Origin of the sequence: Streptomyces sp. NPDC018833 (assembly GCF_044390825.1) — a bacterium.
Lineage (GTDB): Bacteria > Actinomycetota > Actinomycetes > Streptomycetales > Streptomycetaceae > Streptomyces.
Genome location: NZ_JBIRZM010000003.1, coordinates 221,556 through 276,139 on the forward strand (window position 1 = coordinate 221,556; position 54,584 = coordinate 276,139).

Below are 54,584 nucleotides of genomic sequence, written 5' to 3' on the forward strand. Positions count from 1 at the left end.
CGTGCGCCCCGAGCCGCCGCGCCATCGCGGTGTGGTCGAAGCCCCGCCACTCGCCGGGCACGCCGAAGAACGCGGCCTTCGACTCGCGCAGCGCGAATCCGGTCTCGCGGTCCCGGCAGAAGGGGATCACGGGGGACTGCACGGCGCCGAGACGGGCCAGCGCGACGGTGAGCAGGACGGTCTCGATGCGGGTGGGCAGCTGCCAGGCGACGACCGTGCCGGGTCGCACGCCCATGGCGTACAGCCCGGCCGCGACGCGTTCGGCCCGGTCCCTCAGCCCGCCGAAGGTGAGGACGCGGTCCTCCTGGAGGAGGACGGGGCGGCCCGGGGTGAGCGCGGCGCGCCGGTCGACGAGCTCCCACAGGGTGCGCGACGCGCCGAGTGCGTATGCGGTCTCGTCCATCGCCGGACCTCCATGGCTGACGGTCAGTCAGATCATGCGGAGAGCGTAGGGCCATGCGCCTTGTCGGTCCAGGGGGGCGGGTCTAGCCTGCTGGCTGACGACCCGTCAGAAAACGAAGTCCGTCCGCAGCGGAGGCCTCGATGGAACAGGAACTGCCCCGGATCGTGAGCGTCGACGACCATGTGATCGAGCCCGCGCACCTCTTCGAGACCTGGCTGCCGGCCACGTACCGCGACCGCGGTCCCAAGCCGCTGACCGCGGGCATCGGCGACATCTCCTACGTCGGCGGCAAGTACCGCATCACGATGGACCCCGACGGGCCGCCGGCCGACTGGTGGATCTACGAGGACCTGAAGTTCCCGTACAAGCGCAACATCGCCGCCGTCGGCTTCGACCGCGACGACATGACGCTGGAGGGGATCACACGCGAGGAGATGCGCCCCGGCTGCTGGGACCCCAAGGAACGGCTCAAGGACATGGACCTCAACCATGTCGAGGCGTCCCTGTGCTTCCCCACCTTCCCCCGCTTCTGCGGGCAGACCTTCGCCGAGGCCCACGACAAGGAGGTCGCCCTCGCCTGCGTGCGCGCCTACAACGACTGGATGGTCGAGGAGTGGTGCGGCGACAGCGGCGGCCGGCTCGTCCCGCTGTGCATCGTCCCGCTGTGGGACGTCGGCCTCGCGGTGGCGGAGATCGAGCGGAACGCCGCCCGGGGTGTGAAGGCCGTGACCTTCTCCGAGATCCCGACCCACCTCGGTCTCCCGTCCATCCACTCCGGGTACTGGGACCCCTTCTTCGCGGTCTGCCAGGAGACCGGCACGGTCGTCAACATGCACATCGGGTCCAGCTCCCAGATGCCGGCCGCGTCCCCGGACGCCCCGCCCGCCGTCCAGGCGGCCCTGAGCTTCAACAACGCCATGGCCTCGATGACGGACTTCCTCTTCAGCGGGGTGCTGGTGAAGTTCCCGGCACTGAAGCTCGCCTACAGCGAGGGCCAGATGGGCTGGATCCCGTACGCCCTCGAACGCGCCGACGACGTGTGGGAGGAGCACCGGGCCTGGGGCGGCGTACGCGACCTGATCCCCGAGCCGCCGTCCACCTACTACTACCGGCAGATCTTCTGCTGCTTCTTCCGCGACAAGCACGGCATCGCCTCACTCGATGTCGTCGGCCGCGACAACGCCACCTTCGAGACCGACTACCCGCACGTCGACTCGACCTTTCCGCACACCAAGGAGGTCGCGCTCGACCATGTGAAGGACCTCGACGACGAGACCGTGTACAAACTCATGCGCGGCAACGCGATCCGCATGCTCGGCCTGGACCTCGTCTGATGGACCTGACCCCCACGCCCGAGGAGGAGGACTTCCGGGCCCGGCTGCGCGCCTGGCTCGCCGTCGCCCTCCCCGAGCTGCCGCCGAAGCCGCCGCCGGACGACTGGCCCGCCCGGCGCGCGTACGACACCGCCTGGCAGCGGGCGCTGTACGACGCGGGATACGGAGGCGTGCACATGGACGCCCCACCGGCCCTGCGCCTGGCCTTCCTCGAAGAGACGGAGATCGCCGGCGCCCCCTACGTCGGCGCGAACTTCGTCGGACTGCTGCACGCCGGGCCCACGATCGCCGCGGAGGGCACCTCCGAGCAGCGGGAGCGCTGGCTGACGCCCATCCTGCGCGGCGACGAGATCTGGTGCCAGGGCTTCAGCGAACCGGACGCCGGCTCCGACCTCGCCGGCCTGCGCACCCGCGCCGTCCGCGACGGCGACGACTACGTCGTGACCGGCTCCAAGCTCTGGACCTCCCACGCCGAGGTCGCCGACTGGTGCGAACTCCTCGTCCGCACCAGCCCCGACGCCCCGGGGCACCGGGGGATCACCTGGCTCGCGATGCCCATGGACGCCCCCGGCGTCACCGTGCGGCCGCTGCGCACCCTGGCGGGATCGGCCGAGTTCGCCGAGGTCTTCCTCGACGAGGTACGGGTGCCGGCCGCCAACCGGGTGGGCGAGGAGAACGACGGCTGGCGCGTCACCATGGTCACGCTCTCCTTCGAGCGCGGCACCGCCTTCGCCGGGGAGGTCGTCGCCTGCCGCCGTACTCTGGCCGAACTGGCCCGCGCCGCCCGGGACAACGGCCGCTGGGACGACGCCGTGCTGCGGCGCAGGCTCGGCAGGCTGCACGCCGAGTTCGCCGCGTTGTGGCGGCTCGTCCAGTGGAACGTGAGCGAGGCGGCCGCCGCCGGCGGCGTCCCCGGCACCGGCGGCTCGGTCTTCAAACTCCGCTACTCGCACGCGCGCCAGGAGCTGTACGACACCGCCGCCGACGTCCTCGGCCCCGACGCGCTCGACCTCGACAGCGACTGGACGCCGGACCGGCTCTCCTCCCTCGCGTACACGATCGCCGCCGGCACCTCCCAGATCCAGCGGAACATCGTCGCCGAGCGGATACTCGGCCTGCCGAAGGGGCGTTGATGGACTTCCGGCTCACCGACGACCAGCGCGCCCTGCGGGCGGGCGTGCGCGCCCTGCTCGCCGCCCGGTTCGGACGCGAGGCGCTGCGCGCCGCCGTGGCCGAGCCCCGGCTCGACCGGGCGCTGTGGCGGGAGCTGGGAGCGGCCGGGTTCTTCTCCCTCCGGCTGCCGGAGGAGGAGGGCGGGGCCGGACTCGGCCTGCCCGAGGCGGTCCTCGTCTTCGAGGAGGCCGGACGTGTGCTGCTGCCGGGGCCGCTGGTCGCCACCCATCTCGCGGCGGGCACGGTTCCGGGCGCCGTCACCGGCGAGAGCGTCGTCACCGCGTCCGACGGCGCGCTCGTGCCCTGGCTGGACGCCGCCGACGCCGTACTCGGCGGGCTCACCGACCCGAGGCCCGTACGGTCCCTCGACCCGCTGACCCCGCTGCACCGGGACACCGGCGGGAGCGGAGGGCCGCCCGACCCCGTCGCCGTGCTGCTCACCGCGGCCGAACAACTCGGCACGGCGGCCCGGACGACGGACATGGCCGTGCGGTACGCCCGCGAGCGCGTCCAGTTCGGGCGGCCCATCGGCTCCTTCCAGGCCGTGGCGCACAGTTGCGCCGACATGCTCCTGCGCACAGAAACGGCGCGCGCGGCCGTCTACGCCGCCGCCGTCACCGCCGACCCCGTGGAGATCGCCGGAGCCAAACTCCTCGCCGACGAGGCGGCCGTGGGAGGGGCCCGAGAGTGCCTCCAGGTATTCGGCGGGACCGGGTTCACCTGGGAGGCGGACGTCCATCTCCACCTCAAACGAGCCTGGTTGCGGGCCGCGATGTGGCTGACGGCGGCGGATGCGGAGGAGCTCCAGGCCCAAGCGTTGGCCTCAGCACGATGAAGCGTCACCGAGCGTTGATACCGGGTTGTGTCCTTGAGTCGACTCGTCACGGCCCGGAGTCGTCATGTCGCTCCGGTACGCTCCGTGAGATGCAAGTCGCTGCGAGGAGGAGGCGTCACGGCGCGGTCGGTACGGCTGGGCCGGGGCTGTCGATGCGCGCTGATCGGCCGGTGCGGGCGTGCTCTACGAGCCTGTGTTCGACTCCCCGCGAGGTGCGTCGCACAGTATGCACCATGGGTACTCCGTCGCGCTGGAATATGCCTGAAGCGCTTGTTGTGGTGACTGTACGTCAACCATGCTGTGCTGCAAGGAAATCACGTTCCGTGATGACTGTGAGGCGCAAGGCGATGTGTCCGCCGGTTCGGATGGTGTGAGCGGTGCAGGTGCTTCAGGTGCAGTTGGAGGTCGGACCCGACCCCGCGGAGGTGGGTCGGGCGCGCAGATGGGCGCGCTCGCGCCTCACGGGATCAGGGCTGGGTGACGACGAGCCGCTGGCCGAGACGCTGATCCTGCTGATCTCGGAGCTCGTCACCAACGCCGTGGTGCACACCGGTTGTCCGGCGGTGCTGCGGATGCTCTTCGGTGCGGGTCCGGCGGAGGCCGGGACCGTGCGGGTCGAGGTCGCGGACGCCAGCGCGTGCCCGCCCCGCCCCCGGCGCGCGGAGGGCGACGACACAGGCGGCCGCGGGCTCGAACTGGTCGACGGGCTCGCGGATCGCTGGGGCTGGACGCGGGAAGGGGCCGGCAAGTCCATCTGGTGCGAGGTGGACCGCTGCTCCGGCCCTGTACCGGCGGCCCCGCACGCGGGCCCGCCGGTCTGTGAGGCGGGGGCGTACGTGATCGATGCGTGCGGCACGCTGCGCGCGACGGCGCGCGGGGCCTGACCCCCATGTCTTGGAAACGCCCCACGCCTTAGGGACGCCCGACGCCTAGGCCGTGTTTTAGGTAGCGCGGGCGGCCAGCCATTTGGTGAGGTCGCCCGCGATGCGGTCGGTGCTGGTCTCGATGGCGACGTCGTGCTCGCGGCGGGTGGTGTCACGCCGGACGATCTCGTAGCCGCCCTCGTCCAACACGGCGACGGAGGCGAACCAGGCGGGATCATCCTCGTCGGGCTGAACGACGACGAAGGTGTTGTCCGTGCCGTTCAAGTCGCCGATCAGCATGAGCAAGGCGTCTTCGGACGGGTCGTCGACGTGGTCGCCGTTCTCGCTGTCCGCGCAGTAGTACTCGGCGGCCACAGGCCCTCCCCATACGTGTGCTGCTCGAAGTCCGGCCGCCAGCATGGCACGGCCGTGACCTTGGGCTTGATCACAGCCACTGATGGATCGCCGCGACGTGGACGGTCGCCTCGAACCGGACGGCGAGCTTGTCATAGCGGGTGGCGACCGCCCGGTGCTGCTTGAGGCGGCCGATCCCGCACTCGACCGCGTGCCGGGCCTTGTAGTCCTGAGAGTCGAAGGCGGGCGGGCGACCACCGGCCCGGCCGCGGCGCTTTCGGTTGCGGACCTGGTCGGCCGGTTCCGGGATCGTGCACCTGATCCCGCGTCTGCGCAGGTAGGCACGGTTCGCGCGGGAGGAGTACGCCTTGTCGCCCCGCACCCGCAGCGGTCGGCGCCGTGGCCGGCCCGGCCCGGTCCTGGGCACTCGGATCGCGTTCAGGACCGGCTCGAACTGCGGGCTGTCACCCCGCTGCCCGGCGGTGACCAGCAGCGACAGTGGCTTCTGGCCCTGCTCGCACGCCAGATGGATCTTCGTGGTGAACCCGCCCCGCGACCTGCCCAGCCCGTGGTCGTCCGGCTCGGTCGCGACACCACCGGGCGGTTCCTTCTGCCCGGCGCCATCCCGGCGGGCACCTGCCGCGTGCTGGTGAGCCCGGCAGACCGTGGAGTCGACGTTGACCTCCCAGGTGATCAGCCCGACCGCGTCGGCCCTCGCCTGCAGCAACGTCAGCAGCCGGTCCCACACGCCCTGCCGCTGCCACCGCCGGAACAGTCCGTACACGGTCTGCCAGGGACCGTACTCATCCGGCAGATCACGCCACGGAACCCCCGTCCGCACCCGCCACCGCACACCGTCCACCAACCGCCGCCGACCCGGCCACCTGCGACTCACCCCCGCCGCAGGCAGCAAAGACTCCAGCACCGACCACTGTTCGTCAGAAAGATCCCCACGCCCCACACCATGATCATCACAGCACGAAACGTGAACCGGAACCCGACCTAAAACACGGCCTAGAGGACCGCCACCGGAGCGACGGGTGTGCCCGTGCCGCCGACGAACGGCTCCGGCGTGGCGCACAGCAGGAAGGCGTACCGTCCCTCCTCGCCGCAGGCCGTGGACAGCTCCTCCAGGTTCCAGTTCTGGCCCTGGAGCATGCCCATCTCCACGAGGTCCAGCGCGTGCACCGGCAGCCAGAGGTTCTCGATCTCCGGCGGGAAGATCTCGAAGGTGAGGGTGTCGTTCGCGACGGCCGCGACGTCGCGGGCGTGGAACCACTCGGGCGTGCGGACGGACAGGCCGGGTGACGGATAGCCGTAGCCGTGCCTGTCCCCGCCCAGGAGGAGCCGCATCTGCCCCGTCCGTACGAGGACGATGTCACCGGCCCGGACGGTGACCGCGCCGAACTCGGCCGCCTCGTCCAGGTCCTCGGGGCTGACGGTGTGGTCCCCGGGTAGCCGGTCCAGGCCCTTCGCGCGGGCCACGTCCAGCAGGACGCCGCGCGAGACGACGGGCGGGAGCGTGTCGATGCCGCTGAAGCGGGCGCGGCCGTGCGGGGTGATCGAGTCGGCGGGGCGGCCGTTGTAGAGCAGGCCCGAGTGCGAGACGTGGCTGAGCGCGTCCCAGTGCGTCGCGGCCTGGAGCCCCATCGTCACGATGTCGTCGCTGGTGGCTACGGTGCCGGGGCCGAAGAGCTCCTGGTTGATCTGCACCATGGTGTGCAGGGGGTTGACGCGGCCCGGGATGACGCCGGTCTGGACGCCGTCCTGGTGGAGCGGGAGCGCGAGGGGGATGCGCAGGCCGCGCGTAACCGTGGCGACGGCGTCCTGCACGGCCTCGTGCGTGACGAGGTTCAGGGTCCCGATCTCGTCGTCCGTGCCCCAGCGCCCCCAGTTGTTGACGCGTGCGGCGATGGCATGGAACTCGGCCGGCAGGGACATGGCGCCTCCTGGGGCTTGTGCTCGACGGTCCGGCGGGCCATAGAATCTAACGGTCCGTCAGAAACCGTGGGAAGGGGCCGTCGTGGGGAACTTCTTGGCAGGCAAGGTGGTCGCGGTCACCGGCGCGGGACGCGGCATAGGCCGGGCCGTCGCGCTCGCCGCCGCGGCCGAGGGCGCGAGCGTCGTCGTCAACGACTACGGGGTCTCCGTCGCGGGCGGCGAGCCGACGAGCGAGGTCGCGGCGGGCGTCGTCAAGGAGATCGAGGCGGCGGGCGGCGACGCGGTCGCCGTCGCCGACGACATCTCCACGATGGCGGGCGGGCAGCGCGTCGTCGATGTCGCGCTCGGCCGGTACGGGCGGCTCGACGGGGCCGTGTGCGTGGCCGGGATCCTGCGGGAGCGGATGCTGTTCAACATGACCGAGGAGGAGTGGGACCCGGTCGTCGCCACGCACCTCAAGGGCACCTTCACCGTCTTCCGGGCGGCGTCCGCCGTGATGCGGGGGCAGGGCACGGGCACCCTGATCGGCTTCACCAGCGGCAACCACCAGGGCTCGGTGTCGCAGGCCAATTACGCTGCGGCCAAGGGCGGCGTCATCTCCCTGGTCCGCAGCGCGGCGCTCGGCCTCCACAAGTACGGCGTCACGGCGAACGCGGTCGCCCCCGTCGCCCGTACCCGCATGTCGGTGAACGTCCCCATGGAACTCACCGAGATCGGCGATCCCGAGGACGTGGCCGCCCTGGTGGTCTACCTGCTCTCGGACGCGGCGCGCGCGGAGGGCATCACGGGCCAGGTGTACACGGTGGCCGGCCCCAAGATCGCGGTCTGGGCCCAGCCGAGGGAGCTCCGCGCGGCCTACGCCGAGGGCGGCGCCTGGACCCCCTCCCGTATCGCGGCCGCCCTCCCGGGAACGGTGGGCACGGACCCGATGCCGTTGCTGTCGCGCGTTGACGACATGTCCGCAGCGGCGGCGCGCGGCGCCCGCCCGAACGCGTGAGACGCGGAGGAGCCGGCATGGACGACGTCTCGGCCGAGTCCTTCGAGGAATCCTTCGGTGAGTGCTTCGGTGATCGCTTCGGGGAGCGTGACGCCGCGTTCCGGGACGAGGCACGGGCCTGGCTGCGGGCCCATCCGCCCGGCGGGCACACGCCACGGTCATGGGAGCGCGAACTCGGACGCGGCGGATGGATCGGGATCGGGTGGGGGACCACCGAGTACGGGAGCCGTACCGCCGCCACCCTCGGCCGGCAGGTCGTCTGGGCCGAGGAGTACGCCCGTGCCCACGCACCGGACCGGCTCGGCCACATCGGCGAGCACCTGCTCGCCCCCACCCTCCTCGCCCACGGCAGCCGGGCCCAGCAGGACCGCTACCTGCCGGGGATCGCCCGCGGCGAGGAGGTGTGGTGCCAGGGCTACAGTGAGCCCGGCGCCGGCTCGGACCTCGCCGGGGTCAAGGCCGCCGCCGTACGCGCGAGCGACGGCACCTACCGCGTCACCGGGCAGAAGATCTGGACCTCGCACGCCCGCGACGCCGACCACTGCTTCGTCCTCGCCCGCACCGACCCCGGCTCGCGCCGCCACCACGGACTGTCCTTCCTGCTCGTCCCCATGGACCAGCCGGGGCGCATCGAGGTCAGGCCCATCCGGCAGATGACCGGGACCGCGGAGTTCAACGAGGTCTTCTTCGACGGTGCGCACGCCCGGGAGACCGTTGGCGGTGAGGGCGCCGGCTGGCGCGTCGCCATGGGCCTGCTCGCCCTGGAGCGCGGCGTGTCCACCCTCGCCCAGCAGATCGGCTTCGCCCAGGAGCTGCGTGACGTCGTGCGCGACGCCGTGGACAGCGGGGCCGTCGACCGCGACCCGGTCCTGCGGCACCGTCTCGTACGGCAGTGGGCCGAGCTGCGCACTCTGCGCTGGAACGCCCTGCGCACCCTCGGGCCGTCGCACGACGCCGCCCGTCTTGCCGCCGGTGACGCCGCCGGTGACGCGAGCGTCGCCAAGCTCCTGTGGGCCCGCTGGCACCAGCGGCTCGGTGAACTCGCCCTCGTCGTACGCGGGGCCGCCACCGCCGCCGGGCCGGGGCCGTGGACCCCGGAGGCGTACGGCATCGACGACACCCAGCGCCTGTTCCTCTTCACCCGCGCCGACACGATCTACGGCGGCTCGGACGAGATCCAGCGCACCGTCATCGCCGAGCGCGTGCTCGGCCTGCCCAAGGAGCCGAGGCCATGAGAGGCGTGGTGTTCGACGGCGCCCGGGTACAGGTCGTCGACGACCTGGAGATCCGCGCGCCCGGCCCCGGCGAGGTGCTGGTCGCGATCGCCGCCGCCGGGCTGTGCCACAGCGACCTGTCCGTGATCGACGGCACGATCCCCTTCCCGCCCCCGGTCGTCCTCGGCCACGAAGGCGCGGGCGTCGTCGAGGCGGTCGGCCCCGGCGTCGGCCATGTCACGCCCGGCGACCACGTCTGCCTGTCCACCCTCGCGAACTGCGGGGCCTGCGCCGACTGCGACCGGGGACGCCCGACCATGTGCCGCCGCGCGATCGGCCGCCCAGGCCGGCCCTTCTCGCGCGGCGGCGCACCCGTGTTCCAGTTCGCCGCCAACTCGGCCTTCGCCGAGCGCACGATCGTCAAGGCCGTCCAGGCCGTGCCGATTCCCGCCGACATCCCCCTCACCTCCGCCGCGCTCATCGGCTGTGCGGTGCTCACGGGCGTCGGAGCCGTACTGAACCGGGCGCGGACCGGGCGAGGGGACACCGTCGTCGTGATCGGCACCGGCGGCATCGGGCTCAACGTCGTCCAGGGCGCCCGGATCGCGGGCGCGTCCGCGATCGTCGCCGTCGACGCGAACCCGGCGAAGGAGGCCATGGCACGGCGGTTCGGCGCGACGGACTTCCTCACCTCGGCGGCCGACGTACGGGACATCCTGCCGACCGGGGCCGACCACGTCTTCGAGTGCGTCGGGCGCCCGGCGCTGATCCGGCAGGCGATCGAGCTCCTCGACCGGCGCGGTCAGGCGGTCCTGCTGGGCATGACCTCACCCGCGGCGGAGGCCACGTTCCTGCCAGCGTCGCTGTTCCTGGACAAATCCGTACTCGGCTGCCGGTACGGATCGTCCCGGCCGCAGCACGACATCGCGCTCTACGCAGAGCTGTACCGCCGGGGCGAGCTGCTCCTCGACGAACTCGTCACCGCGACCTACCCGATCGAGGACTTCGCGAAGGCGGCGGACGACACGCACCACGGGCGGGTGGCCCGGGGGGTGCTCACCTACTGAGCCGGGGCCATGTCCGGCGGCGCCGGTCAGCGGTACGGGGGCGCACCTTTGGCGGCGCCGGTCAGCGGCCGCGGTCCCCCGTCCTCGCGCGGAACGTGCGGCGGTAGACCGTCGGGGGCACCCCCAGTGCCGACTGCAGATGCTGGCGCATCGACTGGGCCGTGCCGAAGCCCGCGTCCCTCGCCACCTGATCGACCGTCAGCTCGGTGGACTCCAGCAGGTGGCGGGCCCGTTCCACGCGCTGTTGGGTGAGCCACTGGCCGGGGCTGACGCCGACCTCCTCCCTAAAGCGCCGGGTGAAGGTCCGTACGGACATCGACTCCTGCTCCGCCATGTCGCGCAGCTGGATCGGCTCGTGCAGGCGGCCGAGCGCCCAGGCGCGGGCCGAGGTCGTGGTCGCGAGCTGCGGTTCGGGGATGGGGCGGTGGATGTACTGGGCCTGGCCGCCGTCCCGGTGCGGCGGGACCACCGTGCGGCGCGCGACCTCGTTGGCGACGGCCGCCCCGTGGTCGCGGCGCACGATGTGCAGACACAGGTCGATCCCGGCCGCGACACCCGCCGACGTGAGCACATCCCCGTCGTCGATGAACAGGACGTCCGCGTCGACCCGTACGGACGGGAACAGGCGCTGGAAGTGCTCGGCCGACGACCAGTGCGTGGTGGCGGTCCGGCCGTCGAGGTAGCCGGCGGCGGCCAGCACGTAGCCGCCGGTGCAGATGGAGACCATGCGGGTGCCGGGCCGGATGTGCGCGAGGGCGGCGGCCAGGTCGTCGGTGAGGCGGCCCTCCTCGTAGACGGGGCCGAGCTCGTACGACGCCGGGACGACGACCGTGTCGGCGGTGGCCAGCGCCTCGGGGCCGTGCTCGACGTCGACCGCGAAGTCGGCGTCCGTCCTGACCGGGCCCGGCGCCAGAGCACAGGTGACGATCTCGTACAGGTGGCGGCCCTCGGCGTCCTTGGCGCGGCCGAAGATGCGGTGCGGGATGCCCAGCTCGAAGGGGAGCAGCCCGGTGAGCGCCAGGACCACCACCCGATGCCTTCTCGGCTCACTCGTCTCGGCCATGGCCCGATCCTAGCGAGTGCTGTCTCTCGGGCCACTCGTTGGGGCCGGAACGAACGGCCAGGCTGGGTGACGTGACCCAGACAACCGTGCCGCACACCGGCTCCCGGCAGCCCCTTCGCCGTCCTTCCCGTCTCCACCGTGCGTGGTTCGTCGCCGCCGTCACCTTTGTGACGATCATCGGCGCCGCCGCCTTCGCCTCCCTGCCGGGCCTGCTGATCGAGCCGCTGCACAGGGAATTCGACTGGTCGCGCGGCACGATCGGGTTCGCCGTCTCGGTGAACCTCGCGCTGTACGGGCTCACCGCGCCGTTCGCCGCGGCGCTGATGGACCGGTTCGGCATCCGCCGGGTCGTCGCGGTCGCCCTCTGCGTGATCGCGGTCGGCTCCGTCCTCACGGTGTGGATGACTCAGCCGTGGCAACTGGTCCTGTACTGGGGCGTCCTCGTCGGCCTCGGCTCCGGCTCGATGGCGCTCGCCTTCGCCGCGACGGTCACCAACCGCTGGTTCGTCCGCCGCCGAGGGCTGGTCACCGGCATCCTCACGGCGGCCGGCGCGTCGGGACAGCTGGTCTTCCTGCCCCTGCTGTCCTGGCTGGTGGAGCACCACGGCTGGCGCCCCGCCGCGGTCACCGTCGCCCTCGCGGCGCTCGCCGTCGTCCCCTTCGTATGGCTGCTGCTGCGCGACCACCCGGCGGACGTGGGCCTCACGGCGTACGGCGCGGAGGGCTTCACGCCCAAGCCCGAACCGGTGCCGGGCGCGGCCCGCCGCGCGCTCACCGTCCTGTTCAAGGCGGCCAGGACCGGCCCGTTCTGGCTGCTCGCCGGAACCTTCGCGATCTGCGGCGCCTCGACGAACGGCCTGGTCAAGACTCACTTCGTACCCGCGGCGCACGACCACGGCATGCCGATCACGGCGGCCGCGTCGCTTCTCGCCGTCATCGGTGTCTTCGACGTCGTCGGCACGATCGCCTCCGGCTGGTTCACGGACCGCTTCGAGGCGCGCCGGCTGCTCGCGGTCTACTACACGCTGCGCGGGGTCTCGCTGCTGTTCCTGCCGATGCTGCTGGCGCCTTCCGTCCACCCGCCGATGATCTTCTTCATCGTCTTCTACGGCCTGGACTGGGTGGCCACGGTCCCGCCGACGATCGCGCTGTGCCGCGAGCACTACGGCGAGGACAGCGCGATCGTCTTCGGCTGGGTCCTCGCCTCCCACCAGGTGGGCGCCGCGGTGGTGGCGTTCGCCGGGGGTGTGGCACGCGACGTCTTCGGCTCGTACGACGTGGTCTGGTACGCCTCCGGGGCGCTGTGCGCGGCGGCGGCGCTTATGGCCCTCGTCATCCGCCGCAGGCCGCTGCCGAAGGTGATGCCGGCGGCCGCGTAGGAAACCTGTCGCCGTGGGCCCGGAGCCCGCGGCGATACTCCGCCCCATGAGCAGATTCGCGGAAGTCCTGGTGCTGGCACCGTACATGGACGAGGTCATGGAGCCGCTGACCCGCAAGAACGACGGCTCGGACCCGGGCCGCACCTGGTCCGGGGCCTTCACCCCGGTCCGCCTCGACTGGGGCGGACCGCTCCTCGGACATGTCTGGGCCGCGGAGTTCGAGCGCGTACGGAACCGGACCGGGCTGCTGAAGCACCTGGAGTCGCTGCCCTGGCCGTATCCGGAGTTCCTCCAGGTGATGATCCGCGACCAGGACGACGAGTGCTTCGGTCTGTGGATGCTGCGGGACGGCCGGCTGGTGGAGATCTCCCTGCCGCGCACGCGCCGCTTCCACCAACCGGCACCGCCTACGGACGAGTACCCGCCGGACCCCGGATTGCTGCTGCGCACGGACACGGGCCGGCCCCTGCCGGAGCAGACCCCGCCCGAGCGGCGCGATCCGCGCCCGGCCTGGTGACGGCGTCCGCTCAGCGGCGCCGGCCCTCGACCATGAAGCAGCCGAACTCGACGGCGCGCACATGGACCAGCGCCACGGCGGGGTCGGCGAAGACTCCTGGAGTACTCAGCATCGGGCCCGCCCGGCTGCCGGCGGGATTCAGACGTCGAGCCGCCCGAACCGCCCCCGGTGGAACAGCAGCGGCGTGGCGTCGTCCCGGGCGTCCAGCGCTTCGACCCGGCCCACCACGATGAGGTGGTCGCCGCCGGTGTGGACGGCCCGGACCGTGCAGTCGATCCACGCCGCCACGCCGTCCAGCAGCGGCGCCCCGGTGGCCGGCGCCGTACTGTGGCCGACGCCCGCGAACTTGTCGGCGCCGCTCACCGCGAAGCCCCGGCACAGCGCGCCCTGGTCCTCGGCGAGGACGTTGACGCAGAAGGCCCCCGCACGGGCGATGCGCGGCCAGGTCGTGGAGGTGCGCCCGACCATGAAGACGACGAGCGGCGGGTCGAGCGAGAGCGAGGAGAAGGACTGGCAGGCGAACCCGACGGGCCCGTCAGCGTCGTGCGCGGTGACGACGGTCACCCCGGTCGCGAAGTGCCCGAGCACTCGCCGGATTTCCCCGCCGCCGACGCCCGCCCGCTCGCCCGCCCGCTCGTCGGCTCCGACGGCCCGGAGACGGGGCCGTGGGGCGTCGCGGGGTCGCGGGGGCGCGGTGGGCGCCCCGGCCGACCGGAGGTGGCGAACGGCAGTGGCGGCCATGGCGGCATGTCCCATCATGCCGTCCATTGAACCTGACGGGCCGTCAGAAGAGAATGGCCGGTACGCGGTCGAGGACGGTACCTACCGTCCCTCTCACCCCTACCGCCCCTCGAACCCCGCCGCTCGGCGTTCGACGAAGCTGGTCACGCCCTCCGTCGCGTCCCGGGTCGTCATGGTGATCTCCTGGGCCCACGCCTCCGCCGCGAACGACGTCGAACGGTCCGTGTCCAGGGAGGCGTTCACCAGCTGCTTCGTCAGCGCCAAGGCCCGCGTCGGGCCCGATGCCAGGCGTCCGGCCCATGTGCGGGCCGTATTCTCCAGGGCGTCCGGCGCGACCACCCGGTTCACCAGGCCGAGGCGTTCCGCTTCGGGGGCCGGGAGTGCGTCGCCGAAGAACATCAGCTCCTTGGTGCGCTGCGGGCCGATCAGGCGCGGCAGAAGATACGCCCCGCCTCCGTCCGGGACCAGGCCCCGCCGTACGAACACCTCGACGAAGCGTGCCTCCTGCGATGCCAGCACCAGGTCGCAGGCGAAGGCGAGATGTGCGCCGATGCCCGCCGCCGTGCCGTTCACCGCCGCCAGCACCGGCTTCTCGCAGTCCAGTACCGCCCCGATCAGGCGCTGCGCCCCGAGCCGGATCATCCGGGCGACGTCACCGGGCAGCCGCTCGTCCGCGGATGGGGAGCCGCGCAGGTCCGCCCCCGCGCAGAAGCCCTTCCCCGTGGCCGTCAGGACCACCGCGCGCACCGCCGGGTCCTCCGACGCCGCGCCCAGCAGGCCGATGATCCGCTCCCGCTGCTCCCACGTCACCGCGTTCATCGCTTCCGGGCGGTTCAGCGTGATCCAGCAGACGCCCCCGGCGGCCGCGTGCAGGACGTCGGACGTCGTCATCGGCACACCGCCAGCGCGTCCAGCGCCACCGCGCCCTGCCCCCGCGGCAGCACCATCAGCGGATTGATGTCCAGCTCGCCGAGCACATCGCCCAGTTCCATGGCCATCCGCTGCACCCGCAGCACCACCTCCACCAGCGCGTCCACATCGACGGGCGGCCCGCCCCGCACCCCTTCCAGCAGCGCACGGCCGCGCAGTTCGGCGAGCATCGCGCGGGCCTGGTCCTCGCCGAACGGGGGCACACGCACCGCCACGTCGTTCAGCACCTCGACCAGCACACCCCCCAGCCCCGCCGTCACCGTAGGCCCGAACAGCGGGTCCTGGGCGACGCCCACGACCATCTCCACGCCCCGTTCGACCATCTGGCACACCAGGACGCCGTCGAGTTCGATGCCCTCGTAGCGTGCGATGTCGGTCAGTTCCCGATAGGCGTCACGTACCTGACTCGCCGAGGTCAGGCCGATCCTGACCAGGCCCAGCTCGGTCTTGTGCGCCAGGCGCGGCGCCGACGCCTTCATCACCACCGGGTAGCCGACCAGGCCCGCCGCCCGCACCGCCGCGGCCGCGCTCGTCACCAGCTGCTCGCGCGGCACCCGGATCCCGTACGCCCGCAGCAGCTGCTTCGCCGCGTGCTCGCTCAGCTGCTCGCCCGGCCGTATCAGCGCCTGCGCCCTGCGGAAGGACGGGGACGGGGTGCGCGGCGCCGTGTCGAAGGGTGATACGTAGCCGGCGGTGAAGCGGTGGTGCGTCAGGTGGGCCCGTACGGCGGTGATGCAGTTGGCGAACGTACGGAACGTCGCCACCCGCGAGGACCCGAGCAGCGTCTCGCGGTACGCGGGTTCCGTGCCCACCGGCGACCCCCAGACCACGCACACGAGTTTGTCGGTGTGCTCGGCCGCGTCCACCAGGTCCTGCGCGAGCCGGTCGCTCATCGGCGGGAACGGGCCTGTGATCGGGCAGATCAGCACTCCGATCGAGGGGTCCGCGAGGATCGCGTCGATGATCTCGCGGCCGCGCGCGTCCCCGACCGGGTGGCCGCCGTTGTCGATCGGGTTCGCCACGTTCAGATACGGCGGTATCCACTGGTGCAGCTCCGCCTGCCGGGCCTCGGACAGCCGCGGGACGTCCAGACCCGCGGCGGTCGCCAGATCCGCGAAGTGCGCGCCCGTGCCGCCGGAGATCGCGTACACGGCGACCCCGTCGGCGACCGGGGGCCGGGCGCGCGCCAGCAGGGCGGCGGTGTCCTGGAGTTCGTCGAGGCCGTCGACGCGGATCACGCCGTACTGGCGCATCGCCGCGTCCACCACCGTGTCCGTCCCGGTGAGTTTGCCGGTGTGGGAGGCGGCCGTACGCGCCCCGGTCTCGGTCCGGCCGACCTTGACCACGACGACGGGGACCTTGCGGCGCGCCGCGCGGTCGGCGGCGAGCAGGAAGGAGCGCCCGTCCTTCAGCCCTTCCAGGTAGCACGCGACGGCCCCGGTCTCGGGCCGCTCGGCGAAGTACGAGATGAAGTCCGCGCTCTCCAGATCCGCCTCGTTCCCCGTCGGCGCCCAGTGCGAGAGGCGCACGCCCAGCTCCTGCAGGGCGAACACCGGCCGGCCCTGGTGCCCGGACTGGGTGACCAGCGCGATCGCCGGCCCCTGGAGGTCGTCGCGGAAGTGCTCGAAGGCGTTGAGGTTGGTGTTGGGACCGAGCAGCCGGATGCCGGCGCGCTCGACGGCCGCCGCGAGCCGCGCCTGTGCGGCCGCGCCCTCAGGGCCGGTCTCCGCGTAGCCGGACGCGAAGGCCACCGCGAACCGCACCTTGGCCTCGGCCAGCTCCCCGATCACGGGGAGCGGGTCGGAGACCAGCAGGACGGCCAGGTCGACCGGTCCGGACAGGTCGCGCACGGAGCGCACACAGTCCCGCCCGAAGACGCGGGCGCGGGACGGGTGCACGGGGTGCAGCCGCGCCCCGACGCGCTCGGACCAGGCGACGAGCTGCCGGGTGATGCCGGTGCCCGGGCGGCCCTCGGTGTCGGACGCACCGACCACGGCGACGGAGGAGGGCCGGAAGAACCGGTCGAGATTCGGCACGGGCGCATACAACGGCCGCCCGCTGACGTCCAGTTCCCCGGCCGACGCGGTGACGGAAGCCGTCTCGTGGACCGCGTCCGACGTCTGCTCGCCGCAGGCGACGACGCGTGCCCGGAGGTCGGAGGTGAGGGTGCCGTGAGTTGATCCGAGCATCGCTGGTCCCCGCTCCCGCTCGACGGACCGGGCCGGGTCGGCCCGTTAACTGACGCAGAGTCAGATTAGCGAACTGACATAACGTCAGGAACCCGTACTGCGGGCAAAGTGTGCGGCGGGCGCACGTGGGGCGCCCAGCACTGGCAGAAACCCCTGACCAGCACCACCCGCAACACCACACGCCGCGACGCTGCCGCCGTGGCGATCGGAAGGCGTGCCCAAGGGCATCCGATCCGGCGACGGACGGCACCGCCCCACGACGACCGGAGTGATCGTCGTGGGCATCGGACCGTCCAGGCCCGACCGGGAGCCCTCGGGCGTGAGGAACCCCGCCCCGTATTCCGGACCACGCACACGATGCGCGCCGCCCGGACAGGGGTGAACGCGGGCGACCAGAACGCCCAACACCGTTCGGGACGTTCGGCCGAGACGGGTCCTGGCAACAGGACTCGCTCCCGCTCAGTCCATAGGAACGGTCAGCCGGCCCGTGGTGCCCGAGACCGGGCTCGGGGAACCGATCGCGCGATCCGGACCGCGTCCTTCGACAGCTCTCGCAGCATCCCGCCGATCGGGTTGGTGAAGCCCGTGAAGTACAGGCCCGGCGCCCCCGCCGGGCACCGTCCGCCCCGCACCAGGGGGCGGCCGGTGACGTCCAATACGCCGAGGTGGCCGACCAGGTCCTCCAGGCCGCGGCGGTAGCCCGTCGCGGCGATCACCGCTTCCGGTGCCAACCGGGTGCCGTCCGCGAGGACCACCTTCGGGCCGTCGAACGACTCCACCGCCGCGACCACCTCTATCCGGCCGGAGCGGACCGCGTCGATCAGGCCCACGTCCTGGACCGGGACCGCGCCGTCCCGCGCCCGTGAGTACAGGCCCGTGTCCGGGCGCGGCAGCCCCTTTCCGGCGAGGTCGGGCACGATCAGCCGGCACAGCAGCCCAGCCCCCAGGTCCACCAGCCGTACGGGCAGGTGGCGCACGAGGATGCCCGTGCGCTGCGCCGGCCAGCCCGCCGTGGAGCGGCGCACGATGTGCGGGACCGTGCGGATCGCGAGGAGGACCCGTGCCGCGCCGCCCTCCGCCAGGTCGACCGCGATCTCCGCCCCGGTGTTGCCCGCGCCCACGACCAGGACGTCCTTGCCCGTGTAGGGCACGGCGTTGCGGTACCGCGAGGCGTGGACCAGCCCGTCGCCGTATCCGTCCGCGCCGGGCCACTCGGGTATGTGCGGCGTGTGGTTGTACCCGGTGGCGACCACGACCGCGCGGCCCGTGAGCTCTCGGCCCCCGCTCGCCCGCAGCAGCCAGTGCGCGCCCGCCCGCTCGATCCGGGACACCTCGACGCCCGTGACGATCTCGAGCTCGTGGTGCTCGGCGTACGTGTCCAGATAGCGGATCAGGTCGTCGCGCGCGACCCAGCGCCCGAACGAGCGCGGCATCGCGAGGCCCGGCAGCCCGGACAGGGTGCGTGTGGTGTTCAGGTGCAGGCGGTCGTAGTGCCCGCGCCAGGACGCGCCGACGGAACCGGACTTCTCCAGTACCACGGCCCGTACGCCCCGTCCGCGCAGCGCCGCCGCCACGGCGAGACCGCCCGGGCCGCCGCCGACGATGTAGACGGGCCGGTCGTCCGTGCGGTCGATGCCCTTGATCCTGCCTGTTTCGTCGGCCATGAACGGTGAGCGTAGATCCTCCGCTTTCTTGATGGGTCTCAGTCAAGAGCTCGTTCGGTTGCGACTCGGTCACGCCTGTGAACCTCTTGCGCAGGCCGGTTGCATCCGCTGAACTGACGTGGCGTCAGATTCCATGGGAGAGGGGAACGGCCATGCGGACCGTCTGGCTCACGGGTGCCGAATGGGTCGCCGTCCTGCGCATCGGCCTCGGTCTGTGGTGGCTGGAGAGCTGGCGCCACAAGGACAGGAAGGGCTGGTTCGAGCGCGGCACCGGCATCGCATGGGCTGCCGGGGTCGCGCGGGAGCACCGCTGGCAGGGGGTGCGCACCGGCTTCGAGAGGGTCGTCGCCCCACGCCCCAGACTGATGGCGTACCTCGTCGTGTACGCAGAACTCGCCCTCGGCCTCGGCCTGATCGCCGGCTTCCTCACGCCTGTCGCCCTCGCCGGCGGGCTCCTGCTCAATCTGCTGTATCTCGCGCTGATGATCCACGACTGGGCGGAACAGGGGCAGAACGCCATGATGGCGCTCATCTCCGTCGTCGCCCTCTTCACCATGTCCTGGCAGACCTGGTCCCTCGACCACGCGATCGGACTCCTCCCGTGACCGCCACTCCCGCCGTCGACGACTTCACCCGTCCCTTCTGGGAGGCGGCCGCGGACGGCGGCCTGCTGATCCGCCGCTGCCACGACTGCGGCATGGCGCACCACTACCCGCGCGAGTTCTGCCCGCACTGCTGGAGCGAGGACGTCGGCTGGGAGCGGGCCGACGGGCGGGCCACGCTCTACACCTGGTCCGTCGTCCATCGCAACGACCTGCCGCCGTTCGACGACCGCGTCCCGTACACGGCCGCCCTCGTGGAACTGGCCGAAGGGCCGCGGATGATGACCCAGGTCGTCGACTGCGCGGCGGCGGACCTCGCCGTCGGAATGTGTCTGGTCGTCGCGTTCCGCACGGGGGAGGACGGTGTCACGGTCCCGGTCTTCCGCCCGGCCTGACGCTCACGGCAACACTCCCGGCCTCACGCTCACGACCTTCCACCCGGCCTGACGCTCAGGGCCAGAGCATCTCTCGCCCCCAGCCGCTCGCCGTGTGCCGGTACCGCAGCCGTACGTGCCTGCGCCGGGCGTCGCCCTGGAAGAACTCGACCTCGAAGGGCCGGAGTACGTACAGCGTCCACGTCGGCACGGGTGCTTCCGGCTCCGTCCGCGCCCGCTCCCAGGCCGCCTGCGACGCCTCGGCCAATGCGGCCTGCGAGGACAGCGGTTCGCTCTGGCGCCCGGTCAGCGCCGCCGCGAGCGCCCCCGTCGAACGGGCATGGAGGTCCGCCAGCCCTTCCGTGGCGGAACCGGTGACGACCGGGCCGCGCACCCTGATCTGGCGCGCCTGCGCCGGCCAGTAGAAACCGAGCGCGGCCTCCGGGCGGGCGGCCAGCTGACGGCCCTTCGCGCTGGTGGAGTGCGAGGCGAAGTGCCAGCCGCGCTCGTCGGCGTCGTGCAGCATCAGCGTCCGCAGATCCGGGCGCCCCGCCTCGTCCACGGTCGCCAGCGTCATGGTGTGCGGCTCGCTCTGCCCGGCCTCGACGGCCTCCGCGAACCACCGGTGGAACAGCTCCAGCGGCGTCGCCGGCGCCGCGTCCGGGTCGAACGAGGGCAGGGACGGCACGTCCCACACCCGCTGCGCACGCAGAAGGGCCCGGAACGCCTCCTGCTCGCCGGCCCGGTCGGTCGCCTGGTCCGTGGCCCGGTCGGTCGCCCGGTCCGTGGCTCGGTCGGTGGTGCCCGGGGTGGCCTGGTCGTCGCTCATGGGCTCATTCAACAGGCAGGGGCAAGTGTCACTACGCTTGGAGTGGTTCCGTGTCGGTGACCGAGGAGTACGGATGAGGCAGAACCTGGCCCGGCGCGCGGCGCTCGTCGACGCCGCGATCGAGGTCCTGGCCCGCGAGGGGGCGCGCGGTTTGACGTTCCGCGCCGTCGACGCGGAGGCGGAGGTCCCCAAGGGGACGGCCTCCAACTACTTCGCCAACCGCGACGACCTGCTCAACCAGGCCGGAGCCCGTATCTACGAACGGTTGCGCCCGGACGAGGACACCATGCGGGCCATGGCCACGGGCCCGGCGACCCGCGCCCGCACGGCGCAACTGGTGCGCGAGGTGGTCGAACGCGTCACCGCCTTCCGCACGGGCTACCTGGCCCTGCTCGAACTGCGCTTGGAGGCGACCCGCCGGCCCGAACTGCGCGCGGTGCTCACAGCGCGGGTGGGCGAGGACGTCGCGCACAACGTCGAGGCCCACCTGGCGGCGGGCCTGCCGGGCGATGCGGCCGCCGTGAAGATGATCTACCTCGCGGCGAACTGGCTGGTGGTGGAGCGCCTCACCCTGCCGGACGTCTTCCCGGAGCAGGAGGCGGGGGATCTGGTGGAGGAGCTGGTGCGACGGGTGCTGCCGGAGGACGGGGCGTAGCCCCCTGCGGCCGGGCATTCCGCTACGGCCGGGCGGCCCGGCGCGCGGGACCTGCGGCCCGGGAGTCCGAGATGGCCGCTCCGCGGACCGTCACCGCCGCCCCGCGGCCCGCCGCCGGGGGGCGTCACTCGCGCCCCAGCACCACCGTCCCCGACGAGCAGAACCACCCGCCCGTCCCCGACGCCACCGCCAGGCTCGGCAGGCCGCCGTCCGCGCGGCGCACCTGGTGCGCACCCGCCTCGCCACGCAGTTGGCGGGCCGCCTCCACCAGCAGGAACAGGCCGCGCATCCCCGGGTGGCACGCCGAGAGCCCACCGCCGTCCGTGTTCACCGGCAGCTCCCCGTCCCGCAGCAGCCGGCCCTTCCCGACGAACGCGCCGCCCTCGCCCTTCGCGCAGAAGCCCAGGTCCTCCAGGGTCACCAGCGTCATGTACGTGAAGGCGTCGTAGATCTCGGCGATGTCGATCTCGTCGGGCCGCACCCCGGCCCGCTCGAAGGCGAGCCGGCCGCTGACGGCCGCGGGCGAGACGGTGAAGTCGTCCCACTCCGACATCGTGGTGTGCGAGACGTGCTCGCCGGTGCCGAGGATCCACACCGGCTCCTTCGTGGTGTCCGGTACGTACTCCGCCGCGGCCAGCAGGACCGCGCAGCCGCCGTCGCTGCGGATGCAGCAGTGCAGCTTGGTGAACGGGTCCGCGATCAGCGGCCCGTCCAGTACGTCGTCCACGGTGATCGGCTCGCGGAACATGGCGTCGGGGTTCGCGGCGGCGTTCGCCCGGGCCTGGACGGCGACCTCGGCGAGCTGTTCCAGGGTCGTGCCGTACTGGTGCATATGGCGGCGGGCGGCCATCGCGTACTTGGCGACCAGCGTGTGCCCGTACGGCACCTCGAACTGCAGCGGGCCGCGTGCGCCGAAGGAGAGGTCGGAGGTGCGGCGCCCGGCCCTGATGTCGGCGCGGGCGGTGGATCCGTACACGAGGAGGACCGCGTTCGCGTGCCCCGCGGCGATCGCGTCGGCCGCGTGCGCGGCCATGACCTCCCAGGTGGCGCCGCCGACGGCCGTGGAGTCCACCCAGGTGGGGCGCAGGCCCAGGTACTCCGCGACGCCGATCGGGGCGAGCGCGCCCAGGCCGGCCGAGCACAGGCCGTCGACGACGGACCGGTCGAGGCCGGAGTCGGCGAGCGCGCGCCGGGCGGCCTGGGCGTGCAGGGTGTAGGGAGTGGGACCGTCGACACGGCCGCAGTCCGAGAGTGCCGTGCCGACGACGGCGACCTTGCGCGGTGTGCGGATGCGCGGGGGTGCGCTGCGTACCGTGCTCGGAGTGGAAGGCATGTATCTGACGGTACATCAGAAAGGGTGACCCGTATGGTCTCGAGCAGTGCCGCGGCCGTCGACGCCTACCTGGAGGAGGTGGCGGACCCGGACCGGCTCACCGCACTCGTCCGCATCCGGGAGCTGTGCCGGCTGGAGCTGACGGGCTACGAGGAGGTCATGGCGTACGGCATGCCCGCCTATCGCCGGCCGGGCGCGGAGCCGGAGATCGCCTTCGCCGTGCAGAGGCAGTACGTGTCCTTCCATCTGATGCGCCCGGACGTCCGCGAGGCCTTCGATGCCCGGCTGGCCGGGCAGGACATGGGCGGGGGCTGCCTGCGCTTTCGGCGTATGGAGCGGATCGACTTCGGCCTCGTGCGGGACCTGCTGCGCGCCACCGCCGCGGCGCCAGGCGCGGCGCCCGGCACGGGCCGCTGACCGCACGGCTCCAGCCCCTGGGAATCTCGCGGTGGCGGACCTAATATGACGCCCCGTCAGATCAGGTCCGTGGAAGGAGCCCGCCGGATGGACGCCGCCTTCACCGCCGAGCAGGACGACATCCGCCGCACCCTGCGCGACCTGCTCGCCAAACGAGCCACCCCCGGGGACGTCCGGTCCGCCGTCCTCACCGTGGCCGGATACGACACCGAGCTGTGGGCGCAGCTCGCCGGCGGCATCGGCCTGCCGGGCCTCGCGCTGCCCACCGCGTACGGCGGCACGGGCTGCACGCTCACCGAACTCGCCCTCGCCTGCGAGGAGACCGGCCGGGTGCTGCTTCCGTCCCCGCTGCTGGCCACCGCCGGGCTCGCGGCGCCGCTGATCACCGCCCTCGGAACCCCCGGCCAGCGTCAACGGCTTCTGCCGCGCATCGCGGACGGTTCGCTGACCTGCTCCTTCGCCGTACCGGGCACGGCCCTCACCACCGCACTCGCCCTGACCTGCGGCGGGACTCCGGGCGGTGCCCCAGGCGGCTCATGGGCGGGGGGAGGGCGCGCTGGAGGCGTCCAGGCTCGGCCCGCGGGCGACGGAAGCTGGCTGCTGTACGGGGAGGCCGACCAGGTCCTGGACGGCCACAGCGCCGGCCTGCTGCTGGTCGGCGCGCACACGGGCGGCTTCCCCCGGAGCCGTACGCTGCTGTTCCTGGTGCACCCGGAGGCGGCCGGTGCGACCCGGACCCGGCGGGCGACGCTCGACGAGACCCGGCCCCAGGCGCGTATCGAACTGCGCGACTGCGCGGCCGAGCTGCTCGGCCGGGACGACGGCGCCGCAGTGGCGGACGCGCTCCCGGCGGTCGGCAGGCAGGCGGCGGTGCTGCTGGCGGCCGAGGCGGCGGGCGCTGCCGCGAGCGCGCTGGAGCGGACCGTCGCCCACGTCACGACGCGCGAGCAGTTCGGGAGGCCGATCGGCTCGTTCCAGGCGGTCAAGCACCGACTGGCCGACGCGTATGTGCATGTCCAGGCGGCCCGCTCGGCGGCGTACCACGCGGCCCGTGAACTCGCGGCGGCTCCGCTCGCGCTCGCTCAGTGCCTCCAGTCGCTGCGCGCGGTGGCGGGCGAGGCCGTGCAGCTGCACGGCGGTATCGGCTTCACCTGGGAGCACGAGGCCCATCTGTACCTCAAGCGGGCCGCGGCCGACGAGCTGCTGTTCGGCCCGGTCCACCGGCTGCGCGAGGCCGCCGCCGAACGGGCCGGACTCTTCGGGCGGTCCGCGCCGCGGGCCGCCGAGGAGCCCGTCGCCTGACTGCCGGTGTGCGCGGGGCGGGGAAAACGAACGACGGCGGTCACCTCATGGGTGACCGCCGTCGGCGTGACAGGACTTCGGGTGCTGTTGGGGTGCGCTACTTCGTCGGCTTCTTGCCGGTGATGCCCAGGTGCACCAACAGCGCGAGATTCGGCTTCAGTTCGGCCTGCTTCACCCCCCAGGTGGTGAAGCCCTTCTGGTGCGAGGCGACCGCGGCGAGCATGGCCACGAGCGATCCGGCCATGGCGGCGGGACTCACGTCCTTGTCGACCTTGCCCTTGGACTTCAGCTCCTGCACCGCTTCGGTGAGGGAGTTGGTGACGGAGTTGAGGATCTTCATGCGGATCTTGTAGAACCGCTTGTCGCCCTCCGCCGCGCCGAGATCGACGACGCGCAGGATCGCGTCGTTGCGGCGCCAGAAGTCCAGGAAACCCTCGACCAGTTGCTCCGCGGTCTGCCAGCCCGCCTTGCCGACCCAGGAGCGCCCGGAGACCAGCTCGGTCAACGAAGCGCCTTCCTTGGCCATTTCCTCGGCGATCTCGAGGACGGCGCCCTCCACGTCGGGGAAGTACTGGTAGAACGTCGCGGGTGAAGTGCCCGCTTTCCGGGCCACGTCGATGACCTTGACGTCCCGGTACGGCGAGGAGCTGAGCATCTCGCTGAGGCAGTCGAGCAGCTTCTGCCGCGTCGCCTGACCGCGTCGTCCGGCCACGCGGCCGTCGACGGTGCGTACTTGTCCTGTCATGCCGTCAGCTTACCGAGGGGTGATCGGCGCGCGATTCGGCCGACTGCAAATGGGGTGGGGGCGCGACGGCAATAGTGTTATCAACAGCCTGTGGATAACTTCGGTGGACAACTCACCGAGGCGGCTCGTCGCGCACGGTCACCAGCCGCCTTCGAAGTCCCACCATCTGGTCGTTTGTTCGATTTCATTCCGCGCGCCCCGCGTCCCGCGACGTTAGCTTGATGTGACGGGCACCACACGGAAGGAATCACGTCCATGGCCGTATTCACCGAGGGCACGCCCTGCTGGGTGGACGCTTCCCTTCCCGACGTCGAGGCCGGCAAGCGCTTCTACGGCGAGCTCTTCGGCTGGACCTTCGCCGAGGGCGGCGGTGCCCCACTCCCCGGCGGCGGCTCCCGCGGCCGGTACGCCGACGCCTACAGCGACGGCCGCCTCGTCGCCGCCCTCACCCCCAAGCGCGACGGCCGCATGCCCACGGTCTGGGGCGTGTACCTGGCCACCCCGGACGCCGCCGCGTGCGCCCGCCGCATCACCGCGGCCGGCGGCCAGGTGATCAACGACCCGCTGCCGGTGGGCCCGGCGGGCACGGCCGCGGTCGTGGCGGACCCGGGCGGCGCCGTCTTCGGGCTGTGGCAGGCGGGGGAGCGCACAGGCTTCGAGAAGCAGGGCGAGCCCGGCTCTTTCTGCTGGACGGAGGTCTACACGCGCGACAAGGAGCGCGTCGACGCCTTCTACGAAGGAGTCTTCGGCCTCCAGGGCACCGACCTGCCCGGCATCGCCTCCAGCGACTTCCGCATGTGGTCTCCCGCGGGCACGGAACCTGGCGAGGCCACCGCCGTCGGCGGACGCAGCGTGATCACCGATTCCCTTCCGGCGGAGATGCCCGGCCACTTCCTCGTCTACTTCTGCGTCGAGGACTGCGACGCGGCGGCCGAGACCGTGGCCCGGCTCGGCGGCCGGGTGCGGACGGCGTCGTTCGACATCCCGTACGGCCGGGTCGCGGTCCTCACCGACGACCAGGGCGCGACCTTCGCGGTGCTGGCGGAGGCCAGGGCGGCACGGAAGGCGCCGGGCCCGGCGTCCGCCGGGACGGGGGCGGGCGCGCCGGAGGGGCCACCGGTGCCCGGGCAGGGCGAAGGGCCGCTGGCCCGCCCCGCGCCGGAGCCGGGCATCGACCCCGGACCGCGGCTCGACCCCGAGCTGCACCCCGAGGCCGAGTTCGGCCGTGCCCGGGGACCGGCTCCCCGGCGGGCCGGTGACGAACCGGGGCCGGAGGCCCCCGAGGCCGGGGCGGGGCCCGCTTCCGAGCCGGAGACACAGGCGCGGTCGGCTCCCGAGCCGCGACCGACCTCCAAGCCCGGGCCGGGGCCGGTGCCTGCCCCGGAAGCACGGTCCACTCACGAGAAGCCGGAGCCGGAGCCGGAACCCGACGATTCCGGGCGTGCCTCTGGGGAACGGGTCGAGCCGGAGCCCGGCGGCGGGCCCGGCACGCCCGGTGGGGCCGGGCCGTCCGCCGGGAGCGGGGGCAGGGCGAACGGCGCCTGAACGAGGCAGCCCGTCGTCGTTCCGCCGCTGGACGGTGAGCAGCAACCCGGGGCGGCCGGTCCGCGTCCGCACTGAGTGCGGGCCGACGCGCCCGCCGACGTGTCCGAAACGGGGTGAGACACCCCGATCCGCCCCCGGGTTCGCAACCGCCGCCCCGGACAGGAAGAATCAGGGTGCTCACCGCAGACGGGCTCAATGGTGAGACCCTGCACGGGGCTGTAGATGACGGGCTCCCTTTCGACGGAGCCCGTACGGGGAGGTGGCACGCAAGTATGGAGCAGCTGACGCAGCACGACCCGAGACGGATCGGTCCGTTCGAGGTGCTGGGCCGGCTCGGTGCCGGCGGCATGGGACTGGTCTATCTCGCCCGGTCGGCGTCCGGCCGCCGGGTCGCGATCAAGACCGTGCGTACCGAGCTCGCCGAGGACCAGCTGTTCCGCGTCCGCTTCACGCGCGAGGTGGAGGCCGCCCGCGCGGTCAGCGGCTTCTACACGGCCGCCGTCGTCGACGCCGACCCGCGCGCCGCCGTGCCGTGGCTCGCCACCGCCTACGTACCCGCGCCCTCGCTCGAGGAGATCGTCAACGAGTGCGGTCCGCTGCCCGCCCAGGCGGTGCGCTGGCTCGCCGCGGGCATCGCCGAGGCCCTCCAGTCCATCCACGGTGCGGGCCTGGTCCACCGCGACCTCAAGCCCTCCAACGTGCTCGTCGTCGAGGACGGCCCCCGCGTCATCGACTTCGGTATCGCGTCCGGCGTCTCCAACACCCGCCTGACCATGACAAACGTCGCCGTCGGCACGCCTGCCTACATGTCGCCCGAGCAGGCCCGCGACTCGCGCAGCGTCACGGGTGCCAGCGACGTGTTCTCCCTCGGCTCCACCCTCGTCTTCGCCGCCACGGGCCACGCCCCCTTCCACGGTGCGAACCCGGTCGAGACCGTCTTCATGCTGCTGCGCGAAGGGCCTGACCTGGAGGGCCTGCCGGACGAGCTGCGCTCGCTGATCGACTCCTGCATGCAGATGGAAGCGGCCCGGCGGCCCACGCCCGAGGATCTTCAGGCCCAGCTCGCCCCGCATCTGTTCTCCTCCGGCGGCGACGACAGCGGCACGGCCTCCGCGTGGCTGCCCGGCCGTGCCACCGCGATGATCGAGGCCCGCCGCGGCGGCGGCCGCGTTCCAGCCCCCGTCGCCCGCCCGGCCGAGCCCTCCCGTCCCGCCCCCGTCCACCAGGCGCCACCGCCGCCCCCGGCACCGCCCGCACCCGATCGCGAACCGGCCTGGCACGGCGCCGGCGACCCGCGCTCCGGCCACGTCCCCGCCCACTCCGGCGGCGGACCCGTACGGCTGGCCGGCGCCGCCGTGCCCATCGGACCGGGCCTGCGCGCGGTCGGCGCCGGACACGCGCCGGTCGCCGACGCGGGCCCCGCCACGGGCTGGATCCGCCCGCCCGGCGGGCTGAACGGTGCCGAGGCCGCGACCAGCGCCGTACCCGCACCGGTGCCCGCGCCCGCGCCGCCGCAGGAGGCGGGGCCCGGGCACTGGCGTCCCTGGCGTTTTCGCATGTCGAACGATGTGTGGGGGACGCCCGTCGTCTCCGGCGACCTGCTGTACGTCACCTCTTTCGAGGTCCACGCACTCGACGTCGGCACCGGCCGCCGCCAGTTCAAGACCCGTGACGTCGCCTGGTCCATGGCCGTGGCGGGGGGCCGTATCCATGCCTCCGACGGGCCCACGCTGTACGCGCTCGACGCCGCGAGCGGCGGCGAACGCTGGCGGCTGCAGACCGACGCCTGGGTGTACTCGCTGAAGGCCGACCGCGGCACCGTGCTCACCGGCACCCGCGGCGGCGGCGTCCAGGCGTGGGAGGCGTCCAACGGCGAGAAGCTGTGGGAGACCACCGGGGCCCAGACCGACTTCGAGACCCCCGAGGCGGGGCCCGCGATCTTCGGCGACACCGTGTACGTGTGGAAGGACGCCCGGCTGCGCGCCCTGGAGGCCCGTACCGGCGACGAGCGCTGGTCGTACCCGGTGGGCGACGCCGCGTCGTGCGGCAATGTGCCCGTGCGCGTACAGCCGGCGCCCGACGGCTACGTCTACGTCTCCGCCGGCACGCGGGTCCTCGCCATCGACGTCACCTCCGGCCTGGTGCGCTGGCACTTCGAGGCGCCCGCCGTCTTCCTCTCCCCGCCGGCGTTCGCGCCCGGGCCCGCCGTTACCGGCGGCGGCGTGTACCTGGCCGACTACCTCGGCACGGTGTACGCGCTGGACGCCACCACCGGCAAGGACCGCTGGCGCATCGCCACCGAGCCCCGCCAGTCCATCGAGCCCGTGCTCGTCGCGGCCGGCAACATCCACGTCGGCAGCGGCAGCGCGCTCTACACCCTCGACGCCGTCACCGGGACACCGATGTGGCGGTTCGCGGCAGGTGGCGAGGTCGTCGGCACGCCGGTCGTCGCGGACGGCCGTGTGCACTTCGGCTCGGCCGATCATGTGCTGTACACCCTGGACGCGAGCGGTGGCCAACTCCGTTGGAAGCTGGCCACCGGCGGCGAGATCACCGGGTCGCCGGTCGCCCAGAACGGCGTCGTGTACGCGTGCAGCAAGGACCGCTGCGTCTACGCACTCGACGCGGTAAAGGGGACGGCGACGGGCCGCGCCACTCGCTAGTAGTGCTTTGTCAGCTGCCTTGTCACGTTGGGTGCCTGGTAGTTCTCTGGGCGTATGAGGCTGGGGAACTTGCTTCGTGTCGGGTGCGGTTGGAGGAGTTCGCCCCTGAAGTGTTCGCGGCGATGGTGCGGCGGGGATCAGCGTGCGAAGGTGTTCGGCTGGCAGTTCGTTGCCCAGCAGGCGACTTGTCGCGCCGCTGAACATCGGCGTCCAGCATCCCCGGCGGGAACGCGGACCTGAGACGGCCCTGTTCGAGAGCCGTGATGGCCGCTCCTCCCACGTCGGTGCGGCCGTCCGGGATTCCGGCGACGGCCTGCTGGAAGGTGATGATCGCGCCGTTCGTCTCGAGCCCTGCAGACTGAGTGAACAACCGCGTTGAGCGATGCGCGGCGATGGTGCCCCGACTCGACCTGCCGGACGTGCTCCTGGATGCAAAGCGGACGGCGATAGTGCGGACACTCCCAGCGCCTCCGCAGGACGGCTCCGGGCGCGCCCGGAGCCGTGGCCCGCGTGTTCGGGACGTGCGGCCTGCGGCGCGCCCGTCACCGGCCGGGGCCGTAAGCACAGCCCCGTATCCGTGGCCTGCGCCGCATCGCGGACGCCGCGCCTCCATGCGCTTTGCGCCGCATCGCGGACGCCGCGCCTCCGCGTCCGCTCCACGGGCCCTGGGGCGTATGGGTGCCGCATGGCGGGGTACTCGCGGCGGGCGTAGCGTCATGACCGGGAGCGGTCATGACCGGAGCGGCTGACACAAGGAGGCCGGCGATGATCCGCAACGTCATCGGGTCGGTCCTCGCTCTCGCAGGAGCGACGGCCGCCGTATGGAGCCCCTTCCGTGACTGGTACGACGGCCGTCACGGACGCGACTACCGCGTCCAGGACCTCTTCAACGGCATCAGCGGCACCGACGGCCCGCTTGTCTCGTCGATCCTGCTGCCGCTCGCCTTCGCCGCGCTCATCACGCTGCTCGGCGTCCTCCTGCGCTCCCGCCTGCTCGTCGCCCTGTCCGGCCTGATCGTGCTCGGCTTCACCCTCCTGTGGATGGTCCGCCAGGGTCAGGCGGCCGGCAGCCTGACCGTCGGCGGCGACGGACCCGGACTCGGCATGGGCGCCGCACTCGCCGCGGGAGGCGGCGTCCTGCTGCTCGTCGCCGCCGTCGTCATGAGCGGCCGTCGGCGCGCGGAGGCGCACGAGGAGGAGGTCCACGCCCCTCCTCAGGAGGACTGGGGACCGTACGGACCCGACGCCACCGGACCCGTTCCCTACCGTGGCAACAGCTCCTACCGGCGCGGCTCTGACGACGACGGGCACGGCAGGGACGGTCCGCCGACGCTTCCCGCGCCTCCACGGCAGGACGAGCGCTGAGGCCGTCGTCCGCGGCGGATGCGGTGGGACGAGGGATGCTCCGCGCGCTGCTAGGGTGACGTGCGCTCGTCAACGAGCCCATCTGCCGAAACTTTCAACGGGGGTTGAAACGTGAAGATCCGTCATGTCCGCGCGCTCGCCGTCTTCGGAATCGCGCTCGTCGCCCTCACCGGGGCCCGCGGTTCCAGCGGCGGCGGCTGCGACAACCACAGCAGCTCCAGCAGCTCCGGCGGCAGCGGCCACCGCGACGACGACAGCTCCAGCAGCACCGGCGGCGGTTCGCTGCCCGGCGGCGGCTCCAGCGCCGACAAGGCCGCGCGCGACGTCACCATCGACGAGTGCAAGTACGACCCCGCCACCAAGAACCTCACGGCGAGGATCACCGTCACGAACAGTGGCGCGCTGGACTACGACTACGACGTCACCATGAAGTTCGTCGGCGCCACGGGCGGCTCCGTCGTCCCGGCCTCCGCGACGAAGACGGCGATCGCGGTCGCCGCGGGCGCTTCCGAGAGCGCCGTGCTCACCACCCCGTACACCGGCTCCGGCGACGGCTCCGAGTACACCAAGTGCGAGGTCTCCCGCGCCTCCCGCAGCTGAACCAGGTCCGCCGAGCCCGGCTGCTGAACTGGTCCGTTGAGCGGGGCCGCTGAACCGGGCTCCCTCAGCGCAGCGTGAAGCCGCCCTTGCCCCGCTCGCCCCTGCCCCGCCCCTCCGTGAAGAGCTCGGCCTGCCGCTCCGGCGGCAGGTTCCCGAGCACGACCAGGTGCGGGGCGAGGGCCAGCGCCCTCGCACGTGCGGACTCCGTCGCCGCCCACAGCGCGCGCACGGTCCCCTGCACCGCGTCGGTCGGGTACGAGGCGATCACCGCGGCGGCCCGCAGCGCCGCCGCCACGGCCCCGCCCGGCTCGGTGAGCTCCGAGACCAGCCCGGTCTCGTACGCGCGCCGGGCCGACAGCCGCTCCGCCGTGCCCATCAGCGCCATCCGCGCCGCCTCGCCCGGCGGCATGAGCAGTGCCGTGTACGCCGACTCGTACGCGCTGACCATCCCGTACGTCGTATGCGGATCGAAGAACGTCGCCTGCCGCGACGCCACCACGAACTCGCTCTCGCCGAGCAGGTAGAACGCCCCGCCGCAGGCCATGCCCTCCACCGCGGCGACGACCGGTTTCCACAGGTCGTTGGCCTTCGGGCCGATCCGCAGCAGCGGGTCGTCCACGGAGTACGGGGACGAGGGCTGCGGCACCTCTGCCGTGCGGTCGATGCCGGTGCAGAACGCCGCGGTCCCCGCGCCCGTCACGACCGCCGCGCGCACCGTGTCGTCGAAGCGGAACCGCTGCCAGACAGCAGCCAGTTCACCGGCCATGGCGAGATCGATCGCATGGTGCTTCGCGGGGCGGTCGAGAGTCACGAGCGCCACCCCCGTGTCCCGGTCCGTCTCCGCCCGGACGCTCACGCCCGCTCCAGCAGCCAGCGGGGGACGCCCGTGTGGTCGAACGCCACCCTGACGGCGGCCCCGACGCGCAGCCGCCCCGGGTCCACGGAGTCCAGCCGCGCGTCCGGTGAGGCGACGACGTTGCCGACGAGGCGGACGCGGGGCGCGTCGCAGAGCTCGACGAGGACCACGTTGTACGGGGCCTGGTCGGCGTAGTCGGGCAGGAGCGGCGGGTGGGGGACCACGTAGGACCAGATCCGGCCGCGGCCGGACACCGGGCGCCACTCGCTGTCGAAGGAGCCGCAGTGCGGGCAGCACGGGCGGGGCGGGAAGCGCAGCTCGCCGCAGGTGGGGCGGGCGCAGGACTGGACGCGCAGCTCCCCGCGGGCGGCGTACTCCCAGAAGCGGGCGCCGTCGTCGTCGACCACCGGTGCGAGCATCTCAACTCCTCAGCAGAAGGGCCGATGTGGGCACGCCCTCGCCCGCCGTGACCAGGCACGTCGCCGCGCCCGCCACCTGTGCGGTCGATGTGCCCCGCAGCTGCTTCACACCCTCGTTGATCAGGTTGAAGCCGTGCACGTACGCCTCGCTCAGCCCGCCGCCAGCGGTGTTGACCGGCAGTCTGCCCCCGATCTCCAGCGCACCGCCCTCGGTGAACGCCGCGCCCTCTCCCCGCCCGCAGAAGCCGTAGCCCTCCAACGACAGGGGTATCAGCGGCGTGAACGCGTCGTAGATCTGGGCCACATCGATGTCGCCTGGGCAGAAGTCCGCCTGTTTCCACAGCTGTCGGGCCGCGGTCCAGGCCGGTCCGGTGAGCGGGTCGTCGTTCCAGTAGTTGACCATCCCGTGGTGCTGGGCGGGCAGGCCCTGGGCGACGGAGTGGACGTACACCGGTCGGCGCCGGCAGTCGTGTGCGCGCTCGGCGCCGACGACGACGCAGGCCAGGGCCCCGTCCGTCTCCAGGCAGTTGTCGAACAGGCACAGGGGTTCGCTGATCCACCGGGCCGTCATGTACATCTCGCGGGTCAGCGGCCGGTCGTACATGATCGCGGCCGGGTTCTGGTTGGCCCGATTGCGGCAGGCGAGGGCGACGTTGAAGAAGTGGTCGCGGGTCGCGCCGTACAGGTGCATGTAGCGGCGGGCGAGCATGCCGATCTCGTCGGCGGGGCGCAGCAGTCCGAAGGGGCGCGTCCACTGGGCGGGGGTCGGCAGCTGCGCTGCGGTGTTCTTCCAGGGCCGGGGACCGCTGCCACGCTTGCGTGACCGCCAGGCCACGCCGACGCTCGCCTGACCGGTGGCGATCGCGGCGGCGAGATGGGCGACGGTGGCGCAGGAGCCGCCGCCGCCGAAGCCCACCCGGCTGAAGAAGGTGACGTCCCCGGCGCCGATGGCCTTCGCCACCTCGACCTCGTCCGTCTCCTCCATCGTGTACGAGGCGAAGGCGTCGACCTCGGAGGGCGCGATGCCCGCGTCGTCGAGGGCGGCGAGCACCGCCCGGCAGGCCAGGGTCTTCTCCGAATCGGGAAGGCGCTTGGCGAAGTCGGTCTGTCCGATGCCGGCGATGACTGCCCGGTCCTTGAGGGTCGCCATGCGGAGGAGCGTACAGCTAATCTGACGTACCGTCAGCAAATCGACCGGGAGGGGCGTGCGATGGAGCGGCGACAGGACGACGTGGAGTGGCGAACCGTCCCTGAGCTGGTGCGTGCGGCCGCCGAGCGGTACGGACAGCGGGAGGCGGTCGTCGAGGGACGCAGCCGGATCCCGTACGCCGAGCTGGGCGAGCGCGTCGAACGCGCGGCCGCCGCCTGCATGGCCGCGGGCGTCACCAAGGGGGACCGGCTCGCCATCTGGGCACCCAACACCCTCGACTGGATCGTCTCCGCTCTCGGCGCGGTCACCGCGGGCGCCGTCCTCGTACCGCTCAACACCCGCTTCAAGGGCAGGGAGGCCGCCGGCGTGCTCCAGCGCTCCGGCGCCCGTCTCCTGCTCGTCACCGGCACCTTCCTCGGCACCTCCTACGTCGCCTCCCTGCGGCGCGCGGACGTCGAACTGCCCGCGCTGGAACAGATCGTGGTGTTCGCCGACAGCGCGCCGGACGATCCCCGCTACCGCACCTGGAAGGACTTCCTGGCCGGCGGCGACGCGGTGGCCGGTGCCGAGGTCCGCGCCCGCGCGGCCACCCTCACTCCCACCGACCCCTCCGACATCATCTACACCTCGGGCACCACCGGCCGCCCCAAGGGCGCGGTCATCACCCACGCCCAGACCCTGCGCTGCTACGACCTGTGGAGCGACCTCGCCGGCCTGCGTGAGGGCGACCGCTACCTGATCGTGAACCCGTTCTTCCACACCTTCGGCTACAAGGCGGGCATCATCGCCTGCCTCACTCGCGGCGCGACGATGGTGCCCCAGCCCGTCTTCACCGCGGACACGGTCCTCGCCAACATCGCCGCCGAACGGATCTCGGTCCTGCCCGGACCGCCGGCCCTGCACCAGTCACTGCTCGACCATCCCGCCCGGGAGAAGTACGACCTGTCCGCCCTCCGCCTCGTCGTCACCGGCGCGGCCGTCGTCCCCCTCCGCCTCGTGGAACGCCTCCGAGGCGAACTAGGCATCGAGACCGTCCTCACCGCCTACGGCCTGTCGGAGGCGAGCGGCATCGTCACGATGTGCCGCCGCGGCGACGACCCGTCGGTGATCGCCACGACCTCGGGCCGCGCGATCCCGGGCACGGAGATCCGCGTCGCGGCCGCCCCGGGCGAGCCGGGTGAGGTCCTGGTGCGCGGGCACAACGTGATGCGCGGCTACTTCGAGGACCCGGTCGGGACGTCCCGCGCCATCACCCCGGACGGCTGGCTCCGCACGGGAGACGTGGGCTTCCTCGATCCCGCGGGCAACCTGCGCATCACGGACCGGATCAAGGACATGTACATCGTCGGCGGCTTCAACGCCTACCCGGCCGAGATCGAGCAACTGCTCGGCCTGCACCCCGACATCGCCGACGTCGCGGTCATCGGCGTCCCCGACGCCCGCCTCGGCGAGGTCGGCAAGGCGTACGCGGTCCGCCGCCCCGGCGCGACGCTGACGGCGGACGACCTGATCGCCTGGTCACGCCGGGAGATGGCGAACTACAAGGTTCCGCGGCAGGTGGAGTTCGTCCCGGAACTGCCGCGCAACGCGAGCGGGAAGGTGGTGAAGGGCGAGCTGCGGGAACGGGCGCGACGGGTGGGGCGCTGACGGGCTGCGTGGTCAGGAGGGCCCGACAGGCTCCCGGTCTTGACCGACTTCGTCCAGGAGGCGTGCCTCAGGGCGGGCATGTGGGCGTCGACGGCGGACGCCCCCGCACATGCCACGGCCGCGGCGGCTCCCCCTCCGCGCCGCCGCGGCCGTTCCCCGTCGTAGTGGCCTTCGGTCAGATCTGTGGAGGCGCCGGTGAGTGGTGGTCGCCCATGGTCGTGATGCCGCCGTCGGCGGGCGGGACCGGCGAGTGGTGGTCACCGAGCGTCGTGATGGCGCCGTCTGCCGGCGGAACGGGCGAGTGGTGGTCGCCCAGCGTGGTGATGCCGCCGTCGGCGGGCGGGACCGGCGAGTGGTGGTCACCGAGCGTCGTGATGGTGCCGTCTGCCGGTGGAACGGGCGAGTGGTGGTCGCCCAGCGTGGTGATCTGCTCGTCGTTCTTCTCGGTGTTGCTCATGTTTCGTCCCCCGTTGGGATAGACCGACATGTCCGAAGGCGGCCTTCCGCCCGGAAGCTCCCCCGAGGGCTGCCGGACAGAAGGCCAGGTGCTGGTCCGCCTGCCCCCCGACGCGACGGACCGAACGCAATTGAGAATGTCGGACGAGCATAAACAATCGATGAACGCCCTGGCCGGGCCCGCTCAGACGGCGCTGAGCGGAGGGGCCAGCAACCGCCGGACCTCCTCGGCCTCCGCCGCTCCCGACTGTTCGTGCAAGGAGAGCGCCTCGCGCCAGCACGCGCGTGCCCGGTCGGCCTGGCCGAGTGCGTCGAGTGCCCTTCCGAGCGTGATCAGCACATTGCCGCGGGTGCGGTCGCCGCCGATGCATCCGATGGCGAGGGCCTGTTCGGCGTACTGCGCCGCCTGGGCGGGACGGCTGGCAGAGAGGTGGGCCTCGGCGATACGGAAGTGCGTGGTGCCCTCCCACAGGCGCTGCCTGTTGGTCTCGAACCGGTCCAGTGCCTCGTTGAGCTGTTTCAGCGCCTCGGCGTGGCGGCCGGCCCGGGTGAGCGCGATGCCGAGCGCGAAACGGGCGTTGGCCAGCCGGAGGGGATGCCCTATCCGGTCGTAGATGGCAACGCCCTCCTGAGCGAGTGCGATGCCCTCCTGCGTTCGGCCCATGACGACGTGGATGCGCGAGAGGTTGCACAGGGCGCTGGCTTCGCCGGGCAGGTTGCCGTCGGCGCGCGAGCCTTCCATCGCCCTGCGCAGATGCTCTTCGGCCTCCGCGTGGCGCCCCTGGTTGAAGGCGATGATGCCCCGGTCGTTGTCGGACCAGTAGATGGGGGCCGGGTCCTGCGCGGACTCGGCGAGGGCGGCGGCCTGCGCCGCCGCCTCATCGGCCTCCGCGTAACGTCCCGCCACCAGGTGCACATTGGTGACCGACGTCCGGGCGCGGCCTTCGGTGCGTGTGTCCCCCGCTGCCCGGGCGGCCTCCACGGCGGCGAAGGCCACGGATTCGTACACCTTGGCGTTGGCCCCGGACTCCGCGAGATTCTGCGCCGCCCAGAGCAGATCCACCGCCCGGCGGAGATGCGTGCCGCTGGATGCCTGGCGAGCGCATGCCAGAAGGCAGTGCGCCTCGGCATAGAGCCAGTCCTGAGCATCCTGCCGGTCCGTGAAGGACAGCCCCGCGTCCCCGGTCGGCTCCAGGTGGTCCACCAACCGGTCACCCGGGCGCTCGATGGCGAACACTCGCGCCGCCGTCCCCAGGTAGAAGTCGAGCAGCCGCGACAGCGCCGCTTCCCGCTCCGCGGGGGGCTGCTCGTCCCTCTCGGCGCATGCACGCGCGTAGAGCCGCACAAGGTCGTGGTACCGGTACCGCCCCGGTGCCGCGGACTCCAGCAGGGACGTGTCGACCAGCGCCTCCAGCAGGTCCTCCGCATCGTGCAGCGGCAGGTCCAGTACGGCCGCGGCCGCGGCGAGCGAGATGTCGGGGCCGTCCGCGAGGCCCAGCAGGCGGAAGGCGCGGGCCTGGGCCGGCTCCAGCTGTCCGTAGCCCAGCTCGAACGTGGCCTTCACCGCCAGGTCGCCCGCTTGGAGTTCGTCCAGCCTGCGGCGCTCGTCCGCGAGCTTGGCCGCAAGGACGGAGACGGTCCAGGTGCGGCGCGCGGCGAGGCGGGACGCCGCGATACGGATGGCCAGCGGCAGGAACCCGCACGCCGCCACGACGTCCAGCGCCGCCTCCCGCTCCGCACGCACCCGCTCCTCACCCACGATCCGGGTGAAGAGCTGGAGCGCTTCCTCCGGCGACATCACGTCCAGGTCGACCAGGTGCGCGCCCGCGAGGTCCACCATGCGCACCCGGCTGGTGATCAGCGCCGCGCACCCGGCCGTGCCGGGCAGGAGGGGCCGGATCTGGGCAGCGTCGCGCGCGTTGTCCAGCAGGACCAGCACCCGGCGTCCGTCCAGCGCCGAGCGGTACAGCGCGGCCCGCTCGTCCAGCGTGTCCGGGATCGCGGAGTCCGCTGTGCCCAGCGCGCGCAGGAACGCGCCGAGCACCGTCTCCGGTTCGGCGGCCCTGTTCCCCGCGCCCTGGAGGTCCACGTACAGCTGCCCGTCCGGGAAATGCTTGCGCGCCTGGTGGGCGACGTGCACCGCCAGTGTCGTCTTGCCCACGCCCCCGATGCCGGCAAGGGCGGAAACGGCCATCACCGACCCCTCGGCAGTGGCCAGTTGGCCGCCCAGCTCCCGCACGAGGGAGGCCCGCCCAGTGAAGTCCGACACGGTCGCGGGCAGTTGCGCGGGCCGTGTGACCTGCGGAACGGGCGACGGCTCCTCGACCGGGCCGGCCAGCTCCGCGTCCGCCTCCAGGATGCGCTGCTGGAGACGCGCCAGCTCGGGCCGCGGGTCGACGCCCAGTTCGTCGGCGAGCAGGCGCCGGGTGTCGGCGTAGACGGCCAGCGCCTCCGCCTGGCGGCCGCTGCGGTACAGCGCGAGCATCAGCAGCTCCCGCAGGCGCTCGCGCAGCGGGTGCGCGGCGGTGAGTGCGGTCAGCTCCGAGACGGCCTCGGCGTGGCAGCCGACCTCCAGGTCCAGGTCGAGGCGGGTCTCCAGCAGTTGCAGACGCCACTCCTCCAGCCGGGCGCGCTGGTTCTCCGCGTACGGCCCGGGGACGTTGGCCAGCGGTTCGCCGTCCCACAGGCCGAGCGACTTGTTGATCAGTGCCCGTGCCTGGCAACGGTCGCCGCCGGCACGTGCCTTGTCCGCCTCCACGGCGAGTTCCTGCGCCACGGCGAGGTCGAGCGCGTCGCGCCCGACCCGCAGGGCGTAGCCCCCGGACTCGCTCACCAGCGCGTCGGGAGGCAGGGACTTGCGCAGCCGGGAGGCATACGTACGGACGGCGGCGAGCGCCTGCGAGGGCGGTTCCTCGCCCCAGATCGCGTCGATCAGCTGGGCCGCCGTCGCGGTCCGTCCCTCACGCAGCAACAGCGCTGCCAACAGGGCGCGTTGCTGCGGCGAGCCGGGCGGCAGGGTCTGGGCGCCACGCCTGACCCGTACCGGTCCGAGCACGCTGAAGTGAAGCTGGGCCGCGTCGTCCGCGCCGCCGCCGTGCAGCGGAGCGCGCTGATTCGGTACGCGTGGCCCGCTGTCACGGTCCATTGGCTGCCCCCTGCCCGTACTGCCGGAAATCGCCCTCGACAGTCTGCCCTGAAGGGGGCGGCCCCGTCAGCAGCGGGGCACGTCCGTCTCCCGCCTGCCCGTGTGAGCCTCGTCCCAACCCTGATCAGGGACGATAGACCGTTCCGGGCTCCGGCTCGGCGGGTGCGAGCAGTTCGGGGACCGTGACGAAGGTGTAACCGCGCTTCTTCAGCTCGGCGATGATGCCGGGGACGGCGGGGACGGTTCCGTCGTAGATGTCGTGGAGCAGGATGATGCCGTCCCGTCCGGCCTGGTCGAGGATGCGCTTCTCGATGAGCGCGGAGTCGGTGGTCGAGTAGTCCTTGGCGGTGGCGCTCCACAGGATCTGGGAGAGGCCGAGCTCCTTGCTGACGGCGGTGACGTCGTCGTTGACACGGCCCTGGGGCGGGCGCATCAGTGTGGGCTTGGTGCCGGTGATGTCGGCTATGGCGTCCTGGGTGCGGCCCAGTTCGTCGCGTATCTCGTCCTTGCTGAGCTCGTCGAGCCGCCGGTGGGTCCATGTGTGGTTGGCGACCTCGTGGCCCTCGGCGGCGAGGCGGCGTACCACGTCCGGGTGCTTGAGCACGTGGTTCTTGCCGAGGAGGAAGAAGGTGGCGTGGACCTTCTCCTTCTTGAGGATGTCCAGCAGCCGCGGAGTGTCCTTGCCGGGTCCCGCGTCGAAGGTCAGGGCGATGCACTTGGCCTTCTCGCAGTCCACCGCCGGCCTGGCCCCGACGCCCTTGCCGCTGCCGCCTCCTGACGTGGAGCCCTGCGAGCCGCCCGCGCGGGCGTCCGCGCGGGCGTCGGCCGGTGCGGTGGTGTCCATCGAGCAGCCGCCGAGGACGAGGGCGAGTGAGACGGCGGCGAGCGCGGAGACAACCCGCGGCCTGCGTATGTGCGTCTTGACGGGCATGGCGAGGTTCCCCCTGGCTGGTGGTCGCGGCGTGCGGCGGTGTGCCGCTGGTCTGCCGTGTGGTCTGCGCCTGTCTGCGGCTCGCACTATACACACGATGTATACATGTAGTGTATAGCTGGCCCTGCGCAAGGCCCGAGCGCAGTTGCTGACGAACCGTCAGATCAGCGCTACGGTGAATCCATGGAGACCTTCCCCAAGATCATCTCGGTGGACGACCACACGGTGGAGCCCCCCAATGTCTGGCGGGACCGGCTCCCGTCGAAATACCGCGATATCGGTCCGCGCGTCGTCAGGGCCCCGCTGAAGGAGATGACCTTCCTCGGCGGAAAGTTCTCACCGGTCATGGGGGCGCCCGGCGACGAGGGCCCCATCGGCGACTGGTGGGTGTACGAGGACCTGCACCGTCCCCTGACCCGGCTCGACACGGCCGTCGGGTACGACAGGGACGAGATCAAGCTGGAGATCATCACCTACGAGCAGATGCGGCCCGGTTCGTACAGCGTCCCGGACCGGCTCGCCGACATGGACGTCAACCACGTCCAGTCGGCGCTCTGCTTCCCCACCTTCCCCCGCTTCTGCGGCCAGACCTTCACCGAGGCGGCCGACCGCGAGCTCGGGCTGCTGGGGGTGCGGGCGTACAACGACTGGATGGTGGAGGAGTGGTGCGGCCCCGAGGCGCGCGGCCGGCTGATCCCGCTCACCCTCGTCCCGCTGTGGGACGCCCGTCTCGCCGCCGACGAGGTGCGGCGCAACGCGGCGCGCGGCGTGCGCGCCGTCGCCTTCTCCGAGATACCCCCGCGCCTCGGTCTGCCCTCGATCCACACCGACGACTGGGACCCCTTCCTCGCGGCGTGCGACGAGACCGGCACGGTCGTCGCCATGCACATCGGTTCGTCCTCGAAGATGCCCTCGACGTCTGCGGACGCCCCGCCGGCCGTGGGGTCGACCATCACCTTCGCCAACTGCTGCTTCTCGATGGTCGACTGGTTGATGAGCGGCAAGTTCGAACGCTTCCCGAACCTGCGGATCATGTACGCGGAGGGCCAGATCGGCTGGATCCCCTACATCCTGGAACGGGCCGACGTGGTCTGGGAGGAGAACCGCGCCTGGGGCGGCGTCGCCGACAAGGTCACGCGACCGCCCTCGGAACTGTTCGCCGAGCACGTGTACGGCTGCTTCTTCGACGACGCGTTCGGCCTGCGCAATCTCGACGCGATCGGGGCGGGCAACGTGCTGTACGAGACGGACTACCCGCACTCGGACTCGACGTGGCCGAAGTCCAAGGAGGTCGGTGAGTCCCAGATGAGCCACCTGCCACCGGAAGTGGTGAACCGCATCGTGCGCGGCAACGCGATCGACCTGCTGGGCCTGACGGAGGACGGGTTGTGGGCGGGGGCGTAGCGCTATCCGATCACCAGCCGCCCGGTGCGAAGGACGTCGTGGTTGGCGAAGAGTTCATCGAGGGGGACGGTGCGGGTCAGCTGCGCGGTCCATGGCGTGTCCGGTAGATCGCGGTACGAGGGGGATCGGCACATCCGGGCGCGGGTGCACTGGGTGAGGATCCAGCGGGCCTGGGCCTGATCGGTGGGCGTGTTGGCGTACATGCCGGCGGCCAGTCGCCACAACAGCTCACCGGTTGCGCTCTCCGGCTCGACGATGCCGACGACGGCGATGTCGCCCAGACCGCGGGTGTCGCTGGACTGCGTGGTGTAAGCGACTAGGAAGGCTGCGCGGAAAGCCCGAATGGATTGCTCGCTATTTCTCGAACTCGCGCGGCGATTGCTCCGATGGTGTGTCGAGGGCGGACATGAGGAGCCGTCTGGCGTCCGATCCGTAGCGGGACATCAACGCCAGTCGGTCGAACACGTTGCGGTACAGGCGCAGTTCCTCGGGCTGGGTCAGGCGCATTTCCGCGGCGAATGTCTCGACCATGACGATCCGGTCGTCGAACAACCAGAACCCGTGGAGTGGGCTCACCGGGAGCCTGATGCCGAACGGGACGATGCCCAGGCGCACTGACGGCAGGGAGGAAGCGCTCACGAGTCGGTCGATCTGTCCGGTCATGACGTCGCGCGGTGCTGTGCCGTACCGCAGGACGGCTTCCGTGATGATGAAGTGGAAGCGGCGTCCGGGCCGGTAGAGGACGTTCTGCCGTTCCATGCGAGCTTGCACGCCCGCGTCGATGTCATTGGCGACGCCGTAGAGGTCCACCACCTCGGCGAGGCGGCACCGCGCGTACTCAGGCGTCTGCAGGAGGCCAGGCACCCACGTGCTCTCGAAGGCGCGGATGGTCCGTGTCGATTCATCGACCTCGGCGAGGGCCTGTTGGCGCAGCCTGGTGCCGTTGCGCAGTTGCCGTCGCCAGTCTGCGTACTGGGTTTCGAGATTTCGTACCGTGGCGACGAGAGCGGGTATTGCGTCGGGCGTGCCGCAGGCGTCCGCCCAAGCGGCGATGTCCGCCTCGGACGGGCTCTGCCGGCCGAGCTCGATCTTGCTGACCTTGCTGGCCGGCCAGCCCAGCGCCTCCGCGAGCCCCTTGCCGTTGAGTGACGCTTCACGGCGGAGATCACGGAGGCGCCGGCCGAGCGCTTCCCGCGCTTCGTGGATCCTCGTCACGGGGCGATGGTCCGCCCGGCGACGTAGTCGGCGTACGGGACGGCGTGGTGCCAGGCGGTGTCACGCAGGTAGCTGTGCCGGACGACCTCGGCGGGGTTCTCGATCATCTGGGTGCCGAGGGGGACGCCGTCGTCGGTGAAGTGCATCAGTCCGACGCGACGTGAGTCGAAGAGCCAGTAGTCGTACCCGGGCAGGCCGAGCTTGTCCGCCTGAGCCTGTGAGAGGTAACGGATGTCCTCGCCGACCTGGACATTGAACTGGCAGAGCCACAGCTCGAATTCCAGGTAGTCGGTGAGCACGTGAGGCACCACCCGCACCCGTTCGATCCGCTTTCCCTGCTGGATGCCCTGGCGCATGGTGTCCAGCCACGGTTGGAACCAGTCGGTGCCCGGGTTCTCGCCTCGCCTGTGGCGGGCGAATGGCTCCTGTTCTTCCTCGACTGTGTAGAGCGTGCGGGTCTCCAGGCGCCACGCGGTGTGCTCGAAGTCCTCGAAGAGACGCCCGAACGCCTCGCCGGTGATCAGGTCGGGCACGTCACTCCTTGGGCGCGAAACGGGTCAGCAGGTCTCGGGGTACCTCGACGAACGTCTCACCGTCGAGGACGTCCCGTAGCTGGCCGAGGGCCTCCTCGTCGGTGACACGGTAGCCCTGTACGACGAAGGTGCCGCGGTCGGTCTCGTACAGCGTCGGGCAGTTGCCGCCACCCGAGGTGGTTCCGATGAAGCGTAGCTTCATGACGCTTCTCCTCTCGCTGATATTTCTCGAAATTGCATCAGTAGATCGGGTTATTGAACAGAGCGTGATCCAGCCAAGGCGAGTACCGGGAGGCTGAGGGCTGAGGCAAGGGCTACGTCGACAAGCAGATTCCGTGGACGATCACCGGGCCGGAGTCCAGCCCCTCGAGCGCGAGGGCCAGAGCCAGCCGCCGTTCCGCTTGCAGCCGGCGCTTCTCGGCGGCTCGGTAATAAGGGCGTGTGATAGGCATGCCTGTGACGTCGATGCGGTGGTCCTCGGCGGCTTCCCGTGCGTACGGGCTCCGGCGCTCGCGGAGCCGGATAGGCGTCCTGGCCTCGGCCCGCGGCCGAGGTGGCGTTGCGACCGATGCGGCGGCTCGGCGTCTGCCGGTTCCGGGCGACAGACGGGACAGAAGGCGGAGCAGCATCACCCGCCCTCCACTTCGCACCACACTGTCTTGCTCTCGGGGCCCTGTGCCACGCCCCATCGCAGCGCGACGGCATCCAGCAAGGCGAGGCCGCGGCCAGACTCGTCGTTTGTCGCCGCATGGAGCAGGACGGGGAGCGCTCGTGGGTCGGGGTCGGTGACTTCGATCCGGGTGCGACCGTCGTGTGTGCCCTTCACCCGGACCGTGACGGGAGTGCCCTCGCCCAGGTGCCGGACGACGTTGCTGAACAGCTCGCTGACGCAGAGCAGCACGTCGGTGCAGGGGCGGCCGAGGTGCTCTCGGAGAGTGTGACGGAGCGCGGGTAGTGCCTTGGGGAAGGCGAGGAGATCGAGAACGATCGTGCGGTCGTGCACGTCCTCGGACATGGGTGGTGCGCAGCCACTCGGAGCGCTTGCGCCGGAGCCCGGTTCCGATGGCGGTAACGAGTCGATGTCGGTCACTGCTGTCGCCTTTCGGTCGATCTCGGCCCACACGGCGTCACCGTCGGCGGTGTAGTCGTGGCCGTACCTGTCGGCTGCGCCGAGGGTCGTCAGGACGATGGAGCGGATGAGGCCGGACAGTTCCTGGGGGAGGTCGATCTCGATACGGACGGCGCCCTGGATCTCCGTGATGCGTGGACTGTTACGGGTCGCTGCGGCGAGCATGCCCGCGAGGGCGATGGCATGCGGAGGCGAAGTGGGCACAGCTCTCCCCTTGTGGTCAGCCTGTTGCTCTTCGTAATGCTGAGTATTCAGGTTGAACCTGATGGGTTAGCTTTGTCAACGTCGTCGTACAGCGCTCGGAGATGCGTATATGCCACGCGAAACGCCTTACTTGCAGGTCGCCGACGCCCTGCGTGCCCGTATCCAGGCAGGTGAATGGGCAGTTGGCGACAAACTGCCCAGCAGGGCGAAGTTCGCGGACGAGTACGGTGTCGGTCAGTCCGTTGCCCAGCGCGCCATGGAGCGCCTCATCATCGAGGGTCTCCTCGAAGGCCGTGCCGGGTCCGGCACTTACGTCCGTCGTCCGCGCGAGCGTCTGCGCATGGTCCGTTCCCGGCACCGCGAACGCCGAGGCGGGAGCCCGTTCCGTGCCGACATGAAGGAGCGTGGGAAGGCGGGCAGTTGGGAGTCACGGAGCGAGGCGCGCGTTCCGGCACCCGAGCACATCGCCGAGCGGCTGGCCATCGCCCCCGGTGACCCGTGTGTCATGACGACCTACGAGTTCCTCGCCGATGGGCAGCCCGTGCAACTGTCGGAGTCGTGGGAGCCGATGGCCATCACCGACGGCACGCCGGTGGTGCTGCCCGAGATGGGCCCGCACGCCGGAGTGGGAGTCGTCGAGCGCATGCGCTCGATCGGCGTCCTCATCGAGACGGCCGTGGAGATTCCCCGCCCTGCTCGCGCCACCCAGGAGCAGGCCAACCTGCTCGGCATTTCCGTCGGTGACCTCATCACTCAGATCGAGCGGACGTACTACGACCGCGACGGTCGCGCGGTGGAGACGGCCGACATCACGGTCGCGGACGTGCGGTGGGAGATTGCTTACGAGTTCGGGATCGATCAACGCGGCGACTGATTCGGAGAGCGGCAGGTAGCGAAGCTCCCGGTGCATCGCGACACCTACGCCCCGGCGGGTGCTCTGAGCGGATTTGAGGCCGCCCGTCGGGTCGCGCCGCCCATTCTCTGGTCAGCCTTCGGACGGCGCCTGGAACCCGGTGGTGTCGAGGTGACAGTCGAACGGAGGGGGGATGTGGATCTTCTCGCCGAAGGGCACGGTGAGGTGGGAGGCGTACCCCTTGGCGGTCGGCGACCAGAAGACGGTGGCGCTGTCCTCCTGCATGTCGAGCAGGAGATAGACAGGAACGCCGGCCTTGCCGTAGCGCTCGACCTTGTCGGTGAAATCGTCGTCGCGCGTCGAGGGAGAGGTCAACTCGGCGACGAAGGAGAGCGCTTCCCCGTCCAGGTGGCGGCTCGTCGTTCGGCGGGTCTGGCGATGAGCCGTGTGGACGTCGGGGCCGTATGCCCTCTCCACGCCGGGGAACACATAAAGCGCCGGAGCGGAGCTGATCCGGTGGGCCTCCGGAAGGCAGGGGCGCAGCTGGTCGCAGACCAGATCCATGACGTCGAGGCAATACGCCTTCGACCATGGTGACACGACGATGTTCCCCCTGATGATCTCGGCGTTGAAGCCGTCGGGCACGTTCAGCTCATCGAGGGCTTCGCACAGCTCCTCAAAGCGGCGGGGGTCGGTGCCGTCTGTCGTCGGGCGTTCCAGCATCACCGTCATGATGCGCCTCCCTCGCGTGGCGGGCCAGTCGATACTCAGCGTAGTGGTCCTGTTTGGCACGAGTGGCCGAATCCGCCGGGGAGGCTTCCTCGCGCACGGGCAGGGCGGCTACCGGGACGCGCTGCGGCCCGGCACCATCGGGGCATGACGCTCTCCCTCGCCGAAGCCGACAAGATCCTCTCCGACAACTTCGCGCCCTGGGTGCTCGACCTCGGGCTGACCGTCCAGGAGGCGGGCGAGCTGCACGCGGTGCTGCGGCTGCCCTGGTCCGAGCGGCTCGCGCGGGAAGGCGGGGCGCTGTCCGGGCAGGCGCTCATGGCCGCGGCCGACACCGCGACCGTCATCGCGGTGGCGTCAGCGCGCGGCGCTTTCGTCCCGATGACCACGGTCCAGCAGTCCACCAGCTTTCTGCGCGCGGTCACCGGCGCCGACGTTCTCGTCGACGCACGGATCACCAAGCTGGGCAAACGCATGGCGTTCGTGGACATCACGATGACAGTGGAGGGCGCTGGGGAGCCCGCCGCCCGCGCCTCGACGGTGTACGCCCTGCTGGGGTAGGCGGCGCACGGGCCTTGCCTGATGGCCCGGTGGGCAAGACCATGGGCGGGCCATCGGTTGTGACGGTCCGTCAGATGCGAGGAGTCCCCCATGGTCGCGTACGGGATGCAGCTCCCGGTCCAGTCGCAGAGCACCCTCTACGCCGAGCCCTGGGAGGCCGCAGCGGGGCCGGGTGAGCTCGTCGAGATCGCCCGCACCGCCGACCGGTCAGGCTTCGCGTACCTCGCCGCCTGCGACCACGTCGCGATCCCGCGCCGCCTCGCCGACGCCATGTCCACCGTCTGGTACGACCCCGTCGCCACGCTGTCCTTCCTCGCGGCCGCCACCGAGCGGGTCCGGCTGCTCAGTCATGTCGCTGTCGTCGGCCTGCGCCACCCCTTGCTGACCGCCAAGCAGTACGCGACCCTCGACCACCTCTCCGGCGGACGGCTGGTTCTCGGCGTCGGCGCCGGGCACGTACGGGAGGAGTTCGACGCGCTCGGTGTCGACTTCGACGACCGGGGGTCGGTGCTGGACGAGACGATCGACGCGCTGAGGGTCGCGCTCGGCCCTGCTGAGTACCCGGAGTTCACCGGGGAGCGCTTCTCGTTCGCCGGGCTGGGGCAGCGGCCCCGGCCCGCCCAGGAGCGCGTACCGCTCTGGGTCGGCGGCTCCTCGCCCGCCGCCGTGCGCCGCGCCGCCCTCAAGGGTGACGGCTGGCTGCCGCAGGGCGACCCGCGCGACCGGCTGCCCGCGCAGATCGCCCGCATCAGGGTGCTGCGCGAGCGGGCCGGCATCAAGGCGCCCTTCGTGATCGGCGCCATCACCGAACCGCTCTACGTCGGCGAACCGGCCTGGCGCACCGGTCGCAGGACCCTGACCGGCAAGCCGCAGGCCCTCGCCGATTCGCTGCGCGCGTACGCGGGGACGGGCGTGGACCAGATCCAGGTCCGCTTCCGCAGCCGGAGCGCGGCCGAACTGACGGACCAGATGGCGGCGTTCGCCGCCGAAGTGGCCCCCCACCTCGAATGACCAGGGAGAGTCGGCATGGGCAAGCTGGACGGACGCGTCGTGTTCATCACCGGGGCCGCGCGCGGGCAGGGCGAGGCGGAGGCGAGGCTCTTCACGGCGGAGGGCGCCCGTGTGGTCCTCGCCGACGTTCTCGACGAGCAGGGCGGGAAGCTCGCCGAGGAACTGGGGACCCTGTACCTCCACCTGGACGTGAGCCGGGAGGAAGACTGGACCGCGGCCGTCGCCGCCGCCAGGGACGCCTTCGGCCGGATCGACGGGCTGGTCAACAACGCGGGCATCCTGCGCTTCAACGAGCTGGTCAGCACGCCGCTGGAGGAGTTCCAGCTCGTCACGCAGGTGAACCAGGTCGGCGCGTTCCTCGGGATCAAGACGCTCGCCCCCGAGATCGAGGCCGCCGGCGGCGGGACGATCGTGAACACCGCCTCGTACACGGCCCTGACCGGTATGGCGTACGTCGGCGCGTACACCGCCTCCAAGCACGCCATTCTCGGCCTGACCAGGGTCGCCGCCCTGGAGCTCGCCGCACGGGGGATACGGGTGAACGCCGTGTGCCCGGGGGCCGTGGACACCCCGATGAGCAATCCGGACGGTACGGACCCGGGTGCGATCGAGGAGTTGTACCGCACCCTCGTGCCGATGGGCCGGGTCGGGCGGCCGGAGGAGATCGCGCGGCTCGCGCTCTTCCTGACCGGTGGGGACTCCTCGTACATCACGGGCCAGCCGTTCGTCATCGACGGGGGATGGCTCGCCGGGGTCAGCGTGCTGTGACGCGGCCGGGGGCATCTACTGACGACCTGTCAGGTATTGCGTTCCCGTCCGGGCGGTGGAACAGTCGGAGCCATCCAGATCTGACGGTACGTCAGAAATGATTGGGCGGTGAACCCCCGTGGAATTCGGCATCTTCGTACAGGGATACCTCGGCAGGCGCGCCGGGACCGACCCGCTCGCCGAGCACAAGGCGCTCATGGAGGAGACCGAGTACGTCATCCAGGCGGACCGGTCCGGGTTCAAGTACGCCTGGGCCTCGGAACACCACTTCCTGGAGGAGTACTCCCACCTGTCGGCCAACGACGTCTTCCTCGGCTACCTCGCGCACGCGACGGAACGGATCCACCTGGGATCGGGGATCTTCAACCCCCTCGCGCCCGTCAACCACCCCGTCAAGGTCGCCGAGAAGGTCGCGATGCTCGACCACCTGTCGGAGGGCCGCTTCGAGTTCGGCTCCGGCCGCGGCGCCGGCTCGCACGAGATCCTCGGGTTCATGCCGGGCATCACCGACATGAACCACACCAAGGAGATCTGGGAAGAGACGATCGCCGAGTTCCCCAAGATGTGGCTCCAGGACGAGTACGCGGGCTTCCAGGGCAAGCACTGGTCCCTGCCGCCGCGGAAGGTCCTCCCCAAGCCGTACGGGCAGGCCCATCCCGCCATGTGGTACGCGGCCGGGTCCCCCTCCTCGTACGCGATGGCCGGCCGGAAGGGCCTCGGCGTGCTGGGCTTCAGCGTCCAGAAGGTCTCGGACATGGAGTGGGTCGTCGAGTCGTACAAGACGGCGGTCGCGGAGGCGAAGGCGGTCGGCGCGTTCGTCAACGACAACGTGATGGTGACGTCGACGGCGATCTGCGCGGAGACGCACGACAAGGCGGTCGAGATCGCGGTCGGCGGCGGGCTGAACTACCTGCAGTCGCTGCTGTTCCGCTACCACGACACCTTCCCGCGGCCGGAGGGGATCCCCGAGTGGCCGGAGCTGCTGCCGGAGTACACGGCGGAGATCATCGAGCTGCTGATAGCGGAGGAACTGATGATCTGCGGCGACCCGGGCGAGGTCCTCCAGCAGTGCAAGAGGTGGGAGCAGGCGGGGGCTGACCAGCTGTCGTTCGGGCTGCCGATCGGGGTGTCGTACGAGGACACGATGACGACGATCCGGCTGATCGGTGAGCACGTGATCCCCCACATCGACACGGACCCGGTGCACCGCACGACCCGCTTCCGCGAGTCGGCGCCGCCGAGATGAGACCGGGGCCGGCCACTGGGGCTCCGCCCCGGACCCGGCGTCGCCTCGAACGCCGGCGAAAGGGGTTTCGCCGCGCGGCCTCAGCCCGCGTCCGGGGGCAGCTTCCACGGCCGCCGGGCCATAGGGGCGGGGAGACCGCGCGAGACGCGGTACGGGGTCCGGGGCCTCCCTCGGTTCGGGAAGGGCGGGTAGGGGGAACGCCCGCCCCCACAGACCGCGGGCGGCGTCTTCCCGGACCGCCACCCGCGTCCCGCCCGGCCGGAGGGCGCCGCGTCCGCGGCCGGACGCCACGCCCTCCGACCGGGCCACACCCCCGGCGGGACGCGCATCGGCTCGGGCCACACCCCTGGCGGGACGCGCGCCGGGTCGGGCCATGCCCTCGGCGGGACGCGCATCGGCTCGGGCCACACCCCTGGCGGGACGCGCGCCGGGTCGGGCCATGCCCTCGGCGGGACGCGCACCGGGTCGGGCCACACCCCTGGCGGGACGCGCACCGGGTCGGGCCACACCCCTGGCGGGACGCGCGCCGGGTCGGGCCATGCCCTGGCGGGATGCGCGCCGAGACCGCGTCACGACCCGCCTGCCGCGACTCCGACGGGACGCCCACCGAGGCCGGGCCATGACCCGCCTGCCACGCCCCCAACGCCCACCGCCAGAAGGGACGACGCCCCATGCTCGACCATCTCGTCCGGAACGCGACCGTCGTCGACGGGAGCGGCGGGCCCGCCTACGCCGCCGACGTCGGCATCCGCGGCGGCCGCATCGCCGTCATCGCCCCGCCCGGCAGCGTCACCGAGGAAGCCCGGAGCCGGGAGGACGCCACCGGACTCGTCCTGGCCCCCGGCTTCGTCGATCCGCACACGCACTACGACGCCCAGCTGTTCTGGGACCCGTACGCCACCCCCTCCCTCAACCACGGCGTCACCACCGTCGCGGGCGGCAACTGCGGTTTCACCCTGGCCCCGCTCAACCCCGCCCGGCCCGAGGACGCCGACTACACCCGGCGCATGATGTCCAAGGTCGAGGGCATGTCCCTGGTGGCCCTCGAACAGGGCACGCCGTGGACGTGGCACACGTTCGGGGAGTACCTGGACGCCCTCGACGGACGGACGGCCGTCAACGCCGGGTTCATGGTGGGGCACTGCGCCCTGCGCCGCCATGTGATGGGCCCGGACGCCGTCGGGGGGCAGCCCACGCCGGCACAGCTGAGGCAGATGACCGATCTCCTCCACGACGCCATGGACGCGGGCGCCTGGGGCCTGTCCACCACCCAGTCGTCCACGCACTCGGACGGCGACGGGCGGCCCGTCGCCTCCCGGCACGCCGGGCGTGACGAGCTCATCGCGCTGTCGAGGGCCGTGGGGGAGCACGAGGGCACCCAGCTGGAGGCCATCGTCGCGGGCTGCCTCGACCGGTTCGCGGACGAGGAGATCGAGCTCCTCGTCGACATGAGCGCCGCGGCCGGGCGTCCCCTCAACTGGAACGTCCTCACCATCGACGCCGCCGTCCCCGAGCGCGTACCGCGCCAGCTCCTGCCGAGCGCGCGCGCCCGTCGGGCCGGTGGGCGCATCGTCGCGCTCACCATGCCGATCCTGACGCCCATGAACATGTCGCTCGGCACGTTCTGCGCGCTCAACCTCCTGCCCGGCTGGGGCGAGATCCTGGGCCTGCCGGTCCCCGAGCGGATCGCGAAGCTGCGCGATCCGGCGGTACGGGCGGAGATGCTGCGGCGCGCGGACTCCGAGGAGGCCGGTGTCTTCCGGCGGCTCGCCGACTTCGGCCGGTACGTCATCGGAGACACGTACGCGAAGGAGAACGACGGCCTGACCGGACGGGTCGTGCGGGACATCGCCGCCGAACGCGGCCAGGATCCGTTCCGGTGCCTCGTCGAGATCTGCGCCGACGACGAGCTGCGGACGGTCCTGTGGCCGATGCCCCCCGACAACGATCCGGCGTCCTGGGCCCTGCGGGCGGAGACCTGGCAGCACGAGGACGTCCTGCTCGGCGGGTCCGACGCGGGCGCGCATCTGGACCGGATGTGCGGGGCGCCGTACACGACGCGGTTCCTCGGCGACTGTCTGCGCGGCCGCGGGCTCCTCGGTCTGGAGCAGGCGGTCAGGATGCTGACGGACGACCCGGCGCGGCTGTTCGGCCTGCGGGAGCGTGGCCGGATCCAGGAGGGCTGGCACGCGGACCTCGTCCTCTTCGACCCCGAGCGCATCGATGCCGGGCCCGCGCGCCTGGTGCACGACCTCCCCGGGGACAGCCCGCGGCTGGACGCGAAGGCGATCGGCATCGTGTCCGTCCGGGTCAACGGCGTCGAGACCCTCAGGGACGACCGGGTCACGGGGGCCGTGCCGGGCATCGTGCTGCGCTCGGGACGGGACACGAGGACGGTGGCGACGCGATGAGACCGCAGAAGCTGTTCATCGGCGGCGCGTGGGTCGAGCCGGACCACGGCCACTACGAGGTGATCGACCCGGCCACGGAGGAGGCCGTCGGTCTCGCGCCCGAGGCGAGCCGCGCCCAGGTGCACCAGGCCGTCGCCGCGGCCCGCGAGGCGTTCGCCGCCTGGTCGCGGACGAGGCCGGAGGAACGCGCGGCGGTCCTGGACCGGGCCGCGGACCTCGTCCGGCGGGACGTCGAGGCACACACCGCGCTCGCCCGCGCGGAGAGCGGTGCCACGACGGCCACCGCCCGCGGTATGCAGGTCGCCGTCGCCGCGGCCCGCTTCCGCCGCTATGCCCGGGGCGCGCTGGAGCCGGTCGAGCAGCCGCTGGCGCCGCAGATCAACACGGCAGGCCCGATGGGGAGTGCGGGAGTGTTCGGTGCCGTCGCGGTGCGCCGCCCGGTCGGTGTCGTCACCTGCATCACGTCGTACAACAACCCCTGGGCCAACCCGGCCGGCAAGGTCGCGCCCGCGCTCGCGGCGGGCAACACGGTCGTCGTGAAACCCGCGCCGCAGGATCCGCTGTCGGTCTACCGGATGGCCGAGGCGCTGCGGGAGGCCGGTGCCCCGCCCGGGACGGTGAACGTGGTCACCGGCTGCGCACCCGAGGTCGGAGAGGCCGCCGTCGACTCCCCGGACGTCGACATGGTCAGCTTCACCGGCTCGACGGCGGTCGGTCAGCGGATCGCGCAGGTGTGCGGCCGGGACATGAAGCGCCAGCTGATGGAGCTCGGCGGCAAGGGCGCGGCCCTCGTCTTCGACGACGCGGACGTGGAGTCGGCGGTGCGCGGGATCGGGACGACGTTCTCCTTCTACAGCGGACAGATCTGTACGGCTCCGACGCGTGTCCTCGCGCAGCGGGGTGTCCACGACCAGGTGGTGGCGGGCCTCGCCGCGTATGCCGGGCGGCTCAGGATCGGCGATCCGGCCGACCCGGCGACGGTGGTCGGCCCGCTGATATCGGCCGCGCACCGCGCGCGGGTGGAGGCGTATGTCGAGCTGGGCCGCAAGGAAGGCGCCCGCCTGGTCGTGGGAGGTGGGCGGCCGGCGTTCGACAGGGGCTTCTACGTCGCACCGGCGCTGTTCGCCGAGTGCACCAACGACATGCGCGTGGTGCGGGAGGAGATCTTCGGTCCGGTGGTGGTCGTGGTCCCCTTCGACGACGACGAGGAGGGCGTGGCTCTCGCGAACGACAGTGACTACGGCCTGATCGACTACGTCTGGTCGGGCGATGTGGCGCGCGCGTTCCGGGTGGCGGGGGAGTTGCGGGCGGGCGGGGTGGGAGTGAACACGATCGGCCGGAACATGGAGGCGCCGTTCGGCGGGTTCAAGCGGAGCGGTGTCGGGCGGGACGTGGGGTCGTATGCGCTGCACGCGTACAGCGAGTTGCAGGCGGTGGTGTGGCCGGGGTGAGGGCGGCCGCCGAACCGCGGGGAACGGTGTCCGAAAATTGCCGTGGGAAAATTTGAAACCAGACAAAGCGGGCATGGCTGCGATTATCGTACTCGGTGGAGGGGTGGCGTCGGCCTGGCGAAGTGTGTGCAGGTTGGTTTGAATGTCTTTCAATGCATAATCACTAGCCCGATATGGCCTTTGAATCGAAAGCGCGTGATCCGGACTTCGATCCTCCGGATGTGGAAACCGCAGGCCTTAGCGTCCTCTTCATGACTCAGCTCGATGCGCGGCCGCAGGCCGGAGACGCAGTACGGGGCACGGCCGCCCCCGAAGACGCCGGCGGTGTCCGCGAGAAAGGCCTCGGCGGGAACTCCGTCGGCCTGATGGGCGGAGCCGTCATCGGCGTTTCCACGGTCGCCCCCGTCTACTGTCTGACCTCGACCCTTGGACCCACCGTCGGCGAGGTGGGCCTCCAGATGCCGGCCATCTTTCTCGCCGGCTTCCTGCCGATGCTGCTCGTCGCCTTCGCCTACCGCGAGCTCAACAAGGCGGTCCCGGACTGCGGCACGTCCTTCACCTGGTCGGTGCAGGCCTTCGGCCCCAAGATCGGCTGGATGTGCGGCTGGGGCCTGCTGGTGGCCACCGTCGTCGTCCTGTCCAACCTGGCAGGCGTGGCCACGTCCTTCTTCTGGCTCACCGCCGGAGAGATCACCGGCAGCGAAAGCGTCGCCGCACTCGACGGGGACAAGGCCGTCCACATCCTGACCACCCTCGCCTTCATCGCCGTCGCCACGGCGATCAGCTACCGCGGCATCACCGCGACCAAGTGGGTCCAGTACGCCCTGGTCGGACTCCAGCTCACCGTCATCGCCGTCTTCGCCGTCATGGCGATCGCCAAGTCCGGCGAGGTCGCGGGCTCCCTGGACTTCTCCCTGTCCTGGATGAACCCGCTCGGTATCGAGTCCTTCTCCGCCTTCACCGCCGGACTCTCCCTCTCGATCTTCATCTACTGGGGCTGGGACGCCTGCCTGTCCATCAACGAGGAGAGCGTCGGCAGCGCCCGCACCCCCGGCCGCTCCGCCATGCTCGCCATGGTCGTGATCGTCGTCTCGTACCTAATGGTCGCGATCGCCGTCCAGATGTACGCCGGCATCGGGGACAAGGGCACCGGCCTCGGCAACCCGGACACCTCCGACAACATCTTCGCGGTCCTGGCCGACCCGATCATGGGCTCGGGCCTCGGCATCCTGCTGTTCGTCGCGGTCCTCGCGTCCGCCGCGGCCAGCCTGCAGACGACCTTCATCCCCGTCGCCCGCACCGCACTCGCGATGAGTTCCTACGACGCCATGCCCCAGGCGTTCGCGAAGGTCCACCCCCGCTTCAAGACCC

Annotated in this window: 53 protein-coding genes and 1 pseudogene (2 of these 54 cut by a window edge); 28 read left to right on the top strand and 26 right to left on the bottom strand. The window is 71.9% G+C overall.

The annotated features are described in order from the left end of the window. Positions 1-403 carry the start of a class I adenylate-forming enzyme family protein gene (locus ACH5AF_RS08230; RefSeq protein WP_398900668.1) on the bottom strand. 1,088 nt of this gene lie to the left of the window's left edge, so the window shows 403 of its 1,491 coding nt (coding positions 1-403); it begins with the start codon at positions 401-403; its stop codon lies off the left edge, out of view. Between the two features lie 140 nt (positions 404-543). Between ACH5AF_RS08230 and ACH5AF_RS08235 the strand changes: the two genes are divergently transcribed. The 4 genes from ACH5AF_RS08235 to ACH5AF_RS08250 all read left to right on the top strand — a co-directional run bounded on the left by ACH5AF_RS08235 (position 544) and on the right by ACH5AF_RS08250 (position 4,629). After that, on the top strand, positions 544-1,737 hold the full coding sequence (locus ACH5AF_RS08235; RefSeq protein ID WP_398900669.1) for an amidohydrolase family protein: 1,194 nt from the start codon (positions 544-546) through the stop codon (positions 1,735-1,737). Further along, a complete protein-coding gene (locus tag ACH5AF_RS08240) occupies positions 1,737-2,870 on the top strand; it encodes an acyl-CoA dehydrogenase family protein (protein WP_398900671.1) in 1,134 nt (377 codons plus the stop codon). The genes ACH5AF_RS08235 and ACH5AF_RS08240 overlap by 1 nt, the downstream gene beginning before the upstream one ends. After that, positions 2,870-3,745 carry an acyl-CoA dehydrogenase family protein gene (locus ACH5AF_RS08245; RefSeq protein WP_398900672.1) on the top strand — a complete coding sequence of 292 codons (876 nt, stop codon included), beginning with the start codon at positions 2,870-2,872 and terminating at the stop codon, positions 3,743-3,745. The genes ACH5AF_RS08240 and ACH5AF_RS08245 overlap by 1 nt, the downstream gene beginning before the upstream one ends. Before the next feature lie 377 nt (positions 3,746-4,122). Next, positions 4,123-4,629 carry an ATP-binding protein gene (locus ACH5AF_RS08250; protein ID WP_398900673.1) on the top strand — a complete coding sequence of 169 codons (507 nt, stop codon included), beginning with the start codon at positions 4,123-4,125 and terminating at the stop codon, positions 4,627-4,629. A 57-nt stretch (positions 4,630-4,686) separates the two neighbouring features. Here the strand turns inward: ACH5AF_RS08250 and ACH5AF_RS08255 are convergent, their stop codons facing one another. From ACH5AF_RS08255 to ACH5AF_RS08265, 3 genes are all read right to left on the bottom strand, one after another. Next, entirely contained in the window at positions 4,687-4,983 is a 297-nt protein-coding gene (locus ACH5AF_RS08255) for a hypothetical protein (RefSeq protein ID WP_398900674.1), read from the bottom strand. A gap of 70 nt (positions 4,984-5,053) precedes the next feature. Further along, positions 5,054-5,923: an IS5 family transposase gene (locus ACH5AF_RS08260; protein ID WP_398900675.1), complete on the bottom strand. Its 870-nt coding sequence runs from the start codon at positions 5,921-5,923 to the stop codon at positions 5,054-5,056. 53 nt (positions 5,924-5,976) lie between these two features. Next, positions 5,977-6,903: a cyclase family protein gene (locus ACH5AF_RS08265; protein WP_398900676.1), complete on the bottom strand. Its 927-nt coding sequence runs from the start codon at positions 6,901-6,903 to the stop codon at positions 5,977-5,979. Positions 6,904-6,985: 82 nt separating this feature from the next. Here ACH5AF_RS08265 and ACH5AF_RS08270 point away from each other — a divergent pair, with 82 nt between their 5' ends. Genes ACH5AF_RS08270 through ACH5AF_RS08280 form a run of 3 tightly spaced genes read left to right on the top strand, consistent with a single transcriptional unit; the run spans position 6,986 to position 10,181 of the window. Further along, the gene (locus ACH5AF_RS08270) at positions 6,986-7,900 is read left to right on the top strand and encodes an SDR family oxidoreductase (protein WP_398900677.1); all 915 of its coding nucleotides are present in this window, start codon (positions 6,986-6,988) and stop codon (positions 7,898-7,900) included. Between the two features lie 17 nt (positions 7,901-7,917). After that, on the top strand, positions 7,918-9,135 hold the full coding sequence (locus tag ACH5AF_RS08275) for an acyl-CoA dehydrogenase family protein (protein WP_398900679.1): 1,218 nt from the start codon (positions 7,918-7,920) through the stop codon (positions 9,133-9,135). Continuing rightward, positions 9,132-10,181: a Zn-dependent alcohol dehydrogenase gene (locus ACH5AF_RS08280; protein WP_398900681.1), complete on the top strand. Its 1,050-nt coding sequence runs from the start codon at positions 9,132-9,134 to the stop codon at positions 10,179-10,181. Before ACH5AF_RS08275 ends, ACH5AF_RS08280 begins: the two co-directional genes overlap by 4 nt. 61 nt (positions 10,182-10,242) lie before the next feature. Here ACH5AF_RS08280 and ACH5AF_RS08285 read toward each other — a convergent pair whose 3' ends face one another. Continuing rightward, entirely contained in the window at positions 10,243-11,244 is a 1,002-nt protein-coding gene (locus ACH5AF_RS08285; RefSeq protein WP_398900683.1) for a GlxA family transcriptional regulator, read from the bottom strand. 71 nt (positions 11,245-11,315) lie between these two features. On the opposite strand from ACH5AF_RS08285, the gene ACH5AF_RS08290 reads away from it, so the two are divergent. Together ACH5AF_RS08290 and ACH5AF_RS08295 are read left to right on the top strand one after the other, a co-directional pair. Then, positions 11,316-12,623 carry an MFS transporter gene (locus ACH5AF_RS08290; RefSeq protein WP_398900685.1) on the top strand — a complete coding sequence of 436 codons (1,308 nt, stop codon included), beginning with the start codon at positions 11,316-11,318 and terminating at the stop codon, positions 12,621-12,623. A gap of 46 nt (positions 12,624-12,669) precedes the next feature. Then, positions 12,670-13,140, top strand: a complete 471-nt coding sequence (locus tag ACH5AF_RS08295) for a hypothetical protein (RefSeq protein ID WP_398900687.1) — start codon at positions 12,670-12,672, stop codon at positions 13,138-13,140. 10 nt (positions 13,141-13,150) lie between these two features. Here the strand turns inward: ACH5AF_RS08295 and ACH5AF_RS08300 are convergent, their stop codons facing one another. The 5 genes from ACH5AF_RS08300 to ACH5AF_RS08320 form a co-directional block, all read right to left on the bottom strand. After that, positions 13,151-13,252: a DUF1203 domain-containing protein gene (locus ACH5AF_RS08300; RefSeq protein WP_398900688.1), complete on the bottom strand. Its 102-nt coding sequence runs from the start codon at positions 13,250-13,252 to the stop codon at positions 13,151-13,153. A 26-nt stretch (positions 13,253-13,278) separates the two neighbouring features. Continuing rightward, the gene (locus ACH5AF_RS08305; protein ID WP_398901012.1) at positions 13,279-13,881 is read right to left on the bottom strand and encodes a flavin reductase family protein; all 603 of its coding nucleotides are present in this window, start codon (positions 13,879-13,881) and stop codon (positions 13,279-13,281) included. A gap of 99 nt (positions 13,882-13,980) precedes the next feature. Then, positions 13,981-14,772, bottom strand: a complete 792-nt coding sequence (locus ACH5AF_RS08310) for an enoyl-CoA hydratase/isomerase family protein (protein ID WP_398900690.1) — start codon at positions 14,770-14,772, stop codon at positions 13,981-13,983. Continuing rightward, positions 14,769-17,000: an acetate--CoA ligase family protein gene (locus ACH5AF_RS08315; RefSeq protein ID WP_398900691.1), complete on the bottom strand. Its 2,232-nt coding sequence runs from the start codon at positions 16,998-17,000 to the stop codon at positions 14,769-14,771. The genes ACH5AF_RS08310 and ACH5AF_RS08315 overlap by 4 nt, the downstream gene beginning before the upstream one ends. 476 nt (positions 17,001-17,476) lie before the next feature. Next, complete coding sequence (locus tag ACH5AF_RS08320) at positions 17,477-18,664, bottom strand: flavin-containing monooxygenase (protein WP_398900692.1); 1,188 nt, start codon at positions 18,662-18,664, stop codon at positions 17,477-17,479. Between the two features lie 152 nt (positions 18,665-18,816). Between ACH5AF_RS08320 and ACH5AF_RS08325 the strand changes: the two genes are divergently transcribed. Continuing rightward, positions 18,817-19,269, top strand: coding sequence for a DoxX family membrane protein (locus ACH5AF_RS08325; protein ID WP_398900693.1), 453 nt, complete (start codon positions 18,817-18,819; stop codon positions 19,267-19,269). Further along, positions 19,266-19,661, top strand: a complete 396-nt coding sequence (locus ACH5AF_RS08330) for a Zn-ribbon domain-containing OB-fold protein (RefSeq protein WP_398900694.1) — start codon at positions 19,266-19,268, stop codon at positions 19,659-19,661. Before ACH5AF_RS08325 ends, ACH5AF_RS08330 begins: the two co-directional genes overlap by 4 nt. Positions 19,662-19,716: 55 nt before the next feature. Here the strand turns inward: ACH5AF_RS08330 and ACH5AF_RS08335 are convergent, their stop codons facing one another. Continuing rightward, entirely contained in the window at positions 19,717-20,469 is a 753-nt protein-coding gene (locus ACH5AF_RS08335; protein ID WP_398900695.1) for a pyridoxal 5'-phosphate synthase, read from the bottom strand. A 73-nt stretch (positions 20,470-20,542) separates the two neighbouring features. On the opposite strand from ACH5AF_RS08335, the gene ACH5AF_RS08340 reads away from it, so the two are divergent. Continuing rightward, positions 20,543-21,124, top strand: a complete 582-nt coding sequence (locus ACH5AF_RS08340) for a TetR/AcrR family transcriptional regulator (RefSeq protein WP_398900696.1) — start codon at positions 20,543-20,545, stop codon at positions 21,122-21,124. 124 nt (positions 21,125-21,248) lie between these two features. Here the strand turns inward: ACH5AF_RS08340 and ACH5AF_RS08345 are convergent, their stop codons facing one another. Beyond that, positions 21,249-22,457 carry a thiolase C-terminal domain-containing protein gene (locus ACH5AF_RS08345; RefSeq protein WP_398900697.1) on the bottom strand — a complete coding sequence of 403 codons (1,209 nt, stop codon included), beginning with the start codon at positions 22,455-22,457 and terminating at the stop codon, positions 21,249-21,251. A gap of 33 nt (positions 22,458-22,490) precedes the next feature. Between ACH5AF_RS08345 and ACH5AF_RS08350 the strand changes: the two genes are divergently transcribed. Next, positions 22,491-22,874, top strand: coding sequence for a DUF1801 domain-containing protein (locus tag ACH5AF_RS08350; RefSeq protein WP_398900698.1), 384 nt, complete (start codon positions 22,491-22,493; stop codon positions 22,872-22,874). A gap of 87 nt (positions 22,875-22,961) precedes the next feature. After that, positions 22,962-24,176 (top strand): acyl-CoA dehydrogenase family protein, encoded by a 1,215-nt coding sequence (locus tag ACH5AF_RS08355; RefSeq protein ID WP_398900699.1) that lies wholly within the window; start codon positions 22,962-22,964, stop codon positions 24,174-24,176. Between the two features lie 97 nt (positions 24,177-24,273). Here the strand turns inward: ACH5AF_RS08355 and ACH5AF_RS08360 are convergent, their stop codons facing one another. Next, complete coding sequence (locus ACH5AF_RS08360; RefSeq protein ID WP_398900700.1) at positions 24,274-24,921, bottom strand: TetR family transcriptional regulator; 648 nt, start codon at positions 24,919-24,921, stop codon at positions 24,274-24,276. Positions 24,922-25,176: 255 nt separating this feature from the next. Between ACH5AF_RS08360 and ACH5AF_RS08365 the strand changes: the two are divergent. The 4 genes and pseudogenes from ACH5AF_RS08365 to ACH5AF_RS08380 all read left to right on the top strand — a co-directional run. Continuing rightward, positions 25,177-25,977, top strand: a pseudogene (locus tag ACH5AF_RS08365) (VOC family protein); the annotation flags it as partial. Between the two features lie 761 nt (positions 25,978-26,738). After that, the gene (locus ACH5AF_RS08370; protein ID WP_398900701.1) at positions 26,739-29,129 is read left to right on the top strand and encodes a PQQ-binding-like beta-propeller repeat protein; all 2,391 of its coding nucleotides are present in this window, start codon (positions 26,739-26,741) and stop codon (positions 29,127-29,129) included. 765 nt (positions 29,130-29,894) lie between these two features. Beyond that, positions 29,895-30,494 (top strand): hypothetical protein, encoded by a 600-nt coding sequence (locus tag ACH5AF_RS08375; protein WP_398900702.1) that lies wholly within the window; start codon positions 29,895-29,897, stop codon positions 30,492-30,494. A 111-nt stretch (positions 30,495-30,605) separates the two neighbouring features. Then, positions 30,606-31,094 (top strand): hypothetical protein, encoded by a 489-nt coding sequence (locus ACH5AF_RS08380; RefSeq protein ID WP_398900703.1) that lies wholly within the window; start codon positions 30,606-30,608, stop codon positions 31,092-31,094. 64 nt (positions 31,095-31,158) lie between these two features. Here ACH5AF_RS08380 and ACH5AF_RS08385 read toward each other — a convergent pair whose 3' ends face one another. Genes ACH5AF_RS08385 through ACH5AF_RS08395 form a run of 3 tightly spaced genes read right to left on the bottom strand, consistent with a single transcriptional unit; the run spans position 31,159 to position 33,519 of the window. Further along, positions 31,159-31,950 (bottom strand): enoyl-CoA hydratase/isomerase family protein, encoded by a 792-nt coding sequence (locus ACH5AF_RS08385; RefSeq protein ID WP_398900704.1) that lies wholly within the window; start codon positions 31,948-31,950, stop codon positions 31,159-31,161. Next, positions 31,947-32,369 (bottom strand): Zn-ribbon domain-containing OB-fold protein, encoded by a 423-nt coding sequence (locus ACH5AF_RS08390; protein ID WP_398900705.1) that lies wholly within the window; start codon positions 32,367-32,369, stop codon positions 31,947-31,949. Before ACH5AF_RS08390 ends, ACH5AF_RS08385 begins: the two co-directional genes overlap by 4 nt. Before the next feature lies 1 nt (position 32,370). After that, complete coding sequence (locus ACH5AF_RS08395) at positions 32,371-33,519, bottom strand: lipid-transfer protein (RefSeq protein WP_398900706.1); 1,149 nt, start codon at positions 33,517-33,519, stop codon at positions 32,371-32,373. 60 nt (positions 33,520-33,579) lie between these two features. Between ACH5AF_RS08395 and ACH5AF_RS08400 the strand changes: the two genes are divergently transcribed. After that, a complete protein-coding gene (locus ACH5AF_RS08400; protein ID WP_398900707.1) occupies positions 33,580-35,166 on the top strand; it encodes a FadD3 family acyl-CoA ligase in 1,587 nt (528 codons plus the stop codon). 175 nt (positions 35,167-35,341) lie between these two features. Here ACH5AF_RS08400 and ACH5AF_RS08405 read toward each other — a convergent pair whose 3' ends face one another. The 3 genes from ACH5AF_RS08405 to ACH5AF_RS08415 form a co-directional block, all read right to left on the bottom strand. Further along, entirely contained in the window at positions 35,342-35,623 is a 282-nt protein-coding gene (locus ACH5AF_RS08405) for a hypothetical protein (protein WP_398900708.1), read from the bottom strand. A 183-nt stretch (positions 35,624-35,806) separates the two neighbouring features. Then, complete coding sequence (locus ACH5AF_RS08410) at positions 35,807-38,767, bottom strand: BTAD domain-containing putative transcriptional regulator (RefSeq protein ID WP_398900709.1); 2,961 nt, start codon at positions 38,765-38,767, stop codon at positions 35,807-35,809. A 124-nt stretch (positions 38,768-38,891) separates the two neighbouring features. Next, positions 38,892-39,698, bottom strand: a complete 807-nt coding sequence (locus ACH5AF_RS08415; protein ID WP_398900710.1) for a polysaccharide deacetylase family protein — start codon at positions 39,696-39,698, stop codon at positions 38,892-38,894. A gap of 183 nt (positions 39,699-39,881) precedes the next feature. Here ACH5AF_RS08415 and ACH5AF_RS08420 point away from each other — a divergent pair, with 183 nt between their 5' ends. Further along, on the top strand, positions 39,882-41,102 hold the full coding sequence (locus tag ACH5AF_RS08420; protein ID WP_398900711.1) for an amidohydrolase family protein: 1,221 nt from the start codon (positions 39,882-39,884) through the stop codon (positions 41,100-41,102). Between the two features lie 2 nt (positions 41,103-41,104). Here ACH5AF_RS08420 and ACH5AF_RS08425 read toward each other — a convergent pair whose 3' ends face one another. From ACH5AF_RS08425 to ACH5AF_RS08450, 6 genes are all read right to left on the bottom strand, one after another. Beyond that, positions 41,105-41,326 (bottom strand): hypothetical protein, encoded by a 222-nt coding sequence (locus tag ACH5AF_RS08425; protein ID WP_398900712.1) that lies wholly within the window; start codon positions 41,324-41,326, stop codon positions 41,105-41,107. A gap of 130 nt (positions 41,327-41,456) precedes the next feature. Next, complete coding sequence (locus ACH5AF_RS08430; RefSeq protein WP_398900713.1) at positions 41,457-42,317, bottom strand: helix-turn-helix domain-containing protein; 861 nt, start codon at positions 42,315-42,317, stop codon at positions 41,457-41,459. Continuing rightward, positions 42,314-42,850, bottom strand: coding sequence for a DUF6879 family protein (locus tag ACH5AF_RS08435; RefSeq protein WP_398900714.1), 537 nt, complete (start codon positions 42,848-42,850; stop codon positions 42,314-42,316). Before ACH5AF_RS08435 ends, ACH5AF_RS08430 begins: the two co-directional genes overlap by 4 nt. 1 nt (position 42,851) lies before the next feature. Further along, positions 42,852-43,052 carry a hypothetical protein gene (locus ACH5AF_RS08440; protein ID WP_398900715.1) on the bottom strand — a complete coding sequence of 67 codons (201 nt, stop codon included), beginning with the start codon at positions 43,050-43,052 and terminating at the stop codon, positions 42,852-42,854. 112 nt (positions 43,053-43,164) lie between these two features. Further along, positions 43,165-43,302: a hypothetical protein gene (locus ACH5AF_RS08445; RefSeq protein ID WP_398900717.1), complete on the bottom strand. Its 138-nt coding sequence runs from the start codon at positions 43,300-43,302 to the stop codon at positions 43,165-43,167. Positions 43,303-43,478: 176 nt separating this feature from the next. Continuing rightward, positions 43,479-44,183, bottom strand: coding sequence for an ATP-binding protein (locus ACH5AF_RS08450; RefSeq protein WP_398900718.1), 705 nt, complete (start codon positions 44,181-44,183; stop codon positions 43,479-43,481). A gap of 109 nt (positions 44,184-44,292) precedes the next feature. Here ACH5AF_RS08450 and ACH5AF_RS08455 point away from each other — a divergent pair, with 109 nt between their 5' ends. Beyond that, positions 44,293-45,057, top strand: a complete 765-nt coding sequence (locus ACH5AF_RS08455) for a GntR family transcriptional regulator (protein ID WP_398900719.1) — start codon at positions 44,293-44,295, stop codon at positions 45,055-45,057. 111 nt (positions 45,058-45,168) lie between these two features. On the opposite strand, the gene ACH5AF_RS08460 is transcribed toward ACH5AF_RS08455, so the two are convergent. Beyond that, on the bottom strand, positions 45,169-45,768 hold the full coding sequence (locus tag ACH5AF_RS08460; RefSeq protein WP_398900720.1) for a Uma2 family endonuclease: 600 nt from the start codon (positions 45,766-45,768) through the stop codon (positions 45,169-45,171). A gap of 144 nt (positions 45,769-45,912) precedes the next feature. Between ACH5AF_RS08460 and ACH5AF_RS08465 the strand changes: the two genes are divergently transcribed. The 7 genes from ACH5AF_RS08465 to ACH5AF_RS08495 all read left to right on the top strand — a co-directional run. Then, on the top strand, positions 45,913-46,326 hold the full coding sequence (locus ACH5AF_RS08465; RefSeq protein WP_398900721.1) for a PaaI family thioesterase: 414 nt from the start codon (positions 45,913-45,915) through the stop codon (positions 46,324-46,326). Positions 46,327-46,416: 90 nt separating this feature from the next. Further along, a complete protein-coding gene (locus tag ACH5AF_RS08470; RefSeq protein WP_398900722.1) occupies positions 46,417-47,337 on the top strand; it encodes a TIGR03619 family F420-dependent LLM class oxidoreductase in 921 nt (306 codons plus the stop codon). 15 nt (positions 47,338-47,352) lie between these two features. Continuing rightward, positions 47,353-48,105 carry an SDR family NAD(P)-dependent oxidoreductase gene (locus tag ACH5AF_RS08475; protein WP_398900723.1) on the top strand — a complete coding sequence of 251 codons (753 nt, stop codon included), beginning with the start codon at positions 47,353-47,355 and terminating at the stop codon, positions 48,103-48,105. 118 nt (positions 48,106-48,223) lie between these two features. After that, on the top strand, positions 48,224-49,351 hold the full coding sequence (locus ACH5AF_RS08480; RefSeq protein WP_398900724.1) for an LLM class flavin-dependent oxidoreductase: 1,128 nt from the start codon (positions 48,224-48,226) through the stop codon (positions 49,349-49,351). Between the two features lie 671 nt (positions 49,352-50,022). After that, positions 50,023-51,762: an amidohydrolase family protein gene (locus tag ACH5AF_RS08485; RefSeq protein ID WP_398900725.1), complete on the top strand. Its 1,740-nt coding sequence runs from the start codon at positions 50,023-50,025 to the stop codon at positions 51,760-51,762. After that, positions 51,759-53,213, top strand: a complete 1,455-nt coding sequence (locus tag ACH5AF_RS08490; RefSeq protein WP_398900726.1) for an aldehyde dehydrogenase family protein — start codon at positions 51,759-51,761, stop codon at positions 53,211-53,213. Before ACH5AF_RS08485 ends, ACH5AF_RS08490 begins: the two co-directional genes overlap by 4 nt. A gap of 251 nt (positions 53,214-53,464) precedes the next feature. Continuing rightward, positions 53,465-54,584, top strand: the 5' portion of a protein-coding gene (locus ACH5AF_RS08495) for an APC family permease (protein ID WP_398900727.1). 446 nt of this gene lie beyond the right edge of the window; the window shows 1,120 of its 1,566 coding nt (coding positions 1-1,120); its start codon is at positions 53,465-53,467; the stop codon falls past the right edge of the window.

Excerpts from the sequence above, each read along its gene's own strand:
- ACH5AF_RS08465 (WP_398900721.1), top strand. The coding sequence starts at position 45,913 with ATGACGCTCTCCCTCGCCGAAGCCGACAAGATCCTCTCCGACAACTTC.
- ACH5AF_RS08265 (WP_398900676.1), bottom strand. The coding sequence starts at position 6,903 with ATGTCCCTGCCGGCCGAGTTCCATGCCATCGCCGCACGCGTCAACAAC.
- ACH5AF_RS08320 (WP_398900692.1), bottom strand. The coding sequence starts at position 18,664 with ATGGCCGACGAAACAGGCAGGATCAAGGGCATCGACCGCACGGACGAC.
- ACH5AF_RS08300 (WP_398900688.1), bottom strand. The coding sequence starts at position 13,252 with ATGCTGAGTACTCCAGGAGTCTTCGCCGACCCCGCCGTGGCGCTGGTC.
- ACH5AF_RS08405 (WP_398900708.1), bottom strand. The coding sequence starts at position 35,623 with ATGAGCAACACCGAGAAGAACGACGAGCAGATCACCACGCTGGGCGAC.
- ACH5AF_RS08305 (WP_398901012.1), bottom strand. The coding sequence starts at position 13,881 with ATGGCCGCCACTGCCGTTCGCCACCTCCGGTCGGCCGGGGCGCCCACC.
- ACH5AF_RS08245 (WP_398900672.1), top strand. The coding sequence starts at position 2,870 with ATGGACTTCCGGCTCACCGACGACCAGCGCGCCCTGCGGGCGGGCGTG.
- ACH5AF_RS08395 (WP_398900706.1), bottom strand. The coding sequence starts at position 33,519 with ATGGCGACCCTCAAGGACCGGGCAGTCATCGCCGGCATCGGACAGACC.
- ACH5AF_RS08280 (WP_398900681.1), top strand. The coding sequence starts at position 9,132 with ATGAGAGGCGTGGTGTTCGACGGCGCCCGGGTACAGGTCGTCGACGAC.
- ACH5AF_RS08310 (WP_398900690.1), bottom strand. The coding sequence starts at position 14,772 with ATGACGACGTCCGACGTCCTGCACGCGGCCGCCGGGGGCGTCTGCTGG.
- ACH5AF_RS08335 (WP_398900695.1), bottom strand. The coding sequence starts at position 20,469 with ATGAGCGACGACCAGGCCACCCCGGGCACCACCGACCGAGCCACGGAC.
- ACH5AF_RS08360 (WP_398900700.1), bottom strand. The coding sequence starts at position 24,921 with ATGACAGGACAAGTACGCACCGTCGACGGCCGCGTGGCCGGACGACGC.
- ACH5AF_RS08485 (WP_398900725.1), top strand. The coding sequence starts at position 50,023 with ATGCTCGACCATCTCGTCCGGAACGCGACCGTCGTCGACGGGAGCGGC.
- ACH5AF_RS08375 (WP_398900702.1), top strand. The coding sequence starts at position 29,895 with ATGATCCGCAACGTCATCGGGTCGGTCCTCGCTCTCGCAGGAGCGACG.
- ACH5AF_RS08440 (WP_398900715.1), bottom strand. The coding sequence starts at position 43,052 with ATGAAGCTACGCTTCATCGGAACCACCTCGGGTGGCGGCAACTGCCCG.
- ACH5AF_RS08470 (WP_398900722.1), top strand. The coding sequence starts at position 46,417 with ATGGTCGCGTACGGGATGCAGCTCCCGGTCCAGTCGCAGAGCACCCTC.
- ACH5AF_RS08475 (WP_398900723.1), top strand. The coding sequence starts at position 47,353 with ATGGGCAAGCTGGACGGACGCGTCGTGTTCATCACCGGGGCCGCGCGC.
- ACH5AF_RS08285 (WP_398900683.1), bottom strand. The coding sequence starts at position 11,244 with ATGGCCGAGACGAGTGAGCCGAGAAGGCATCGGGTGGTGGTCCTGGCG.
- ACH5AF_RS08370 (WP_398900701.1), top strand. The coding sequence starts at position 26,739 with ATGGAGCAGCTGACGCAGCACGACCCGAGACGGATCGGTCCGTTCGAG.
- ACH5AF_RS08460 (WP_398900720.1), bottom strand. The coding sequence starts at position 45,768 with ATGACGGTGATGCTGGAACGCCCGACGACAGACGGCACCGACCCCCGC.
- ACH5AF_RS08390 (WP_398900705.1), bottom strand. The coding sequence starts at position 32,369 with ATGCTCGCACCGGTGGTCGACGACGACGGCGCCCGCTTCTGGGAGTAC.
- ACH5AF_RS08240 (WP_398900671.1), top strand. The coding sequence starts at position 1,737 with ATGGACCTGACCCCCACGCCCGAGGAGGAGGACTTCCGGGCCCGGCTG.
- ACH5AF_RS08455 (WP_398900719.1), top strand. The coding sequence starts at position 44,293 with ATGCCACGCGAAACGCCTTACTTGCAGGTCGCCGACGCCCTGCGTGCC.
- ACH5AF_RS08350 (WP_398900698.1), top strand. The coding sequence starts at position 22,491 with ATGGTCTCGAGCAGTGCCGCGGCCGTCGACGCCTACCTGGAGGAGGTG.
- ACH5AF_RS08275 (WP_398900679.1), top strand. The coding sequence starts at position 7,918 with ATGGACGACGTCTCGGCCGAGTCCTTCGAGGAATCCTTCGGTGAGTGC.
- ACH5AF_RS08415 (WP_398900710.1), bottom strand. The coding sequence starts at position 39,698 with ATGCCCGTCAAGACGCACATACGCAGGCCGCGGGTTGTCTCCGCGCTC.
- ACH5AF_RS08345 (WP_398900697.1), bottom strand. The coding sequence starts at position 22,457 with ATGCCTTCCACTCCGAGCACGGTACGCAGCGCACCCCCGCGCATCCGC.
- ACH5AF_RS08340 (WP_398900696.1), top strand. The coding sequence starts at position 20,543 with ATGAGGCAGAACCTGGCCCGGCGCGCGGCGCTCGTCGACGCCGCGATC.
- ACH5AF_RS08410 (WP_398900709.1), bottom strand. The coding sequence starts at position 38,767 with ATGGACCGTGACAGCGGGCCACGCGTACCGAATCAGCGCGCTCCGCTG.
- ACH5AF_RS08235 (WP_398900669.1), top strand. The coding sequence starts at position 544 with ATGGAACAGGAACTGCCCCGGATCGTGAGCGTCGACGACCATGTGATC.
- ACH5AF_RS08420 (WP_398900711.1), top strand. The coding sequence starts at position 39,882 with ATGGAGACCTTCCCCAAGATCATCTCGGTGGACGACCACACGGTGGAG.
- ACH5AF_RS08355 (WP_398900699.1), top strand. The coding sequence starts at position 22,962 with ATGGACGCCGCCTTCACCGCCGAGCAGGACGACATCCGCCGCACCCTG.
- ACH5AF_RS08445 (WP_398900717.1), bottom strand. The coding sequence starts at position 43,302 with ATGCCTATCACACGCCCTTATTACCGAGCCGCCGAGAAGCGCCGGCTG.
- ACH5AF_RS08400 (WP_398900707.1), top strand. The coding sequence starts at position 33,580 with ATGGAGCGGCGACAGGACGACGTGGAGTGGCGAACCGTCCCTGAGCTG.
- ACH5AF_RS08315 (WP_398900691.1), bottom strand. The coding sequence starts at position 17,000 with ATGCTCGGATCAACTCACGGCACCCTCACCTCCGACCTCCGGGCACGC.
- ACH5AF_RS08325 (WP_398900693.1), top strand. The coding sequence starts at position 18,817 with ATGCGGACCGTCTGGCTCACGGGTGCCGAATGGGTCGCCGTCCTGCGC.
- ACH5AF_RS08490 (WP_398900726.1), top strand. The coding sequence starts at position 51,759 with ATGAGACCGCAGAAGCTGTTCATCGGCGGCGCGTGGGTCGAGCCGGAC.
- ACH5AF_RS08295 (WP_398900687.1), top strand. The coding sequence starts at position 12,670 with ATGAGCAGATTCGCGGAAGTCCTGGTGCTGGCACCGTACATGGACGAG.